The 56,214-nt window shown below is 66.0% G+C and carries 56 protein-coding genes (2 of these 56 only partly in view); 35 read left to right on the top strand and 21 right to left on the bottom strand.

The features are described 5' to 3' along the window. The 3 genes from ACOI2T_RS26910 to ACOI2T_RS26900 form a co-directional block, all read left to right on the top strand. Positions 1-1,079: the 3' portion of a glycosyltransferase gene (locus ACOI2T_RS26910; RefSeq protein ID WP_067843460.1), read on the top strand. It extends 7 nt beyond the left edge of the window; 1,079 of the gene's 1,086 nt are visible here — the last part of the coding sequence; the start codon falls outside the window, past its left edge; its stop codon occupies positions 1,077-1,079. Positions 1,080-1,311: 232 nt separating this feature from the next. Continuing rightward, positions 1,312-2,640: a UDP-glucose dehydrogenase family protein gene (locus ACOI2T_RS26905; RefSeq protein ID WP_067843463.1), complete on the top strand. Its 1,329-nt coding sequence runs from the start codon at positions 1,312-1,314 to the stop codon at positions 2,638-2,640. 211 nt (positions 2,641-2,851) lie between these two features. After that, positions 2,852-3,412, top strand: coding sequence for an SGNH/GDSL hydrolase family protein (locus ACOI2T_RS26900; protein ID WP_409504487.1), 561 nt, complete (start codon positions 2,852-2,854; stop codon positions 3,410-3,412). Positions 3,413-3,416: 4 nt separating this feature from the next. Here the strand turns inward: ACOI2T_RS26900 and ACOI2T_RS26895 are convergent, their stop codons facing one another. Beyond that, a complete protein-coding gene (locus ACOI2T_RS26895; protein ID WP_409504486.1) occupies positions 3,417-4,790 on the bottom strand; it encodes a tyrosine-protein kinase domain-containing protein in 1,374 nt (457 codons plus the stop codon). Positions 4,791-5,195: 405 nt separating this feature from the next. On the opposite strand from ACOI2T_RS26895, the gene ACOI2T_RS26890 reads away from it, so the two are divergent. Genes ACOI2T_RS26890 through ACOI2T_RS26865 form a run of 6 tightly spaced genes read left to right on the top strand, consistent with a single transcriptional unit; the run spans position 5,196 to position 10,407 of the window. Beyond that, complete coding sequence (locus ACOI2T_RS26890; RefSeq protein WP_409504485.1) at positions 5,196-5,954, top strand: SGNH/GDSL hydrolase family protein; 759 nt, start codon at positions 5,196-5,198, stop codon at positions 5,952-5,954. A gap of 9 nt (positions 5,955-5,963) precedes the next feature. Further along, on the top strand, positions 5,964-7,286 hold the full coding sequence (locus tag ACOI2T_RS26885) for an O-antigen ligase family protein (RefSeq protein WP_409504484.1): 1,323 nt from the start codon (positions 5,964-5,966) through the stop codon (positions 7,284-7,286). Next, entirely contained in the window at positions 7,283-7,819 is a 537-nt protein-coding gene (locus ACOI2T_RS26880; RefSeq protein ID WP_409504483.1) for a hypothetical protein, read from the top strand. The genes ACOI2T_RS26885 and ACOI2T_RS26880 overlap by 4 nt, the downstream gene beginning before the upstream one ends. Positions 7,820-7,841: 22 nt before the next feature. Beyond that, complete coding sequence (locus tag ACOI2T_RS26875; RefSeq protein ID WP_409504482.1) at positions 7,842-8,873, top strand: HTTM domain-containing protein; 1,032 nt, start codon at positions 7,842-7,844, stop codon at positions 8,871-8,873. Positions 8,874-8,928: 55 nt separating this feature from the next. Beyond that, positions 8,929-9,669 (top strand): class I SAM-dependent methyltransferase, encoded by a 741-nt coding sequence (locus ACOI2T_RS26870; protein ID WP_409504481.1) that lies wholly within the window; start codon positions 8,929-8,931, stop codon positions 9,667-9,669. Between the two features lie 18 nt (positions 9,670-9,687). Then, positions 9,688-10,407: an SGNH/GDSL hydrolase family protein gene (locus ACOI2T_RS26865; RefSeq protein ID WP_067843488.1), complete on the top strand. Its 720-nt coding sequence runs from the start codon at positions 9,688-9,690 to the stop codon at positions 10,405-10,407. On the opposite strand, the gene ACOI2T_RS26860 is transcribed toward ACOI2T_RS26865, so the two are convergent. Both ACOI2T_RS26860 and ACOI2T_RS26855 read right to left on the bottom strand, forming a co-directional pair. Beyond that, complete coding sequence (locus tag ACOI2T_RS26860) at positions 10,404-11,456, bottom strand: polysaccharide pyruvyl transferase family protein (protein ID WP_409504480.1); 1,053 nt, start codon at positions 11,454-11,456, stop codon at positions 10,404-10,406. The two genes, ACOI2T_RS26865 and ACOI2T_RS26860, sit on opposite strands and share 4 nt — an antisense overlap. Next, positions 11,453-12,691, bottom strand: coding sequence for a lipopolysaccharide biosynthesis protein (locus tag ACOI2T_RS26855; protein ID WP_409504669.1), 1,239 nt, complete (start codon positions 12,689-12,691; stop codon positions 11,453-11,455). The genes ACOI2T_RS26860 and ACOI2T_RS26855 overlap by 4 nt, the downstream gene beginning before the upstream one ends. Positions 12,692-12,989: 298 nt before the next feature. Between ACOI2T_RS26855 and ACOI2T_RS26850 the strand changes: the two genes are divergently transcribed. The 6 genes from ACOI2T_RS26850 (at position 12,990) to ACOI2T_RS26825 (ending at position 17,480) form a co-directional block, all read left to right on the top strand. Further along, the gene (locus tag ACOI2T_RS26850) at positions 12,990-14,219 is read left to right on the top strand and encodes a lipase family protein (protein WP_409504479.1); all 1,230 of its coding nucleotides are present in this window, start codon (positions 12,990-12,992) and stop codon (positions 14,217-14,219) included. A gap of 69 nt (positions 14,220-14,288) precedes the next feature. Continuing rightward, positions 14,289-14,861, top strand: coding sequence for a YdcF family protein (locus tag ACOI2T_RS26845; protein ID WP_067843495.1), 573 nt, complete (start codon positions 14,289-14,291; stop codon positions 14,859-14,861). Beyond that, positions 14,861-15,253 (top strand): hypothetical protein, encoded by a 393-nt coding sequence (locus tag ACOI2T_RS26840; protein WP_409504478.1) that lies wholly within the window; start codon positions 14,861-14,863, stop codon positions 15,251-15,253. The genes ACOI2T_RS26845 and ACOI2T_RS26840 overlap by 1 nt, the downstream gene beginning before the upstream one ends. After that, positions 15,250-15,636, top strand: a complete 387-nt coding sequence (locus tag ACOI2T_RS26835; RefSeq protein ID WP_409504477.1) for a hypothetical protein — start codon at positions 15,250-15,252, stop codon at positions 15,634-15,636. The genes ACOI2T_RS26840 and ACOI2T_RS26835 overlap by 4 nt, the downstream gene beginning before the upstream one ends. Before the next feature lie 57 nt (positions 15,637-15,693). Further along, on the top strand, positions 15,694-16,254 hold the full coding sequence (locus tag ACOI2T_RS26830) for an LbetaH domain-containing protein (RefSeq protein ID WP_409504476.1): 561 nt from the start codon (positions 15,694-15,696) through the stop codon (positions 16,252-16,254). Further along, positions 16,251-17,480: a glycosyltransferase family 4 protein gene (locus ACOI2T_RS26825; RefSeq protein WP_409504475.1), complete on the top strand. Its 1,230-nt coding sequence runs from the start codon at positions 16,251-16,253 to the stop codon at positions 17,478-17,480. The genes ACOI2T_RS26830 and ACOI2T_RS26825 overlap by 4 nt, the downstream gene beginning before the upstream one ends. Before the next feature lie 4 nt (positions 17,481-17,484). On the opposite strand, the gene ACOI2T_RS26820 is transcribed toward ACOI2T_RS26825, so the two are convergent. The 3 genes from ACOI2T_RS26820 to ACOI2T_RS26810 are packed head-to-tail and all read right to left on the bottom strand — an operon-like array spanning position 17,485 to position 20,787. Next, positions 17,485-18,426, bottom strand: a complete 942-nt coding sequence (locus ACOI2T_RS26820) for an NAD-dependent epimerase/dehydratase family protein (protein WP_085147104.1) — start codon at positions 18,424-18,426, stop codon at positions 17,485-17,487. An 8-nt stretch (positions 18,427-18,434) separates the two neighbouring features. After that, on the bottom strand, positions 18,435-19,424 hold the full coding sequence (locus tag ACOI2T_RS26815; protein ID WP_409504474.1) for an NAD-dependent epimerase/dehydratase family protein: 990 nt from the start codon (positions 19,422-19,424) through the stop codon (positions 18,435-18,437). Continuing rightward, a complete protein-coding gene (locus tag ACOI2T_RS26810) occupies positions 19,417-20,787 on the bottom strand; it encodes a nucleotide sugar dehydrogenase (protein WP_234790703.1) in 1,371 nt (456 codons plus the stop codon). The genes ACOI2T_RS26815 and ACOI2T_RS26810 overlap by 8 nt, the downstream gene beginning before the upstream one ends. Before the next feature lie 469 nt (positions 20,788-21,256). On the opposite strand from ACOI2T_RS26810, the gene ACOI2T_RS26805 reads away from it, so the two are divergent. The 3 genes from ACOI2T_RS26805 (at position 21,257) to ACOI2T_RS26795 (ending at position 24,498) form a co-directional block, all read left to right on the top strand. Next, entirely contained in the window at positions 21,257-22,747 is a 1,491-nt protein-coding gene (locus tag ACOI2T_RS26805; RefSeq protein WP_084356394.1) for a sugar transferase, read from the top strand. A gap of 419 nt (positions 22,748-23,166) precedes the next feature. Next, entirely contained in the window at positions 23,167-23,970 is an 804-nt protein-coding gene (locus tag ACOI2T_RS26800; protein WP_409504473.1) for a biotin--[acetyl-CoA-carboxylase] ligase, read from the top strand. Positions 23,971-23,979: 9 nt separating this feature from the next. Next, the gene (locus ACOI2T_RS26795; protein ID WP_409504472.1) at positions 23,980-24,498 is read left to right on the top strand and encodes a PH domain-containing protein; all 519 of its coding nucleotides are present in this window, start codon (positions 23,980-23,982) and stop codon (positions 24,496-24,498) included. Here the strand turns inward: ACOI2T_RS26795 and ACOI2T_RS26790 are convergent. Beyond that, positions 24,453-25,130: a GtrA family protein gene (locus ACOI2T_RS26790; protein WP_409504471.1), complete on the bottom strand. Its 678-nt coding sequence runs from the start codon at positions 25,128-25,130 to the stop codon at positions 24,453-24,455. The two genes, ACOI2T_RS26795 and ACOI2T_RS26790, sit on opposite strands and share 46 nt — an antisense overlap. Before the next feature lie 168 nt (positions 25,131-25,298). On the opposite strand from ACOI2T_RS26790, the gene ACOI2T_RS26785 reads away from it, so the two are divergent. Next, positions 25,299-26,459: a 5-(carboxyamino)imidazole ribonucleotide synthase gene (locus ACOI2T_RS26785; protein ID WP_421877419.1), complete on the top strand. Its 1,161-nt coding sequence runs from the start codon at positions 25,299-25,301 to the stop codon at positions 26,457-26,459. Further along, entirely contained in the window at positions 26,449-26,964 is a 516-nt protein-coding gene (gene purE / locus ACOI2T_RS26780; protein ID WP_409504470.1) for a 5-(carboxyamino)imidazole ribonucleotide mutase, read from the top strand. The genes ACOI2T_RS26785 and purE overlap by 11 nt, the downstream gene beginning before the upstream one ends. Positions 26,965-26,980: 16 nt before the next feature. On the opposite strand, the gene ACOI2T_RS26775 is transcribed toward purE, so the two are convergent. After that, positions 26,981-27,634 carry a TetR/AcrR family transcriptional regulator gene (locus ACOI2T_RS26775; protein ID WP_409504469.1) on the bottom strand — a complete coding sequence of 218 codons (654 nt, stop codon included), beginning with the start codon at positions 27,632-27,634 and terminating at the stop codon, positions 26,981-26,983. Positions 27,635-27,764: 130 nt separating this feature from the next. On the opposite strand from ACOI2T_RS26775, the gene ACOI2T_RS26770 reads away from it, so the two are divergent. After that, positions 27,765-28,934 carry an acyl-CoA dehydrogenase gene (locus ACOI2T_RS26770; protein ID WP_409504468.1) on the top strand — a complete coding sequence of 390 codons (1,170 nt, stop codon included), beginning with the start codon at positions 27,765-27,767 and terminating at the stop codon, positions 28,932-28,934. Between the two features lie 75 nt (positions 28,935-29,009). Here ACOI2T_RS26770 and ACOI2T_RS26765 read toward each other — a convergent pair whose 3' ends face one another. The 3 genes from ACOI2T_RS26765 to ACOI2T_RS26755 form a co-directional block, all read right to left on the bottom strand. Continuing rightward, on the bottom strand, positions 29,010-29,357 hold the full coding sequence (locus ACOI2T_RS26765; protein WP_409504467.1) for a hypothetical protein: 348 nt from the start codon (positions 29,355-29,357) through the stop codon (positions 29,010-29,012). A gap of 150 nt (positions 29,358-29,507) precedes the next feature. Further along, positions 29,508-30,215: a TIGR03089 family protein gene (locus tag ACOI2T_RS26760; RefSeq protein ID WP_409504667.1), complete on the bottom strand. Its 708-nt coding sequence runs from the start codon at positions 30,213-30,215 to the stop codon at positions 29,508-29,510. Then, positions 30,212-31,696, bottom strand: a complete 1,485-nt coding sequence (locus tag ACOI2T_RS26755) for an LCP family protein (RefSeq protein WP_409504466.1) — start codon at positions 31,694-31,696, stop codon at positions 30,212-30,214. Before ACOI2T_RS26755 ends, ACOI2T_RS26760 begins: the two co-directional genes overlap by 4 nt. Positions 31,697-31,763: 67 nt before the next feature. Here ACOI2T_RS26755 and rfbD point away from each other — a divergent pair, with 67 nt between their 5' ends. The 3 genes from rfbD to manB are packed head-to-tail and all read left to right on the top strand — an operon-like array spanning position 31,764 to position 34,629. After that, positions 31,764-32,642, top strand: a complete 879-nt coding sequence (rfbD, locus tag ACOI2T_RS26750) for a dTDP-4-dehydrorhamnose reductase (protein ID WP_067854694.1) — start codon at positions 31,764-31,766, stop codon at positions 32,640-32,642. Further along, positions 32,639-33,541: a glycosyltransferase family 2 protein gene (locus ACOI2T_RS26745; RefSeq protein ID WP_067854692.1), complete on the top strand. Its 903-nt coding sequence runs from the start codon at positions 32,639-32,641 to the stop codon at positions 33,539-33,541. The genes rfbD and ACOI2T_RS26745 overlap by 4 nt, the downstream gene beginning before the upstream one ends. 11 nt (positions 33,542-33,552) lie before the next feature. Next, a complete protein-coding gene (manB, locus tag ACOI2T_RS26740) occupies positions 33,553-34,629 on the top strand; it encodes a mannose-1-phosphate guanylyltransferase ManB (protein WP_198538968.1) in 1,077 nt (358 codons plus the stop codon). Here the strand turns inward: manB and ACOI2T_RS26735 are convergent. Genes ACOI2T_RS26735 through cofD form a run of 3 tightly spaced genes read right to left on the bottom strand, consistent with a single transcriptional unit; the run spans position 34,626 to position 37,521 of the window. Beyond that, positions 34,626-35,165 carry an NUDIX hydrolase gene (locus ACOI2T_RS26735; RefSeq protein WP_409504465.1) on the bottom strand — a complete coding sequence of 180 codons (540 nt, stop codon included), beginning with the start codon at positions 35,163-35,165 and terminating at the stop codon, positions 34,626-34,628. The genes manB and ACOI2T_RS26735 overlap by 4 nt on opposite strands. Beyond that, a complete protein-coding gene (locus tag ACOI2T_RS26730) occupies positions 35,162-36,532 on the bottom strand; it encodes a coenzyme F420-0:L-glutamate ligase (RefSeq protein WP_409504464.1) in 1,371 nt (456 codons plus the stop codon). Before ACOI2T_RS26730 ends, ACOI2T_RS26735 begins: the two co-directional genes overlap by 4 nt. After that, positions 36,529-37,521, bottom strand: a complete 993-nt coding sequence (cofD, locus tag ACOI2T_RS26725; RefSeq protein WP_409504463.1) for a 2-phospho-L-lactate transferase — start codon at positions 37,519-37,521, stop codon at positions 36,529-36,531. Before cofD ends, ACOI2T_RS26730 begins: the two co-directional genes overlap by 4 nt. 293 nt (positions 37,522-37,814) lie before the next feature. On the opposite strand from cofD, the gene ACOI2T_RS26720 reads away from it, so the two are divergent. Continuing rightward, on the top strand, positions 37,815-38,204 hold the full coding sequence (locus tag ACOI2T_RS26720) for a WhiB family transcriptional regulator (protein ID WP_067854759.1): 390 nt from the start codon (positions 37,815-37,817) through the stop codon (positions 38,202-38,204). Positions 38,205-38,213: 9 nt separating this feature from the next. On the opposite strand, the gene ACOI2T_RS26715 is transcribed toward ACOI2T_RS26720, so the two are convergent. Next, positions 38,214-38,636 carry a metallopeptidase family protein gene (locus tag ACOI2T_RS26715; RefSeq protein ID WP_067854757.1) on the bottom strand — a complete coding sequence of 141 codons (423 nt, stop codon included), beginning with the start codon at positions 38,634-38,636 and terminating at the stop codon, positions 38,214-38,216. 131 nt (positions 38,637-38,767) lie between these two features. Between ACOI2T_RS26715 and ACOI2T_RS26710 the strand changes: the two genes are divergently transcribed. The 4 genes from ACOI2T_RS26710 (at position 38,768) to manA (ending at position 42,969) form a co-directional block, all read left to right on the top strand. Continuing rightward, positions 38,768-39,187, top strand: coding sequence for a DUF3499 domain-containing protein (locus ACOI2T_RS26710; RefSeq protein WP_067854682.1), 420 nt, complete (start codon positions 38,768-38,770; stop codon positions 39,185-39,187). An 86-nt stretch (positions 39,188-39,273) separates the two neighbouring features. After that, entirely contained in the window at positions 39,274-40,662 is a 1,389-nt protein-coding gene (locus ACOI2T_RS26705) for a phosphomannomutase/phosphoglucomutase (protein ID WP_085147126.1), read from the top strand. Further along, positions 40,659-41,738, top strand: coding sequence for a TobH protein (locus ACOI2T_RS26700; protein ID WP_409504462.1), 1,080 nt, complete (start codon positions 40,659-40,661; stop codon positions 41,736-41,738). The genes ACOI2T_RS26705 and ACOI2T_RS26700 overlap by 4 nt, the downstream gene beginning before the upstream one ends. Positions 41,739-41,742: 4 nt before the next feature. Continuing rightward, on the top strand, positions 41,743-42,969 hold the full coding sequence (gene manA / locus ACOI2T_RS26695) for a mannose-6-phosphate isomerase, class I (protein ID WP_409504461.1): 1,227 nt from the start codon (positions 41,743-41,745) through the stop codon (positions 42,967-42,969). A 12-nt stretch (positions 42,970-42,981) separates the two neighbouring features. Here manA and ACOI2T_RS26690 read toward each other — a convergent pair whose 3' ends face one another. Beyond that, complete coding sequence (locus tag ACOI2T_RS26690) at positions 42,982-44,367, bottom strand: FAD-dependent oxidoreductase (RefSeq protein WP_409504460.1); 1,386 nt, start codon at positions 44,365-44,367, stop codon at positions 42,982-42,984. Positions 44,368-44,428: 61 nt separating this feature from the next. Here ACOI2T_RS26690 and ACOI2T_RS26685 point away from each other — a divergent pair, with 61 nt between their 5' ends. From ACOI2T_RS26685 to ahcY, 6 genes are all read left to right on the top strand, one after another. After that, on the top strand, positions 44,429-45,904 hold the full coding sequence (locus tag ACOI2T_RS26685; RefSeq protein ID WP_409504459.1) for an amino acid permease: 1,476 nt from the start codon (positions 44,429-44,431) through the stop codon (positions 45,902-45,904). 230 nt (positions 45,905-46,134) lie between these two features. After that, entirely contained in the window at positions 46,135-47,292 is a 1,158-nt protein-coding gene (locus ACOI2T_RS26680; RefSeq protein WP_409504666.1) for an alkane 1-monooxygenase, read from the top strand. Continuing rightward, positions 47,289-47,462 (top strand): rubredoxin, encoded by a 174-nt coding sequence (locus ACOI2T_RS26675; protein ID WP_084356876.1) that lies wholly within the window; start codon positions 47,289-47,291, stop codon positions 47,460-47,462. Before ACOI2T_RS26680 ends, ACOI2T_RS26675 begins: the two co-directional genes overlap by 4 nt. Then, on the top strand, positions 47,459-47,641 hold the full coding sequence (locus tag ACOI2T_RS26670) for a rubredoxin (protein ID WP_067854649.1): 183 nt from the start codon (positions 47,459-47,461) through the stop codon (positions 47,639-47,641). Before ACOI2T_RS26675 ends, ACOI2T_RS26670 begins: the two co-directional genes overlap by 4 nt. A 41-nt stretch (positions 47,642-47,682) precedes the next feature. Further along, entirely contained in the window at positions 47,683-48,306 is a 624-nt protein-coding gene (gene alkX / locus ACOI2T_RS26665) for a TetR family transcriptional regulator AlkX (RefSeq protein WP_067854646.1), read from the top strand. A gap of 71 nt (positions 48,307-48,377) precedes the next feature. Further along, positions 48,378-49,847, top strand: a complete 1,470-nt coding sequence (ahcY, locus tag ACOI2T_RS26660) for an adenosylhomocysteinase (RefSeq protein WP_067854643.1) — start codon at positions 48,378-48,380, stop codon at positions 49,845-49,847. A gap of 83 nt (positions 49,848-49,930) precedes the next feature. Here the strand turns inward: ahcY and ACOI2T_RS26655 are convergent, their stop codons facing one another. The 5 genes from ACOI2T_RS26655 to fdh form a co-directional block, all read right to left on the bottom strand. Beyond that, positions 49,931-50,428: a sensor domain-containing protein gene (locus ACOI2T_RS26655; protein ID WP_421874787.1), complete on the bottom strand. Its 498-nt coding sequence runs from the start codon at positions 50,426-50,428 to the stop codon at positions 49,931-49,933. A gap of 116 nt (positions 50,429-50,544) precedes the next feature. Continuing rightward, the gene (locus ACOI2T_RS26650) at positions 50,545-51,453 is read right to left on the bottom strand and encodes an EspA/EspE family type VII secretion system effector (protein WP_421874785.1); all 909 of its coding nucleotides are present in this window, start codon (positions 51,451-51,453) and stop codon (positions 50,545-50,547) included. 115 nt (positions 51,454-51,568) lie between these two features. Continuing rightward, complete coding sequence (gene nrfD / locus ACOI2T_RS26645; protein ID WP_409506344.1) at positions 51,569-52,561, bottom strand: NrfD/PsrC family molybdoenzyme membrane anchor subunit; 993 nt, start codon at positions 52,559-52,561, stop codon at positions 51,569-51,571. A gap of 32 nt (positions 52,562-52,593) precedes the next feature. Next, the gene (locus ACOI2T_RS26640) at positions 52,594-53,511 is read right to left on the bottom strand and encodes a 4Fe-4S dicluster domain-containing protein (protein WP_409506340.1); all 918 of its coding nucleotides are present in this window, start codon (positions 53,509-53,511) and stop codon (positions 52,594-52,596) included. Further along, positions 53,508-56,214: the 3' portion of a formate dehydrogenase gene (gene fdh / locus ACOI2T_RS26635; RefSeq protein WP_409506339.1), read on the bottom strand. Its footprint extends 560 nt past the window's final position; the window shows 2,707 of its 3,267 coding nt (coding positions 561-3,267); the start codon falls outside the window, past its right edge; its stop codon occupies positions 53,508-53,510. The genes ACOI2T_RS26640 and fdh overlap by 4 nt, the downstream gene beginning before the upstream one ends.

The raw sequence follows: 56,214 nt of genomic DNA, 5'->3' as shown, positions 1-56,214 counted from the left end.
GTGCGGCCGTGATCACCGCGGGTTTTCCAGACTACCGACGCAACTTTCTCAGCGAACTGCGCGACGCCTTCGCCGAGAACGGCGACGAGCTAGTTCTGGTGGGCGGTGACGTGTACAGCGATCCGACAGTTCGCAGCGCGGAATTTGCCGGTGTCGTGAAACTGCGCAACCGTCACTGGCTTGGCCGTCGAATCCTTTGGCAGCCAGGCGCACTCAGATATCTCGACGGGCTGGACGTGGTCGTCGTCGACCTGAACCCCCGCTCCCTCACGGCGTGTCTCGTCCTGTTGATCAGCAAGGTCAAGCGCACCCGGACGCTGGTGTGGGGCCACATCCTTCCGAGGGCGGGCGCCTCGGCCAGAACGGTGCCGATTCGCCGCGCGATGCGCCGCTTTGCCGATGGCGTGATCAGTTACACGTGGACCGACGCTGAGCTGGTACGCACCGAGGATCCCGGCACCGATGTCTGGGTGGCCTCGAACGGTCTCTACCGGGCGTCCGATCTGGGGTGGGACCCGACGACGCCGCGCACGGACACCATCTACGTCGGCCGCCTCGAGCCCGCGAAGAAGCCGGAACTGTTGGTGCGTGCCTTCGCGCATGCGCGCGACCGCCTGCCCGCGGACGCGCGGTTGCGCATCGTCGGCGACGGCTCGCTTCGCGGCCGGCTCGAGGAGCTCGCGGGCGAACTCGGTATCGGTGCCGACGTGATCTTCCCGGGCCACGTCTCGGATCTGGAGCGTCTCCGCGAGTTCTATTCGACCGCAGTGGTTTCCGCGTCACCGGGCTATGTCGGGCTGAGTCTGACGCAAAGCCTGGGTTTCGGAGTGCCCATGGTCGTGGCCGATGACGAGCCGCACGCTCCCGAGGTCGAACTGCTGAACGACGTCACGGGTTTGTACTTCACGGCCGGCAGTGTCGAATCGCTGGCGGACAAGCTGGTCGAGGTCTACACCAAACCGGAAGCCTGGGACCACGAAGCGATCGTCCGCCAGGTGCAGAACACGTACTCATCGAGCGCGATGGCGGACGGGTTCCAGCGGGCACTGCGGGGAATCTCGCAAGATTCCCAGGTGTGACGAAGTGTGCCGCGCGCTTGCCGGCATGGTCAACGACGGCATGTTTGCCAAACTTGGCGCATCACGCGGATGTGTTGGAAAAGGTTGTGCGGCTGGCGGTTAACGCCCTTCTCCGACATGTGGAGAAGGGCCGGAGCCGGTAGTGTGTGACACGTCGTCGGCTCGGCTTCGACAGGGCGTTCGTGCGGTGAGGCCGGGACGCCACAGGGGATTCGTGGGGGGGCAGGGGCATATGAGAATTGCGGTACTTGGCACGGGCTATCTGGGTGCGACTCACGCGGCCTGCATGGCCAGCCTGGGGCACGACGTGCTCGGTGTCGATGTGGACGAGGCGAAGCTGGCCAAGCTGCGCTCGGGGGAGATGCCGTTCTATGAGCCCGGTCTGGACGAACTGACACAGGACATGCTGGCATCGGGCCGGTTGCAGTTCACCTCGTCGAATGCCGAAGCTGCCGCATTCGCCGACGCGTTCTTCATCGCGGTCGGTACGCCGCAGAAGCGCGGCGAGTTCAGCGCAGACGTATCGGCCATCGACAGCGTGGTGCGAACGCTCGCACCGATGATCGACCGGCCTGCGGTCATCTTCGGGAAGTCCACCGTCCCGGTCGGAACAGCCGAGCGGTTCCGGCGGCTCGCGCAGGAACTGTCGCCGGCCGGCGAAGACCTTGAATTGGCGTGGAACCCGGAATTCCTGCGCGAGGGTTACGCGATCAAGGACACCTTGGAGCCCGATCGCCTCGTTCTCGGCACCTACGCCGACGGTGACGGCCGTGCCGAGACGGTTGCGCGGGAGATCTACGCTCAACTGCTCGAGAACGGCGTGCCGTTCATCACGACGGACCTGGCCACCGCCGAGCTCGTCAAGACCTCGGCGAATGCCTTTCTGGCCACCAAGATCTCGTTCATCAACGCAGTCGCTGAGGTGTGTGAGGCGGCTGGGGCCGATGTGGTGGAGCTTGCCGACGCGATCGGATACGACCATCGCATCGGCCGTGCGTTCCTCAACGCCGGGCTGGGATTCGGTGGCGGCTGCCTGCCCAAGGACATTCGTGCCTTCATGGCGCGGGCGGGGGAGCTCGGCGCCGATCAAGCGCTGACCTTTTTGCGCGAGGTCGACAACGTCAACATGCGCAGGCGGACGCAGATCGTCGAGATGACCCGCAACGTGTGTGGTTCGCTGCTGGGTGCCCGGGTAGCCGTGCTCGGTGCGGCGTTCAAGCCGAATTCCGATGACGTGCGTGACTCGCCCGCGCTCAATGTGGCAGGGCAGCTGCAATTGCAGGGCGCCTCGGTGCTCGTGTACGACCCGAAGGCTATGGACAACTCCCGCAAGCTGTTTCCCACGCTGGACTATGCGACGTCGGCCAAGGATGCGTGTGACCGTGCCGATGTCGTGCTGGTGCTCACCGAGTGGTCCGAGTTCCGTGAGCTGGATCCCACGCGGCTCGCGTCGGTCGTGCGCCATCCCCGGGTGATCGACGGCAGGAACTGCCTCGACCCCCAGGCGTGGGTGAACGCGGGTTGGCAGTACCGCGGATTCGGGCGCCGGAAGTGTGCCTGAGTCGCAGACACCGTTGAACCGGCGTTCGGCCCAGCGCCGACCGATACGTCTCGCGCTGCTCGGGGTCACCGCCGCAGTGTTGCTTCCGGTCGGCGCGTGTAGCGCGGACGCTGTCACTCCCACTGCTCGCTGCACTGCTGGTGACTATTCGTCCGGGCCGCTCGCCGGCGCCCAGCAGAATTCTGTTGCCCCGGATGTCAAGGGGGTGGCGGTGATTGGAGACTCGTACACGAGTGGTGCCGGCGCCAAACCGTGGCCCGGCCTGGTGTGGCAGCGCCTGGCTGCCGAGGGCATCAAGGTCGACGCGCACGTGGGCGGCGAGGGCGGATCGGGCTATGTCACGCCCGGCAAGAAAGGCACAACCTTCGTCCAACGCGTCGCGGGCACCGTGACCGCAGACGACCAACTGGTGGTCTTCTGGGGTACCCGCAATGACCGTGGCACCGATCCCGATGTACTCGCAGCGGCTGTACACGAGGCGCTGCAGCAGTCGATACAACGGGCACCGCACGCACGGCTCCTGGTGATCGGCCCGGTGTGGCCGAGTGCCCCCGCGCCGCAGGAAATCCTGCAGGTACGTGATGTGGTGTGCGAACAGGCGCGTCGGGCCGGCGCTACCTTCGTCGATCCGCTCGAACAGGGTTGGCTGGTAAGCCGCCCGGACCTCATCCAGGCCGACGGCGTCCATCCGAACGACGCCGGCCAGCAGGTCCTTGCCGACAAGATCGTGTCGTTGATCAAGGACCAGCTGGCCGGGCCGGTGTCGAACTAAATCCTCAGTGCGCGTTCACCTTGATGGGTGCGCGGCCACTGCTGGCGGTCTGGGATTCCCCGAAGACGAAACCGAGCAGCTTCGCCCGGACCGCCGTCAACCGCTTGCGGCATTCGGCGAGATCGGCGGTGGACGAGATGCTCGGACGGACCACGACGACGACGCCGTCGGCCAGGCCGACGATGGCATCGGTGCCGGCATTTGCCAGCAATGCGGGGGAGTCGACGATCACGTAGTCGAACTGCTCTGCCAGCTCACGGATCAGTGCGCTGAAGGCCGTTGACACGAACAGGTCGTCCGGGTGGTCGACATCTTTCTGACCCGCCCCGAGCACGGCCAGTGTCTGCAGACCGGTGACGCCACGCTGAACGGCCTCACCGAGCGGGACCCGGCCGTGCAGCACATCAGTCAGGCCGGGGTGTTCGGTGGCGCCGACCCGTTGGTCGACCTGGGGGTCGTCGATGTTGGTATCGACGACGACAACCGAGCTGTCGCCCTTGGCCAGCGTCGCCCCGACGTTGACCGCAACGGTCGTCTTGCCCTCGCCGGCTCGTGCACTTGTCACCGCCACAATGGGATTCGGCTTCTCGTGCAGTGCCAGCATCAGCTGTGAGCGTAGGCCGCGGAAGGCCGTGACGGCGGCGGTGGGCTCGCCGTCCAGGTCGATGAGACGCGCGTCCTTGAGCTCGTCGTCACCCGGCACGATCGCCAGTGGTTGCGATCCGAGCGCGATCTCCGCATCGGTGACGTTGCGGATCTTCTTGTTTCTGGCTTCTCGTGCCAGGACAAGAAGCGCACCGACAACAAGGCCGATCATCGCCGCCACGATCACGTTGACCTGGGTGGTGGGTACCACCGGTGTGCTCGCGACCGTGGCAGGCGTCACCACCGTGAGCTTGCCGGTCGGCTCGTAGCCGCTGCCGGGCACCTCGAGGGTGGACACCGCCTTGATCATGGAGTCGGCGATCGCGGCCGTGAACCGTTGGGCCACTTCGGGATTGTTGTCGCGGCCGTAGATGGTCATCAACACCACCTGCGGGTTGATGTCAACGCCGACCGCCTGGCGTGCTTGTTCGAGCGACCAGTCCAAGCCTGCCGATTCCACTGCGGGCGCGAGGATCGCATCCGAGTAGAGAAGCTGTGCGTAGCTTCCGACCCGTTCCTGGGATGCCTTGACCGTGTCGTAGGCCGTCGGGCTGACAGTACCGCCCGACGTGATGAACAGCGTTGTACTCGCTTCGTAGACGGGCTTCTGCAGCATCGAGATTCCGAGCCCGCCGAGTCCGAAAACAATGGCAGTGCCCAGTATTAGGACCCACCCTTTTGCGAGAACCGTAAGAATGTTGCGCGGGGTCGGGCCCGCAACGTTATTGAGCATTTCTTGTCGTCTCCCCCGGGATTTCCCACTTCAGACACTGTGATTGTCCGTGAATGCACTTTCCCGGCAATGACGATACAGCCTCCTGTGCTGTCGCGCTGGCCGAGGAGTCGCCCCCGAAACGGTGCCATCAACTGCGGTGTTGTCGTCGAACGAGGCCTTCGTGGGCGCGAAACCCGTTCTGCTGGGCCGGGAACCAGCCGGCGCGGAAATGTGGCCGACAAACTGTCATTCGTAGCCAGTGCGCCGTACCGAGAAGCAATATGCCGGTGAGCGCGATATCGGGCTGTTTGTATGCGGTTGCTGGTATTGCACGGCCTGATTCACACCCGACAAGGGCCCAGATCAGGTTGTATCTTTAGGCCACGCATCGATTTTCGAGCGGTACTTTGGGGGACGCTTCAAATGACTTCTGGTTCTCTGCGCGGCCGCTGGCTCGCGGGCTTGCTCATCGTCATCGGGGTGGTAGCGCTCGCCGGCGGGGTGGCGTGGGCGAGTGCCGGCAATCGGGTCGAAACATCGCCGCCGGCGCGCGTTCACCTCGAGCCGCCGCCGCCGCCGGAACGCCCGGCGCTTGCGGTGCTGGGCGATTCATTCTCGTCGGGTGCCGGTGCCGACTGGCAGACCGGCTGGGTTCAGCTCGTCGCGGATTCGATGTGCTGGACGGTGTTGCCGGCGTCGCGGCCGCGTGGGATCGGCGCGCAGGGCGGCACGGGCTACACCACCGCGGCCGCAGATATCGGAAAGCTCCGGTATGGCGATCGTGTCGACGCCGTCATGGCGGGCAACCCTCAGATCATTCTGGTGCAGGGCGGAATCAATGACCGCGCTGCGAGATCGGAGGCGATCACCGAGGCGGCGGCCGAGACGTTCCGCGCCGTGAAGGCGAAGGCGGGCGATGCGGAGTTCATCGTCATCGGCCCCGTGGCGCCGCCGGATCCGACCATTCCGCCCGAGGAATCCGCCCGAGTATCCGGTGCCATCGCCGCTGCCGCGCACAACGTGGGTGTGCCCTACATCGATCCGGTCGCCGAACGTTGGCTGACGAATCCGGCGATGTGGAGCCCCGACCATACGAACCCGAACCGCGAAGGTTACCGGGAATACGCCCAGCGGCTCGTCGACAAGTTCGTACAGGCCGGCGTGAAGCCGAGCTGCGGATAGGACGGCAAGATGACGACGACACTAGAGCCGGCGGAGGCGCAGGCACCGCAGGAGGCGAAGCAACCGGTACCGCTCTCGCCGCTGTTGGTCCGTCTCGCCATCGCGCCGCTGCTTCTTGCGGCGTTCACGTCCACCATGGCGATCTTGAATCTCGCCGGGCCGGTCTCGTTCGGCGACTTCTTCGTCGGACTCTCACTGCTCACCCTGCTGCCACTGGTGATCATCGGCAGACGGGGTTTCACCATTCCGGCATGGATGTTCATCCCCGCCGTGGTGATTCCGATATGCGTGCTGGTACGTCAGATCGACCCGCCACCGTACTTCTGGCGAGTGTTGCGGCTGCAGGTTCAGCAGTACCACCCGGAGAGCTTCGGCAAGGCGATGCTGTGGCTGGCGGCGATCTACATCGTCCCCATCGCGGTCATTGCGGCGTCGAGGATCGAACCGAGAGTCGTGGAATGGGTGATGGGTGCCTACGCTGCCGGCGTCACGGTGTCCTGCGTCGTGGCCTTCACCGACCTCATCGGGCTCACGCACGTGAGAACCGAACTCGATTATGCGGCAATCACTTACAGCTGGTCCGACCGACGGTTCTCCGGGCTGTCCGATCACCCGAACAACCTCGGCTACACCATTCTGATCTCGCTGCCGTTCCTCATCTACTTCCTGAGCAAGATGCGACAGAAGTGGATACCGGGCCTGGCGCTCGTGATCATGGTCTGCGGGCTGCTCGCCACCGGATCCCGCAGCGCCCAGGGACTCGCGCCGTTGTGCGTCCTGGCGGCAGCCATGTGCCTGCCGAACAGGCGTGCGGCACTTCGGGTGGTCGCGACGGCGTTCGTGGGCATGGTGGGGGTCGGGGCGGTTCTGCTCTTCACCGTGCTGGCCGACAAGCAGGCCGACATCCTGAGATTCACCGGTGAGGGTGCCGGCGGCGCCGAACGCGCGAACGAAGCCCGGTTGACCCTCTTCCAGCAGGCGCTCAACGATTGGATGACATATCCGATCTTCGGTGCCGGGATCCGACACGTCACCGAGGCGCACAACATCACGCTGCAGCTGCTGGCTGCCGGAGGAATCGTGTTGGCGGCCGGGATGATCGCATACTTCGCGTTCGTCTTCCGGGACTGCTGGCGGCTCATCAAGGGCGGCAACTATTACGCTCGGTTCCTGTTCATCTCGATCGCGACCTGGTTGATCGCGGGTCAAGCCGGGACATACCTGACGGGCCCGGAGATGTACTACACCGTCGGCTGTGTGGCCGCGCTCACCGTCGCGACCGTGCTGCGACCGGTGGATGACGACGCGGAACTGACGGCGGTACGCACATGACACAGGCGGAGAAGGGTGAAACACCCGGCGTAACCGAAGAAGTCGCCGAGGGCGCACCACGGAAATCTGCGCTCTGGGGTTGGGTGGTGTTTGCACTGATCGTGCTCGCGCTGCCGGTGCAGGCCGCGTGGTACACGTTCACGTCGTCCGAGCCGTACCCCGCGTTGACGCAACCACCGTTCAAAACCGTGCCCGGCGCCGACGGCACGCTGTCCGGACGCACCGAGACGCTCGCCGCGGTACTCGCGGATGGATCGTCGGTTCCACTCGACGCCGACGAATTGTTCTCCGACAGCTGGAATCAAGGCTCGTTCGTGATCGACGCGATCGCGTCGCAACCCGAGATCGACAGCCGGTCGCGTGCGATGCTGCGCGACGAGATCGGCAGGCATGTGCCTGCGGGTGGCGACGTCGCGTACCTGCGGGTGGTCACCCAGGAGCGGGAGTACCGGCTGAGCGAGAACCGTGCGTACCCGATCTCGGACGCCAAGACGACGGATATTCCGCTGGGGGCGTCGAATGGTGCTCGGTAGACGGCAATTCGACGCATGGTTGATGGATTCGCCGGTCTCCGGACGGGATTTGTCCCTGTTCCGGATCGTCTACGCGTTCTTCGTCCTGTTGACGGTGTACCGGGCCGACTACGCGGCGTACCTTCCGCCTGCGGCGTTCGATCCACCGGTCGGCCCTTTCGCGGTACTCGGCGGGGCGCCGCCGGCCGCGGTGATCTGGCTGGTTCAAGCGGCGCTGTGCGTGTCTCTGGCCACGCTCGCAATCGGTTGGCGCACAAGGTTCTCGGCATTGGCCGTTGGCGTCCTGCAGATCGTGCTGTACGGCATCGGCTACAGCTTCGGCAAGATCGACCACACGATCTTCTTGCCCTTCGTCGCACTGTTGCTGGCGTTCTCGGCGTGGGGGTCGAGTTATTCGGTTGATTCCCGGCGCGATGGCGCCGACCTGTCCGGAAACTCCTGGGTTCCGCGTTGCCTCGCCGTCGCGCTCGGCGTCGGAATGCTCACAGCAGGACTGTCGAAGGTACACGGCGGTTGGCTCGACTGGAGTTCACAGGCGACGTACGGCTACGCGATCATCCGGGAGGACGTGCTCAACACGCCGTTGGACGGTTCGGCCATGTGGTGGCCGATCAACCATCCCGTCCTGTGGGAGCTGATGGACTACGCGACGATCGTGATGGAGTGCGGTGTCATTCTCGCGGCCTTGAGCTGGCGCCTGTTCTATGTGGCGCTCGCCGGTCTGTCGGTCTTCCATGTGATCGCTCGGGTCGTACTGGGAATCCTGTTCCCGTACAACCTCATGGTGTACGCCGCGTTCGTACCGTGGTCGCGGTGGAGCGCCGTCCCGGTGGACCGACTCGACAAGCTCGCCGCTCGGCTGGCGTCCAGCCTGTGGCTGCGTACGGCGGTATCGGCAGCGATCGCGTCGGTGGGTCTGATACTTGTTGCACTGCGGCCGGAATGGTTCGTTCCCACCGTCTATCTCATCGCGATTCTGATCGCCGGCGCCATCGGCCTCGGCTATCTGGTGTCACTGATCGTCAGAGCACGGCCGCGTCTCGTTCGACAATGATCGCCGACTTGGAGAGGGGGAGGGGATACCGCATCCCCGACCATTGATGGACGGTATGGAACTGAAACGGAGATTCTTTCCGGAAGCGAACATCGGAGGCTTCAGCCACATCGACGGCCCGGTGGCGATGTTCAATCAAGTGGCCGCCGTGCTGCGGCCGACCGACCGGGTGCTGGACTTCGGCGCCGGCCGCGGTGAGCCCCTGCTGGACGACCCCGTGGACTATCGCCGCTCGATCAGCAATCTGCAGGGCAGATGCGCACATGTCGAGGGATGCGACATTGATGAATCAGTCTTGCAGAACCCGTTTCTCGACCACGCCGAGGTCATTCGCACCGACGCGCCGTTGCCGTACGACGACGACACCTTCGACGTCATCGTCGCCCGATATGTGTTCGAGCACGTGGCCGACCCGCAGTGGCTGGGGCGCGAACTCCTGCGGGTGCTCAAACCGGGCGGACTGATCGCGGCCATCACGCCCAACAAGTTCGGCTATATCGCGCTGGCCGCCCGCGCCGTGCCGAACCGATTGCACGTGCGTGCGCTGAATTCGATCCAGCCTGGCCGGAAAGCACAAGACGTGTTCCCGACGTGTTACGGCCTGAACACGCCGAGTGCACTGCGCCGCGCGTTCGGTCCGGGTGCCGAAGTGTTCGTCGCCCGCAGATCGTCGGAGCCGGCCTACCACTTCGGCCACCCGTTCGTGTATCGAGTGACCAAGTGGTTCAACAAACATCTTCCCGAAGCCCTGCAGCCGCTGCTGTTGGTCTATGTGCGTAAGCGTGACATGAGCTAGCAGAAAGGACGCGCCGGCATGGCGGGGCAGACAAAACGCATCAATTGGCAGGTCGTCTCGGGACTGGGTCTGGCGGTGCTCGCGTTGCTGTGCGGGCTGTGGTGGCTGTCCGGCCGAGACCAGATCAAACCGCCTCCGGCCGCGGCCATTTCGCTCGACCGTACGTTCGCCGTACTCGGTGACTCCTACACCGAGGGGGCCGGTGCGGGCAGCTGGGACAACGGCTGGGTGACCCGCGTCAGCGACGACATGTGTTGGACCCTGGTCAAAGTGTCCGCACAAGGCGGCACCGGTTACGTCTCCGCATCCCGGCAGAGCCCCGGTTCTGCCGACTTTCCGCGTCGCGTCCAGAATGTCACCGCCGGCCGGCCCGAGATCGTGCTGGTCCAGGGCGGGCTGAACGATCTGGCCGCGTCGTCGGAAAGGATCACGAGTGCAGCCGTCGCGACCTTCAATGACATCAAGGCCGGAATCGGCGGCGGACAGATCATCGCGGTAGGGCCGGTGGTGACGCCGCGCACGGACCCGAACGAGGTCGCCCGGGTGTCGGCGGCGCTGGAGGAGGCCGCCCGCGCGACCGGTGTGCGCTACATCGACGCCGCCAAGGCGCAATGGGTCCATGACCCGAAGTTCTTCGTCGACGACGGGTACCACCTCAACCCGTCGGGATACGAAGAGTACGCCCGGCGACTCATCGAGGAGCTCAAACTGGCTGGGCTGCAACCCAGTTGCCGCTAGCGCGCCGGAAGGGCCTCGCGGGTGGGTGATCCCAACAGGTTCTGAAGTTCTTGCAGCGCCGGTTCGAGCGCCTCCGCGGCAGCGGCGAACTGTGCGCGCATGCGTTCCACCTCGGTTTCGGACACATCGATGGATTGCTCGTCGGCAGGTCTGTGCAGCCAGACCGATTGCGGCTTGAGCAGATCGTCGAGGGTCGCGTGCAGCTTGCTCTCGTCGATCTCGTCGGCGATGATCGGGACGGCACCGTAGCGCCCGCCGATCACCAGCGCGTGCAACCGGTTGCTGACAACCGCGATGCACCGTGAGTAGACGTCGACGACGGCCGATTCCTGGTCGAGATGGCTACGGGTGTGCGGCCAATCGACGTGGTCGATGCCGCACGCGTCGGCGAGTTTCTGGTTGATCGCGCGATCCTGCCGCACCTGGGTGACCATGACCACTTCGAATCCCTGTGCGCGAACGCGTTCGACGAACTTGACGACGAGTTCGGTGACCGGCGGACGGTCGTACCGCAGCGACAGCGCGACCAGAGTACGGGGACTGTTCGACGTCACGTCCGGTCGTGGCCGAGCCGCGATGTCGGCAAAACCCAAGTCGGGCTTGAACTGTGCGTTCGATCCCATCAGTTCGGCGGTCTGCGGATCACGCGCCAGGTAGAGGGAACTGATCCGCGCCGTCATCCGCTCGGCCATCACCGCCAGACGTCCCGAGCCGCGCAGTGCCCGGCCCATCACCACCACCCGGTTGCCGCACAGGCGCGTGAGTGCGAGCAGGCAGGCGACACCGACCTGCTTGGCCAGATAGAAACCCTTGCGATCCAGGCGCGCCGGTGCGGGCGCCATGATGACCAGCGCTTCCCGCCGCAGGCAGGCCCGTAACAGCAGGGGCAGGAATCGGCGTGGGGAACCGGTGACGATCCAGGTGTCGGGTAGTTCGAAGGCGCCCACGTAGCTTTCGCCCATCGACCCCGTGTACACCACGGCGTGGTGATCGTTGGCCGCGATGTGCCGGGTGATCGCGCGTCGGATGAACACGTCACCCAGATTCATTTCGGCTGCAGCGACGCTGATGAAGGCTGTTCTGCCCATTGTCTCCCCTGTTTACGCAATATCGACCCGATGGTCACGGCCTGGATGGCCAGTTGAACGACGTAGCCGCCAGCGAGCGCGAAGCCCGCACCCAGCGCGCCCCAGTGCGCGGCGGCGATCGCGATGGCGATCAGGCTCAGCAGCGTCGATGCCGTCGAGATGATCGTCACCGCACGCAGGTATCCCCAGCCCTGCATGAGCGAATTGAACTGTGAGGTGATCGCCGCGAAGATCAGTCCGACGCAGACGACCTGGATGACGGGAGCCGCGGGGGCGAAGCTCGGACCCAGTACCAGCGGGACGAGTATGGGCAGTGCGACGGCCAGACCGATGTACATGACAGTCGTGATGGCGATCAGCCCGCCCACGGCTTTCAGTAACGGCCGGGCGCCGCTGAGCTGTGCTTTCGCGGCGGCCGGGAAAAGCAATGTGGCGAACGAGGTCGGCACGATCCGCAACGGGGTGGTCAGGCGGCTTGCTGCGGCGTAGTAGCCGGCGGACTGCGCGCTCGCCATGGCTGCCACGACAGTCACGTCGAAGTTCATGGCCTGTACGGCAAGCGAATTGAACCAGTAGTGGCGGCCGCCGATCAGCAGGCTCTTTGCCCGTACGGTCCGGTCGGTGCGAACGTCGTCGGTGACGATCCGTACGTGCCACCACGCCAGTAGCGAGAACAGCGTCAACCCGACGAGGTAACTGGGAACCGGGTCGAGACCGGCCGCGTGCGCGACAAGCAACACGACCAACGCGCCCAGTCGCCGGAACACCAATGACGTTGCGTTGTGCCAGAGTTTGCCGTCGGCCAGCGACACTCCGAGCCAGGCTTCCACCTGCTTCTCCGAGGACATCCACAACGGCATGAGGCACAGGGCCATCACGGCTGGGATCTGAGTGCCCACTGCGACGAGCGCGACAGTTCCGACGACGGTGCTGATGATGCTGATGTTGCGCCCGAGGCGCAGCGCGGCACCGATGCCGCCATCTGACCGGTCCGACACCCGCAACTGGACGATGTACTTCGTCAGTCCGAGATCGGCAACGGTCTGAGTTACCAACGCGATTCCGTACGCCGCGGCGAAGAATCCGAACTCGGCAGGCCCGCTCCACCGGGCGACGAGCGTCAGACTGGCGGCTTGAACCGCGGCTCCGGTCAGCCGGCCCGCCAGAATCCACGAATACTGTTGCTTCAGGCCGATCGAAGTGTCTCCTCACGGTGTGATCCGACATCGGCAGCGGTGTTTCGCCGATGAAACCGGAGGAATGTTTCCCCATGCCCCCCTTTGATATTGCACCATGCTTCTGGGTCGCCTGCAGCCGTTGCCCGACGCTGCGAATTCAGCAACGTATCGTTGACGTCGACCGGCCGACTTTTGCTGTGTGAGCGCCTATTCTGCTGTCCGGCAGCGAATCTGCGCGGCATGGCCGCGGAAACCGCTGGAGGCGGCGGCTCCGTGTAGGCGCGATGAGTGAAACATGTGCCCCTACACTGGCTCTGTGCGTGTTGCGGCAAATCCGGCGAGAAGCCGCCGGCGTCGCGCAGTGCGCGCCGGCATTGTGATCGTGGTGCTGCTGGTCGTCGTGACGACGTTGTACGCCAGTTGCTTTCGGCCGGCCGGGCGTGCGGCGATGGCGGAGGGGAACACGATTCTGTCGGCGGATCTGGGTGGTAGGGGTCCGGGCAGCCTTGTCGGTGCGGAGTCCATGCCGAATCTGATCAGCTCGATCGACGACACCGGTGCACAGTCGGCGCGAATCTCCTACCGATCCAGCGACGGTGACACGGGAACGGAGACGGTGGTGTCGGGGACCGTTTTCGTGCCTGGCGGAAAGCCTCCCGCGGGCGGTTGGCCCACCGTGGCCTACGGCCACGGTGCCACCGGCATCGACCCCTCCTGCGGGCCGTCCTCGTACAACGATCTGCTGGGCCAGTCAGCGCCGGTCGTCGAATTGCTGGAGCGTGGCTATGCCGTTGCGTTCCCGGATTACCAGGGGCTGGGTGCCGAAGGGATTCACCCGTTCACCGATGCGCGGACGGCGGGCCTGAACATGATCGATGCCGTTCGTGCGCTGCGCGCCACATTCCCTGGAGTTTCGAAGCGGTGGGCGGCCTATGGTGGCTCACTCGGTGGTGGTGCGGCGTGGGCCGCCAATGAGCAGGCTGCCGCTTATGCACCAGAACTGGAATTCGTTGGCAGTGTGGCAGTTTCACCGGCGGCCGATGTCACCGGCGTGGTTGCGAAAGCGGCGGACGGCGAGCTGACGCTGGAGCAGGCCGGCGTGCTCCAGTGGCTACTGGTGTCGTTGAACCGATTGCATCCGGAGGTGAACCTCGACGATTTCCGGCGGGGCACAGCAACGGCATCCTGGCAGTCGCTTTCGGCGTGTGCGTTCTCGGCGGACCGTTCCGATGCGTTGGACGCATTGGACCCCGACGATCTCGGGCCACACACCCCGGCGGCCGCCGCCCAACTACGTGAACTGTTGCAGCGGTGGGCATTGCCGCAGCGGCCGCTGAGCGGTCCGCTGTCGGTTGTGTACGGCGACAACGACGCGTACCTCGACCACGAATGGACGACGCAAGCCGTCCAGCGCGCCTGCGCATCGGGCGGTATGGTGAATTCGCGCTTGGAAAGCGGTAAGGGACATCTCGACGTGGATGCATCCGACCAGGCGCAATGGCTGGAAGACCGCTTCGCGGGGAAGGCGGTCTCGCGTGATTGCTGAGCATTCGGCCACAGCGCAGCGGTGGGGGATATGGCAGTTCGACTACATGTTGACGATGGCGGATCGCTGATGCGACGCAAGGTGTTTGTCTTCGGCGGCGCGGTACTGGCGGTGATCCTGGTGCTGTCCGGTGTCAGCGGAGCTTTCCTGTACAGCAATGCGCGCGAGGACCAGCTCCGCAAGGCCGACGCGGTGATCGTGCTCGGCGGTGAACACGACGGGCGAGAGGACTATGGCCTGAGCCTGGTTCGTGATGGCGCCGCTCCCGTACTCGTGCTGTCGGATCCGTATCCGCCCACTGACCGGATCATGAGGCGCGTGTGTCAGGAGGCTGTCGCCAACGTCGAGATCCTCTGCAGGAAGCCGGAACTCTTGACGACACGTGGCGAGGCGATTCTGACCCGCCAGCTCGCCCAGGAGCGCGGCTGGAAGTCGGTGATCGTCGTCAGCTGGCGTTACCACCTTCCGCGCGCGCGACGAATCTTCGAGCAGTGCTTCTCCCCGGATCCGGGCGCGCTCGTCATGCGCGCCGTTCCGAGGGACTACGACTTCTCCGTTGCGGAGTGGCAGTTCACGTACCTGTACCAGAACATCAGCACGGTCAAGAACGCGCTTCAGCCTGAATGCGCCGGGGAGCAGTGATGGCCGGATTCGGGCGTGGCTCAAACGATGTCACCGCGCTCATCGTGGGTGGCGGAGTGGGTGCGGCAGTGCGATTTCAGGTGCACGAGTTGTGGCCCACGCCGCTCGCTCTGGTGACCGCGACCGTTGGCTGCATTCTGGCGGGCTGCGGAGTGCTGGGTTATGCGCTGGCCTCAACCGTCGGCGGCGTCGTGCGCGCATTTCTGGCCGGAGTGGCAGGCGGATTGGCGAGTATCAGTGGCTACATCGCGATCGGCGTCAGCGAAGCGCCGTGGCCCGTGGTGGCGCTGATCGTCGTCGCACCCGCTGCGGTGATCGCCGGATTGTGGGCCGGTGCGTCACTTGGCGTCGCGCTTCGTGCCCGGCGCCGTGAGCCGGTGGGGGAACGGTGAATGTCGCCTTCGCCGCATTGGGCGGCGCGATCGGTGCGGGCATCGCGCTGGCGTGGTTCGCGCGGGGGCAGTCGCTGTTCTTCGTGGTCGCCAGCACGAGTATGGTCTGTGCGTTGATCGGTGGATTCACTGCGGCAGTGCCCCGGGCGACCGGCGGGTTGGCTGTCCTGGTCGGCTACGGGCTCCTGGTCACGTTGGCAACACCGCTGGCGGTTCTCGTCCCGTTGCCGACACTGCAGGACAGTGCCGAAGTACGGATGTTGATTCGCCGGACAACCGTGTCACTCACGGCGATAACGGTGTTTGGTGCCACGTTCGCGCTCGCAGGCAACCTGATGGTTCAGGCAGTGCTGCACGTGTTCATCAGAGCCGTATACGGATGAACCAGGATTAGGGGAGGAATCGAGACATGGGTCTGATCGTGCGCGGGACGCCCGGCGATGACTGAACTTCGAGAGCGTGGCACCCGGTTCGCCCTCGGTGAGTTCACCGGTGCCGGTTACGAGATCGGGCGGCCCGTTGCCGTCCAGGTGCTGTGGCTGCTGGTCTCGCGAAGCTTCCTGATGGCGTGGTGGTGCCCGATCCGGGTCCGGTCGGCCATCCTTCGCATGTTCGGCGCGAAGATCGGTCCAGGCACCCGTATCCGGCATGACGTCAAGATCCACTGGCCGTGGAAACTCGAGATCGGTTCCGATACCTGGGTCGGGGAGGGGGCGTGGATCCTCAATCTCGAACACGTGACCATCGGATCGAATACCTGCGTGTCGCAGGACGCCTTGCTGTGCACGGGCAGCCACGACCGGCGCAGCCCGAGCTTCGAATTCGACAACGGTCCCATCGCGATCGGCGACGGTGTGTGGATCGCGGCGCGCGCGACGGTGTTGCGCGGCGTCGCCATCGCCGATGGTGCGACGATCGGGGCGACCGCCCTCGTCACAAGTGATGTCCCGGCCGGGGCGACGATACTGGCGCCTCGCGCGCGGAACGGTGAACGACCGTGAGAATAACCATAATCGGCATCAACTACGCTCCCGAGGTCACGGGTATCGCCCCGTACACCACCGGGCTCGCCGAGGGCCTCGCGGCGCGCGGGCACGACATCACCGTCATCACCGGGCTTCCGCACTACCCGGAATGGCGAATCGCCGACGCGTACGCGAATGCGCCACGTTCCTCGGTGGAGATGGTCAACGGCGTGACGATTCGGCGAGTGCGTCACGCCATGTCCGAGACACCGAGTACGAAGGGCAGGGTGCGCATGGAGGCCAGCTTTGCGCTGGCCGCGGCGCGCAGCGCATGGAACCGTCCGGACGTCGTTCTCACGGTGAGCCCGCCGTTGCTGGCCTCGTGCGCCGTCGTGGGCCGCGCTCGGGCGCAGCGCATCCCGGTCGGCGTCGTCGTGCAGGATCTCTACGGCAAGGGTGTACTCGAAACCAGTGCCATGGGCGGCCGGGGCGCGGCCGCGACCACGAAACTCGAGGTCGGCATGCTGAGCCGCGCCACCGGCGTGTCGGTGATCCACGATCGATTCGCCGATGTGCTCAGCGAGCTCGGGGTCGACCGCGGGCGGATCACCGTCGTGCGGAACTGGACTCACATCGAGATCCCCACCGAGGATCCCGACTCGACACAGAACGTGCGGGCCAAGTACGGCTGGGATCCCGACGAGGTCGTTGTGGTGCACGCCGGCAACATGGGCGCCAAGCAGGGGCTCGAGAACGTCGTGGCCGCAGCCAAACTCGTCGATCGATCCGAGTCCCCGGTCCGGTTCGTGTTACTCGGTGACGGCAATCAGCGCAGGAAGTTGGAAGAAGCCGCCGTCGGCGCCAAGAGCCTGCAGTTCATCAGACCGGTGCCCGCCGACGAGTTCACCAAAGTGCTCAAGGCAGCCGATGTGCTGTTGGTGAACGAAAAACCGGATGTCGCGGACATGGCCGTGCCGAGCAAGCTCACGTCGTACTTCGTCTCGGGGCGGCCGGTGGTGGCCGCGACGTCGGACGGCAGTGCGACGGCCTACGAGGTGCGTTCGTCGGGTGCCGGTGTCATCGTTCCCGCCGACGATCCCGAGACACTGGTGTCTGCCGCACACCGGATCGGGGCTGACAAGGAGGCCGGACTGCAGATGGGGCAGTCCGGCCAGCGTTACGCCAAGGACGTTCTCGACGAGTCAGCGGCGATCGACCGCTACGAGCGGTGGTGCTCGGACCTCGTCGCGCGCAGCCGGTAAGCCGTCAACGGCTGCGCGTGGCTTCGGTTTCGAGGAACCACGCGTACATCTTCTTCAAACCCGCTTCGATGCTGTGCGTCGGGCGCCACCCGAGCGCGGTCAGCTTCGTGTTGTCCATGATCTTGCGCGGAGTTCCGTCGGGCCGGGCGGAGTCGAACTCGACGTCGCCGTCGAACGACACGATCGATTTCATGAGCAGTGCCAGGTCGCGGATCGAGATCTCTTCGCCCGAACCGACATTGATCATGTCGCCGGAGAAGTCGGATCGCAGCAGGAAGACGCAGGCGTCGGCGAGGTCGTCGGCGTCGATCAACTCGCGCAGTGGTGATCCCGTGCCCCACACGACGACCTTGTCCGCTCCGGCAAGCTTGGCGGCGTGGAAACGGGCCATCATGCCTGCGACGACGTGGGAGTGTTCGGGGTGGAAGTTGTCGCCGACGCCGTACACGTTCGACGGCATCACCGTGAACGCGTCAAATCCGTACTGGGCGCGGTACGCGTCGCACATCGTCTTGCCCGCGATCTTGGCGACGGCGTAGGGCAGGTTGGTCTGCTCCAGCGGGCCGGTCAGCAGCGCTTCCTCCACGATGGGCTGCTCGGCGTGCTTGGGGTAGATGCAACTGGAACCCAGGAACAGCAACTTGCGGGCACCGTACCGGTAGGCCGCGTCGATCACATTCGTCTGGATCTTCAGATTCTCCCGGATGAAATCGGCGCCCTGCGTGGAGTTCGCGACGATCCCGCCGACCTTCGCGGCGGCCAGAACGACGAAATCCGGTCGCTCGGCGGCGAAGAACCGTTCCACCGCGGCCGGGTCATCGAGCGGCAGGTCGTGATGGGTGCGGGTGACGACGTTCGAGTAGCCCTCGTCGAGCAGCCGGCGATGGATGGCCGAACCGACCATCCCCCGATGTCCGGCGACATAGATCCGTGAATCGATATCCATCTCCGACCTCACATCAATTCGTTGCCGGCAACGTCGTTTCGGTGCGCGACGTACCACTGGGTGGTCAACTCGAGTCCACGGCTGAGCGGGGTCTGTGGTTCGTAGCCCAACGACCTCATCTTGCCGATGTCGGGGCACCTGCGGGGCGTGCCGCCCTCGGCTGCCTCGCCCACCCGGATGTCCAGTTCGAGTCCGAGCAGCTTGCCGATCCGCTCGGCGACGTCACGTATGGTGACCTCTTCGTCGTTGCCGATGTGATAGATCTGGCGGTGCCCGCCGTTCTCGTACATCGTGAGCACGCCGCTGACGATGTCGTCGACGTAGCAGAACGCCCGCGTCTCGGTGCCGTCCCCCTGAATCTCGAACGGCACTGCACCGTCGGGGTTTTGGTCGCCGTTCCGCAGCGCCCGGAGAATGAACTGTGGCACGACGTGCTTGAAACCCATGTCCGGCCCATACACGTTGTGCGGGCGGAACACCTGTACCTGACGGTAGTGCTCCTGCGCGTAGTTGAACGCGATCAGCTCGCTGACGATCTTGGACCCGCCGTACGAGTAGCGCGGGTTGAGGCTGTCGGGCAACGTCAATGCGACGTCCTCGGGGGTCGGCACCGTCGCAGGAGTCTGATAGACCTCGGCGCTCGACGCGACGACGAGGTCGGGCACACCCGCCGTACGGCCGGCGTTGACCACCGCGAGCGCGCCGCGCAGACCGACGTCGAGCACCAATTCCGGGCGCTTGTAGAAGTTCTCGGTGCCGTTGATCGCGGCCAGGTGCATGATCACGTCGGTGCCGGCGAATGCCGCCGAAAGTGCTTGCTCGTCGCGGACGTCGATGCTGAACAGCTCGACATCGTCGGCGACCTCGGCGAATCGGCTGGCATCGCCGCGCACCATGGTGTCGACCACCGCGACGTCCCAGCCGTCGCGGACCAGTCTCTTCACCAGGTAGGCGCCGATGAAACCACCGCCGCCGGTAACCACTACGCGCTTAGGCATCGACCGGCACCAATCCACTCTTTCCCACTGCGAAATAGGAGTCACCCAGCTCGGCCGACGGCAGATGGCTGAAGTGGTTCCAGTAGTCGAAGACGAACCCGTTGGGGGTGATGAACTCGCTGATCGTGCGCGGCGAGATCGTCCCCAGCGCAGGATGGTTGTTGGCGATCACCACCACCGACGCGCCGCTCACCGCATCGCCGATCCGGCCGCACGTGTTGACATCCGGGAATGCGTTCGCGAGATCGGACGGTTCGATGACCGGATCGTAGACGCTGATCTCGGCGTCGGGATGGCCCTTCTTCAGCGCATCGAGCACTTTCACCGACATCGATCCGCGCAGATCGTCGGTGGCCGGTACGCCCTTGAACGCCATGCCGAGGACCGAGATCTTGAGCGGCGAAGGCAGATTGCGGCGTTCGACCTCGCTGCTGATGAAGGCGACGGTCTCATACGGCTGGCGCTCATTGACCAGCCGGCTCGCCGACGTGATCTCCAGGTCGATGCCGCGTCCTTTGGCGCTCTGCATCAGGATGTGTGGATCCTTCTCCAGGCATGGCCCGCCGACCAGACCGGGCAGCGGGACATTGGTGCGTGAGTAGCCGAGCTTGCCCGACGAGATCACCTCGTGTGCATTGACATTGAACGCGTCGCAGACGCGTGCCACCTCGTTGGCGAAGGCGAAGTGAACGTCGCGATAGGTGTTGTCCACGAGTTTGACGATCTCGGCGCTCTCCGGGCTGGAGACCTGGACGATCGAACTCGTGAGCCGGCGGAACACCGCGGCCGCGCGATCGGCGACCGCCGGGTCGTCGGCACCGATGATCTGTGGCAGCTCCCGGAGTTCTTGGAGCGCTCGGCCTTCCAGCGTCCGCTCCGGGCACATCGCGATGTCGAACCGCTTGCCGGACTGGGCCAGGATCGGCGAGACGACGTCGCGGGTGGTGCCGACCTTCACCGTCGACCGCAGGATCACCAGCGCGCCGTCGGGCATGTTCTCGGCGACCTCGCGCGAAGCCGCCTCGATCATGTCGAGGCGTGCGACGCCGTCCGTCGACAGCGGTGTGCCGACGGTGATGATGTAGGTGTCACACGACGTGTTGTGGTCGAACTGCTGCATGGCCACCAGCCGGCCGGACCGCGTGACCCGCGAAAGTGCCTCTGGCAGGCCTGATTCCGAGAAGTGCGGCACGCCATTGTTGGTCAGGTCGACGACCTCGGCCCGCCGTTCGACACCCACCACCTTGGTGCCCGCCTCGGCCAGGACGGTGCCGAGTGTCAGCCCGACATAGCCAAGGCCGACGATGCCGATGTCGAAAGTTGCACCGGTTGTTCCGTCTCCTGTGTTGATGCGCTCGACCACCCCGGGTCCCCTCCCTGAGTCCAGAATGCGGCAGTGAAGATCTCATCCACGTCATTGGGGCCGCTGTTCTAGCGGACATCTTGTCGGAAATTCAGCCGCTCTTCCACCGCTGCACGGCCCCCGACGCGCCGTATCGGCGCGGCCGAGCTCGTGCCGGTCGGTGGCGAATTTGTCGCTATACGACCGTAATCCGGGAGTTGTGCAGGTTAGCGACCCGGCCGCCCGTTCGAATGTCATTGCTGGAATGCCCATTCTGCTACGAGTTGCGAGTCGCGCCACGTCGAAAAAAATTCGTGATGATCCGTTCGTCGCTGGTGCATGGCACTATTGCGACAAAGTGGGGGACGATCTGGAGGGTGTCCGCCGCCCGGGGAATTAAGCCAATGATTACCCACTCGGCGAGCGAAACCGGCAATATCTTGACAGGATATGAGACTGTCCGGTCCTGGGGGACTAAGAGGGGGACAAATTGAGTATTGCGAATGTGGAATCCGGCGCTGCAGCAAAAGCCGCGGAGCCGCGACTCCGGCCCGGCTTATGGCGCCATACTTACGCGCGCCGATTGGTAGCCGTCGACTTGTTCGGTGTGGTGGCCGCCGTGGGTATCGCGCAGTGGCTGCGCTTCGGCGGTTTGCCGGGAACGGCTGCCACGTACCGGGACTTCGACTACACCACGGTGTCGCTTGCGATCGCAGGCGTGTGGCTGTTGCTGCTGTCGATCTATCGGACGCGGTCGCCGCGGATCATCGGCGCTGGCGCCGAGGAGTACCGGCGGGTATGGCTGGCCACCATCTCGGTGTTCGGCGGCGTGGCCATCGTGTCGATGTTGTTCAAGCTCGACATCGCCCGCGGTTACCTGATGATCGCGCTGCCCGCGGGCGTCGTGTTTCTGCTGCTCGGCCGATTCGCGGCCAGGCGCATCGTCGCCGCGCGCCGCAAGAAGCTCGGCAGCTGCATGACCAAGGTGCTCGTCGTCGGAAACGGACCTGCCGTCAAGGATCTCGTGCAGTCGATCGCGCGGGACCCCGAAGCCGGCTACCAGGTGGTCGGTGCGTGCGTGCCCGGGCTCTATCACCGCAGCAAGATCGATGTGCCCGGGGTCGGATTGGTGCCGGTGCACGGCGACGAGACCGACGTCGTCGACGCGTTGGCCGAGACCGGGTGTGATGCGGTTGCGCTGACGGCAACGGAACGCCTCGACGGGCGCGGCATCCGCGATCTGTCCTGGGAACTGGAGAACCTGGACATCGATCTCATGGTCGCGCCAGGCGTCGTCGACGTCGCGGGTCCGCGCCTGACCATGCGTCCGGTGGCGGGGTTCCCGCTCATCCACGTCGAGAAGCCGCAGTACAACGGGGCCAAGCGGTTCCAGAAGCGGGCGTTCGACGTCGTCTTCGCCAGCCTGGTCCTGTTGCTCGGGCTGCCGCTGCTGCTCGCGGTTGCCGCCGCGGTCAAATTCACCAGCCGGGGGCCGGTGTTCTACCGCTCCGAACGCATCGGCCTGGACGGTGAGCCGTTCGAGATGATCAAGTTCCGCACCATGGTCGACGGCGCCGACCAGATGGTCGATTCGCTCGCCGAGCTCAACGAGAGCGAGGGGGGCGTGCTGTTCAAGATCCGCAAGGATCCGCGCGTCACGACCGTCGGCCGCTTCCTGCGCAAGTACAGCATCGACGAGCTCCCGCAGTTCATCAACGTGCTCAAGCGGGACATGAGCGTCGTCGGTCCGCGACCGCCACTGGCGCGCGAGGTGAACACCTACGACGACTACGTCAAGCGGCGTTTGCTCGTGCTGCCGGGTATCACGGGGCTCTGGCAGGTCAGCGGACGCTCGGACCTGTCGTGGGAGGACTCGGTACGGCTGGATCTGTTCTATGTCGAGAACTGGTCGATGGTCGGTGACCTACTGATCGTCGTAAAGACCGTCAAAGCGATGGTCGCCGGTTCTGGCGCGTACTAATTCCGCAATTTCAGCAAACTTCAATGATGCACGGCTGAATTTGCGATATGTGCGTGTAACCTGCCCTTCATTTTTGGTCAATACCCACCCACGCGATTGCCTGAGTCGGCTATTTCGAGCCGAAATCGCACGTGGGGGAAGTGCTCGAGTGGCGACACGGCTTCGCTCGATCGTCGCGACGTCGCGCGTGCGATCGGATGCTGCAGTGCCTGTGTGAGAACCGATTTCGGCTCACCACGCATCCAGCATTCACATTGCTTGAGCGCCACAGGGTTTGGCCGGGCAGGAGCAGTATGTAGTGGAAAGCGTTGTGCTGCGGACGGTTTCGATACTGGGCGCAGGTACCGGCTCGGCGTAGGCCACCCACCCCCGACCGGGCGGCGGCGCGGCGATGTGCAGGTTCTATTGTGGCTGGTGACATGCGAACACCTCTGGATGTGAACCTGCTCCGCAGCCACCTGGGCAAGCCCTGGCGGCAACTGGACGTCGTGGAAGAAACCGGCTCCACCAACGCCGACCTGCTCGCCCGGGCCGCGGGTGGTGAAGACATCACGGGCGCGGTGTTGTTCGCCGAATACCAGAACGCGGGCCGCGGCAGACACGGGAGGCAGTGGTCGGCGCCCGCCCGGTCCCAGCTGGCGTTCTCGTTCGGGGTCGACGCCACCGGAGTTCCGGCGGCCACGTGGGGCTGGTTGCCCCTGGCGACCGGCGTCGCGGTCGTCGACGCCGTCGACGAGGTCGCCGGCATCGGTGCCGGCCTCAAGTGGCCCAACGACGTACTCGTCGGCCCGCCCGAATCGGCGGGCAAGCTCGTCGGCATTCTCGCCGAGGTGGCGTCGCCGGCGCCGGTCGTCGTGGTCGGACTCGGGATCAACGTGACGATGACCGCCGATGAGGCGCCGGATCCGCGTGCGGTGTCACTGGCACAGCTCGGTGCCACCGAGCCGGGCTTGGACCGCAACCGCTTGGCCCAGGCTCTGCTTCGCCACCTTGCGACGCGGATCGACAGCTGGCGCACCGGCGATCCGGCCCTGGCCGCCGACTATCGCGCACGCAGCGTCACAATCGGCAGCAGTGTGCGGGCGCTCCTGCCCGGCGACCGCACCGTGGACGGCGTCGCCGAGGCCGTCGACGAGCTGGGCCGCTTGGTGATCGACACCGGCACCGACCGGGTCACGGTGTCGGCCGGTGATATCACGCACCTGCGTCGGCTGGAGTCGTAGAGTTCTGCCGTGGGGTACCCGGAGAACGTGCTGGCCAACGACGAGCAGGTGGTCCTGCATCGGCACCCGCACTGGAAACGCCTGATCGGCGCGGTGTTCGTGCTGGTCCTCGCGAGCGCGGCCGCGGCCTTCGTCGCCGCGGTGGTGAACACCATGGATTGGCAGCCAACCGCCAAGAACGTGCTGTTCATCGTGATCGGGGTGATCTGGCTCGTGGTGGTCGGCTGGCTGACGATCTGGCCGTTCCTGAACTGGTGGACGACGCACTTCGTCATCACCGACCGCCGGGTGATGTTTCGCCAAGGCGTCCTCACGCGCTCGGGCATCGACATCCCGCTGGCACGGATCAACAGCGTGGAGTTCCGGCACGGCCTGTCCGACAGGCTGCTACGCACCGGAACACTGATCATCGAATCGGCGTCGCAGGATCCCCTGGAATTCGACGACATACCGCGCGTGGAACAGGTGCATTCACTGCTGTATCACGAAGTTTTCGACACCCTGGGTTCTGAGGAGTCACCCAGCTGACGCGCCCGCGCGCGGCGGCTCGGCCTGCGCAGCGGAGTCACCGTCCCGGCATCGGCATCGGCTCGCTGCTTCTCGGCATGATCCTCGAACGCCTCGGCGATCCCACCGCCCGTGAGCGTCGACTCGAGGGCCCGGTCGGGATCGCGGCCGAACTCGTCGGGGAAGACCCAACGGCGGAACGCCCAGAAGCGGAACGCCATCTGCAGGAGGTTGCCCAGGATGTAGGCCGAGATGAAGTCGGCGATGTTCTCCACCGTGAGCGACACCTCGGGCACGCGCAGCCCCAGCACGTAGCTGGAGAAGTACAGCGGCGCCATCGACAGCAGCACCCCGACGCCACTGAACGCGAAGAACAACAGGGCCTCGTGATGGCGCTCGCGGCCGCCGCGGTTCTGGAAACTCCATTCCCGATTGAGGATGTAGGAGGCGATCACCGCGACGATGCCTGCGATGATCTTGGCGGTGACCGGCTTGGGCTCGAGCACGGTGAGCTTGAGTGTGTAGAAGATCACTGAGTCGATGACAAACGTCGTCGCGCCGACGATCGCGAACTTGATCAGTTCGTGATGCTGTTCGGCGTACGGACGGATGAATCGCGGCAGTCGCGCGATCGTCGCATCAGCGAAGGACACAGGTAGGCAGTGTACGTAAGCGCGCGTCGCGATGCCGCATCGCTGCGCAGCCCCACCTTAACCGCAGGTCAATGCGCCGGTCACGGTGAGGACACGATTGGCATGAGCGAGCGGCATGAAACGATGGACGGCGTGCCGACTACTCCCAAGCAACCACCGGTCGTAGCGATGATCGGTGGCGGTCAGCTCGCCAGGATGACTCACCAGGCGGCGATCGCACTCGGCCAGACTCTGCGGGTGCTGGCCACCGGACCAAACGAACCCGCTGCCCAGGTGACCCCCGACGTCGTCATCGGGCAGCACACCGACCTCGACGCGCTGCGCCGGGCCGCGTCGGGCGCCTCCGCGCTGACGTTCGACCACGAGCACGTCCCCACCCAGCACCTGGAGCAATTGGTGGCCGAGGGCGTCACGGTCGCGCCGCCTCCGCAGGCGCTCGTGCATGCCCAGGACAAGTTGCTGATGCGGCGCAGGCTGCACGATCTCGGCGCGCCGGTTCCGCGGTTCGCCGACATTCGGTCGGTCGCCGACATCGAAGAGTTCGTGCGGCTCATCGACGGCCCGGTGGTGATCAAGACCGTCCGCGGCGGCTACGACGGCAAGGGCGTCATGATGGCCGACGACCTCGCGCAGGCCCGCGAGATCGTCGAGCGCTACCTCGCCGACGGCGTCGCACTGCTGGCCGAGGAACGCGTCGCGATGCGTCGCGAACTCGCCGCGCTTGTGGCACGCTCGCCGTTCGGGCAAGGTGCGGCCTGGCCCGTGGTGGAAACCGTGCAGCGCGACGGGATCTGCGTCGAGGTGTATTCGCCCGCACCCGGACTGTCTGACGAATTGGGCTCAGCCGCACAGGAACTCGGGTTGCGCCTGGCCAACGAGTTGGGCGTGGTCGGGGTGCTCGCGGTCGAGTTGTTCGAGACGACGGGCGGCGAGCTGCTGGTGAACGAATTGGCCATGCGACCGCACAATTCCGGGCACTGGACCATGGACGGGGCGGTGACGAGCCAGTTCGAGCAGCACCTGCGCGCCGTCCTCGACTACCCGTTGGGCGATACGGCAGCCATCGCGCCTGCCGCGGTGATGGCCAACGTGCTCGGTGCCCCGCAGACTCCCGAGATGTCGATGGACGAACGGCTGCACCACCTGTTCGCGCGCATGCCCGAGGCCAAGGTCCATCTATATGGAAAGGGCGAGCGGCCCGGTCGCAAGATCGGACACGTCAACGTGATCGGGACGGACATGGCCGATCTGCGGGAGCGGGCAGTCCGTGCCGCACACTGGCTTTCGCATGCGGAGTGGACCGATGGATGGGATGAACATGGCGAGTAACGCGGCGGCACGGGTCGGGTTGATCATGGGCAGCGACAGCGACTGGTCGGTGATGTCGGATGCCGCCGAGGCGCTTGCCGAGTTCGAGGTGCCGTTCGAGGTCGGGGTGATCTCGGCGCATCGGACACCCGGCCGGATGCTCGACTACGCGAAGACCGCGGCCGACCGCGGCATCGAGGTGATCATCGCAGGCGCGGGCGGCGCGGCACACTTGCCGGGCATGGTGGCCTCGGCGACACCGCTGCCGGTGATCGGTGTACCGGTTCCGTTGGCCCGGCTGGACGGTATGGACTCGCTGCTGTCGATCGTCCAGATGCCTGCGGGGGTGCCGGTGGCCACGGTTTCCATTGGCGGAGCACGCAATGCGGGCTTGCTGGCCGTGCGCATCCTTGGTTCCGCCGACGCCGGGCTGCGGGCGCGGATGGTGAAGTTCCAGGCCGACCTGGAAGCCACGGTGCTGGCCAAGGACGCTGCCCTGCGTGATCGCCTGTTGGGTGACGACTAGCGGCCCGCGCTCGGAGTCAATCCCCGATCAGCTCGCGAAGGCGGGGTGTCAGGGACTCGATCGGTTCATCGGTCGACATCACGACAACCGCGGTGCGGCCGCCGCCGCCGCGGTAGATCGGCCATGTCGCGGCCAGCGCCTCGGCCAGGTCCGACCGCGGGTTGGTCGCGTCGCCGCGCAGCCAGCGGCGCAGAACGTGGTTGTGTGCGGCGACCACGGCGTTGGCGAATAGTTCTGCGCGCAGGTCCGCGGTCCAATCCTCGGTCTTCGCGGATCGCAGGTGTTTGGTGAACAGCCGGGCATATCGCGACACCACGGCCGTTTCGAAGTCGCGCAGGGCAGGTACGGACCGAGTGAGCCGGTACCGCGTCCTGGCACGTTCGCCCTCGGCGAGGTAGTGCTCGAACACCGAGGTTGCCACCGCGATGACTTCGGCAGGAAGCGCATCGGCGGGCACCGTCGACAGTCTCTCGTCGGCGCGACGCAGCAATGCCTCGTGATCGGGGAAGATCAAGGCTTCTTTCGATCCGAACTGGCGAAATGCGGTGGTGCGCCCCACTTGGGCCCGGGCCGCGATCTCATCGACGCTGGCCGCCTCGTATCCACGTTCTTCGAACAGGTCGAATGCCGCGGCCACCAGGCGCTCCCGGGTGCTTGGAAGGCTGGGCATACGTGCATTCTCCCTTGGGTACTGAGTGCCGATGCTATGGTACTGAGTACCAAAAGTAGCAGGGCGTGTACTCGATGTGCAGCCCGGGCAACGATGAACCAAGAGAGCCACGAGCGCTGAGGAGATGACCATGGCTGGTTGGGCCGGCAATCCGTCTTTCGATTTGTTCCAGTTGCCGGAGGAGCATGAGGAGCTGCGTGCGGCGATCCGGGCGTTGGCCGAGAAGGAGATCGCCCCGTATGCCGCCGAGGTCGACGAGCAGGCGCGGTTCCCTCAGGAGGCGTTGGATGCGCTGAATGCGTCGGGGTTCAACGCGGTGCACGTGCCCGAGGAATACGGCGGCCAGGGCGCGGACTCGGTGGCGGCCTGCATCGTGATCGAAGAGGTCGCGCGGGTCGATGCGTCGGCGTCGCTGATCCCCGCGGTCAACAAGCTCGGCACGATGGGCCTGATCCTGCGCGGCTCGGACGATCTGAAGAAGAAGGTGCTGCCGTCGCTCGCGTCGGGTGAGGCGATGGCCTCCTACGCGCTGAGCGAGCGCGAGGCGGGCAGTGACGCGGCCGGTATGCGCACGCGCGCCAAGGCCGATGGCGATGACTGGATTCTCAACGGCACCAAGGCGTGGATCACCAACGGCGGCAAGTCGTCGTGGTACACGGTGATGGCGGTGACCGACCCGGACAAGGGCGCCAACGGCATCTCGGCGTTCATGGTGCACATCGACGACGAGGGCTTCTCGGTCGGCCCGAAGGAGCGCAAGCTCGGTATCAAGGGCAGCCCCACCACCGAGCTGTACTTCGAGAACTGCCGCGTGCCGGGCGACCGGATGATCGGTGAGCCGGGCACCGGCTTCAAGACCGCACTGGCGACGTTGGATCACACGCGTCCGACGATCGGGGCGCAGGCGGTCGGTATCGCACAGGGCGCATTGGATGCGGCGATCGCCTACACCAAGGAGCGCAAGCAGTTCGGCACTGCGATCAGTGACTTCCAGGCCGTGCAGTTCATGCTCGCCGACATGGCGATGAAGCTGGAGGCCGCGCGGTTGATGGTCTATCACGCCGCGGCCCGCGCCGAGCGCGGTGAGGGCAATCTCGGGTTCATCTCGGCGGCCTCGAAGTGTTTTGCCTCCGATATCGCCATGGAGGTCACCACCGATGCCGTGCAGCTGTTCGGCGGGGCCGGCTACACGGCCGACTTCCCGGTCGAACGCATGATGCGCGACGCCAAGATCACCCAGATCTATGAGGGCACCAACCAGATCCAGCGCGTCGTCATGAGCCGCGCGCTGCTCAAGTAACTTCACGAGCAGACGCGCGGGTACCCGCACAACGCGGTTTTCGGGTACCTGCGCGTCTGCTCGCCGGAGGGGTATCTAGTCGGGTCGCCGGGTCTGCGCGCCGTTGGCCTCGCGTGACTTCTCGATGGACTCGATGGTGCGCGACGTCGTGTACTGCTGTGCGGTCGTCACGCTGAGTGCGTTGAACCCGCGCACGAACATCACCATCGCGGCGAACGCCCACACGTTGCCGATCACCCATTCCCAATCGGTTCCGGTGGTCGCCTTCGTCAACCAGAACACCGCGATGGCCACGAGCGGGTAGCCGCTGTAGATGTAGAACCGCGCGTCGGAACTGACAGACCAGCTCGGGTGGCGGCGCGTTCGCAGGTGCCATCCGAGCAGTCCCAGTAACGTGATGATCGCGGCTAGGGTCGAGCCCATCGGGGTCCTGAGTCACTTGTGGTGATGTTGGCTGTGGTGAACCATCCGATGCAAAAAACCGCATGGTCCGGTCTCGCGAACATGTCACGAACGTGACCAAAGGTACTGCAAAAACCTGAGAAGCGGGTGTGAACGACCAACTGCGCGGCGTCAGCCGCGGGTGACCTTCTCCATTTGCCGGCGCCGCTCCTGCGCGCCGGATTCGGGATTGGCGACCTGCACAAGGGATGCGCCCACGGCGAAGATCGCGAGCAGGTTGGCCACCAACGCGTCAGGGTCGTCCCAGGCCGCCGTCGACAGCACGCGATCGGCGCCGGTGAATTCCTGTGCGGCTGCCGAAGTCCGGGCAGCGGACAGCACATCGGCGACCGACCGGCCGTCGAGGGCAGGCCCCGGCTGACGCTCGGGAACGATCTGATCGCCGTGCACCCGGACCGAGGTCGCGTAGTCGGTGACACCGATGGGCAGGTCGGCGGCCGGTTTACCGAACGGGTCCAGCGAGAGCACCGCGACCTCGCCGCCGCTCACCGCGTCGTCGGCCTCGTCGAGCCGGTCCCGCGTGCACAGGGCGATGTCGGCGGCACCGGACAGCACCACCTCGGCGCCGATCCACCACACGCCGAACAGCACGGCCGCGGTCTGCCAGTGCGCAGGCAGCAGCACGGCCACCCGCGTCCCGGGGCCTGCGCCCATCTCGTCGCGCAACAGGTTGGCGGTCTTGGCAGCCCAGTTGGCCAGGGTCACGGCCGACAGCTCGATGCGTTCGCCGGTGGCGTCGTCGTAGTAGGTGATCCGCGGGCCCGCGGGATCCGACGCCAACAGCGGGTCGAGCACTGCGGCGGAAACTGTCGTCGTCAGTTCACACACTCCGGGTCGTCGGATCCCGCGGTGAGCACCGGTGAGGGCGGCGGTGGGGCCTCGCCCGTATCGGTCGCACCGCCCGTGTCGGCGGCGGCCGGATCGACCGCTCCGAGCGTCACATCGCTGCCGTCGAGCCCGGAACCGGGACCGGTGTAGTCGTCGGCGAGCACCACCCGCACCGAGCCGGCCGGAACCGACGAATCCTCGTTGACCGGCAGACCGCCGAGATCCTTCGAAACCGCCTGAGCACCAAGGTCATCGGTTTTGGCGGCCAGCACCTGGCTGCCGGACAGCGGAGCACCCTCGTGGTTGCCGGTGCTGCCCGGCGTGAACCCCTTGGTGGTCAGCACATGCGATACCGCGGCGGCAAGGCCGTTGATGTCGGTCGCGTTGACGACCTCAACGGTGGTCTTGTCCGGCGAGTACGAGATCTCGTCGGTCTTGCCCTCGTCCTGGTCCTGCAGCAGGCTCGAAACCCATTCGTGGACCTCGGTGGGATCCACCCGCACGACGCTCTGCATGCCGTCGTCACTCCAGCCGTCCTCGCGCAGGATGGGGATGGTCGCGAACGCCACGTTGCCCGCCGCGAGCTTCTGCAGTTGATCGGCGAAATCCATGATGTCCCAACCGTCGGAGATCACCACCGACCGCTGGACCGCGTCCTGCAGCCGTCCCAGCGTGGCCGGGCTCGACAGTGTCTTGCTCGAGATCACCTCGTGGGCCAGCGACGCCATCACGGCCTGCTGACGGGTGACGCGGTCGAGGTCGCCGCGGGGAAGGTTGTGGCGTTGCCGGACGAAGCTCAACGCCTGCGGGCCATTGAGTTTCTGCCAGCCCGCGGGGAAGTCGGCACCTGAAAGGGGTTCGTAGACGGCGTCTTTCAGGCAGACGTTGACGCCACCGAGGGCGTCGGTGATCAACGCGAAGCCCAACAGCCCGATTTCGGCGTAATGGTCGACGGTGACGCCGGTGAGGTTCGCGACGGTCTGGATGAGTTCCTCGCGGCCGGCCTCGACGGCCTTGGGTTCGGCGGTGGCGGGGTCTTCACCCTCGACCTCGACGAGTTGTTTCATCCGGTCGAGCTTCACGTCGCCGAACACGCCGTTGATCTTCATCTTTCCCCACCCCGGCGCCTCGACGTAGGAGTCGCGGGGAATCGAGATGGCCGTGGCCGACTTCCCGTTGTTGGGGATGCGGATGAGGATGATCGTGTCGGTGTTGGTCGACACGTCGTCACCGGCTCGCAGCGTCGCGAGTTCTTCGGCGGACAGCGGGTTGCCGTGCGCATCGGTGCGGCTGTCCATCCCGACCAGCAGGATGTCGATCGCGCCGTCCTCGCCACCCTCGCCGAGGGCCGGCGAACTGATGTGATTGATGCCTGATTCGAACGAGCGGATCTGGGTCCAGGCCACACCTGTCCCGAGCACCACGGCTGACGCTGCGGCCACAGCAATGGTTCGGAGTAGGTGGATCGGCACCTGCCCAGGCTACTTGCGGGGTGCACGTGAGCCGGGTAACGCGGACCGGCGTGCCAGACTCGGTCGCATGTCGCAGCGGATTGTCATCACCGGGGCAGGCGGCTTGGTCGGGCGAGTATTGGCTGATCAGGCCCGTCAGCGGGGTCGCGACGTGCTGGCGCTGACCTCGGCGCAATGTGACATCACCGACGCAGGCGCGGTACGGCATTTCGTTGCTGCCGGCGACGTGGTGATCAACTGCGCGGCCTACACGCAGGTCGACGCGGCCGAGGCCGACGAGGCCAGGGCACACGCGGTCAACGCCGTCGGCCCCGGGAATGTGGCCGAGGCCTGTGCGGCGGTCGGCGCCGGGCTGGTGCACATCTCGACCGACTACGTATTCGGTGGCGACCGTCACACGCCCTACGAGGTCGACGACCCGACCGGACCGGTCAGTGTCTACGGCCGCACCAAGCTCGCGGGGGAGCGGGCCGTGCTGGCCGCCAAGCCCGATGCGCACATCGTGCGCACCGCGTGGGTGTACGAGGGGGCCGACGGTGGCGACTTCGTGGCAATCATGCGCCGGCTCGCGGCCGAGGACCGGCAGGTCGACGTCGTCGCCGACCAGATCGGGTCACCCACGTACGTCGGTGACCTGGTCACGGCCTTGCTGCAGGTCGCCGACGGCGAGGTGGACGCGACCGTCGTGCACGCCGCCAACGCGGGTGCGGCGAGTCGCTTCGATCAAGCCCGGGCAACGTTCGAGGCGGTCGGCGCGGACCCGGACCGGGTCCGGCCGGTGGGTACCGACCGGCACCCGCGGCCGGCGCCGCGGCCGTCGTACTCGGCACTGTCGACCCAGCGATCGGTGTCGGCCGGGCTCACCCCGCTACGACCATGGCGCGAGGCGCTGGTCGCGGCGGTCGCGGCGGCGTCACCTGACGGCCCGCTACCCTCTACGCCGTGACTGAGGAAGGCCTCCGCCCGCTCGTGGTGGTGACGGTGACGTACTCGCCTGGGCCGCACCTGGACCGGTTTCTGGCGTCGTTGTCGTTGGCGACGGAACGGCCGGTGACGGTCATCATGGCCGACAACGGCTCCACCGACGGCGCACCAGAAGAGGCCGAACAGCGCTATCCGAACGTGCGTCTGCTGCGCACCGGCGCCAATCTCGGTTACGGCAGCGCGGTCAACCGCGCGGCGGCAGAAATCTCGCCCGACACCGACTGCGCAGAGTTCTTCGTGGTGGCCAACCCCGATGTGCAGTGGGGGCCCCATTCGATCGACCTGCTGCTGGAAGCCGCCGACCGCTGGCCGCATGCGGGCGCCTTCGGTCCGCTGATCCGCGACCCCGACGGTTCGGTCTACCCGTCGGCGCGCCATCAGCCGAGCCTCGTCCGGGGCGGCATGCACGCGGTGGTCGGCCCGTTCTGGAAATCCAATCCGTGGACCGCGGCCTACCGCCAGGAGCGCGAGGAGCCCAGCGAACGTCCGGTCGGCTGGCTGTCCGGCTCGTGTCTTTTGCTGCGCCGGGCGGCGTTCGATGCGATCGACGGATTCGACGAGCGCTACTTCATGTACATGGAAGACGTCGACCTCGGCGACCGGCTCGGCCGGGCGGGCTGGGCCAACATCTATGTGCCGTCCGCGGAGGTGCTGCACTACAAGGGCCACTCCACCGGGCGTGACCCGGCGCGAAACCTGGCCGCCCATCACCGCAGCACATACACTTTCCTGGCAGATCGGTACCCCGCGGTATGGCAAGCGCCGCTGCGGTGGACGATCCGGGGGGCGTTGGCCGTACGCGCGGGGCTGGTAGTTGGAAAGTCTCGGCGTATGCAGTCGAAGAGGGGGGCGTTGCAGTGACAAATCCGGGGATCAATCCTGGCGAAGTGGATGCCGTCGTACTGGTCGGCGGTCAAGGCACCCGGCTTCGGCCGCTGACACTCTCGGCACCGAAGCCGATGCTGCCCACCGCCGGGCTGCCGTTCCTGACGCATCTGCTGTCGCGGATCGCGGCGGCGGGCATCAAGCACGTGGTGATGGGCACGTCGTACAAGGCCGAGGTCTTCGAGGACGCGTTCGGCGACGGCTCCGAACTCGGGCTGGAGATCGAATACGTCACCGAGACCGAGCCGCTCGGCACGGGCGGGGCCATCGCCAACGTCGCCGACAAGCTGCGCTACGACACCGCGATGGTGTTCAACGGCGACGTGCTGTCGGGCGCCGACCTCGGCGCGCTGCTGGAAGCGCACGACGAGCATCGTGCCGATGTCACGCTGCACCTGGTCCGGGTCGGCGATCCGCGCGCGTTCGGCTGCGTGCCGACCGATCCCGACGGTCTCGTCACCGCGTTCCTGGAGAAGACGCAGGATCCGCCGACCGATCAGATCAACGCGGGCTGCTACGTGTTCAAGCGGGCGGTAATCGACAAACTGCCGAGGGGGCGGGCGCTTTCGGTCGAACGCGAGGTGTTCCCCGGCCTGCTGGCCGACGGCTTGCGGGTCTGCGGATACGTCGACATGTCGTACTGGCGCGACATGGGTACCCCCGAGGACTTCGTGCGCGGTTCGGCAGATCTGGTGCGCGGCATCGCAACCTCGCCCGCACTCAACGGCCACCGCGGTGAGTCGCTCGTGCACGAGGGCGCGGCGGTCGCGCCGGGCGCGCTGCTCATCGGCGGCACCGTGATCGGTCGCGGCGCCGAGATCGGTGCCGGAGCCCGGCTCGACGGTGCGGTGATATTCGACGGCGTGCGCGTGGAGGCCGGTGCGGTGATCGAACGCTCCATCATCGGCTTCGGCGCCAGGATCGGGCCGCGCGCGCTGATCCGCGACGGCGTGATCGGCGACGGCGCCGACATCGGAGCCCGCTGCGAGCTGTTGCGCGGTGCCAGGGTGTGGCCCGGGGTGGCGATTCCCGACGGCGGCATCCGCTACTCGACGGACGTCTAGCGTCCGTCGGCGGCGGCTCGCGCAAGCTGGGCCAGACCGAAGTCCGTGTCGGCGGGCAGCGCGTCAAGCGGCCACCACTGCAGGTCCAAAGACTCGTCACTGCGGGCGATTTCGGCGCCCTCCGGGGCCCGTACCAGGAACTGCAGGTCGAGGTGGCGGGTTGGCACGCCCAGTGAGCACTTCACCGGATGCACGTGCAGTGCGGCCAGTTCCGGATCGATGGTCAACCCGCTGATCCCGGACTCCTCGGCGGCTTCGCGCAGTGCGGCGGCGTGCACGTCGGCGTCGCCGGCCTCACAGTGCCCGCCGAGCTGCAGCCACCGGCCGAACCGCGGATGCAGCGTCAGCAAGGTCTGTGTTCCGGTGTGGTCGAGGACGAGTGCCGATGCGGTGATGTGTCCGGGCGCGCATTCCCGTAAGCAGGCATCTGGCCGGGCGGCCAAAAACGACAACACGGCGTGGCGCAGCGAATCCTGCGCGGGATCGGTTGTCCGCCAATGGGTCAGCACATCGACGGCGGAGGTGTGCAAGCTCATCGGTACAGCAGCAGCCCATCCGTGGGTACCGGGTCGCGCGGCGGCTGTTGCTCGTCCGGATAACCGATCGCGATGGCGCCCAACGGCTCCCAGTCGTCGGGCAGGTCCAACTCGGCACGGACCAGATCGCCGGCGAATATCGTCGAGCCGATCCAGCAGCTGCCCACGTCCCGCACCGCCAGGGCGACCAGCAGCGCCTGTACCGCCGCGCCGACCGCGACGGTGAACATCGTGTGTTCGGCGGCGGTGCGCGCCTCGTCGGGATAGCTGTGCGCACCGTCCGGAACCAAGAACGGAATCACCAGTTCGGGTGCGTCGTAGAGTATTTGGCCGCGGCCGACCCGGCGCTCGACCGCGTCGGGAGCTCTGCCGTCACCCGCGAGGTCGGCCCGCCAGCGGTCCTTCATCCGGTCCAGCAGCCGGGTGCGCGTCGCGGTGTCCTGCACCCAGACGAAGCGCACCGGGCGGGTGTGATGGGGTGCCGGTGCGGTGAGCGCCTCGCCCACGGCGGCCTCGATGAGCTCGTGGGGCACCGGCTCGGCGCTGAACCTGCGTACGGACCGGCGCAGGAGCTGAGCTTGGCTGCGGCCCAATTGGATTGCCTCGGCCGTGCCGAGCCAGAACAGATCGTCCTCGCCCGCACGCACCAGCGTGTGCGCCGTCGACCCGTCGTCGGGCAGGTGCAGGCCGCGCACGACTGCCACCGGGATCGCGGTCAGCTTGCCCTTCACGAGGTCGGCGGCGGCGGCGATCTCGTCGGCCACGGCGACCTCGGTGACGAGAAGTTCGTTGCCGTGCCGGTCGCGGGCGCCGGCATAGCCGTGCAGAACCGTCAAACCGGCTGCGCCGATTGCGAAGTCGGTCTGTCCGTTACGCCATGCGCGACCCATGGTGTCGGTTATCACTACGCCCACCGTCACGCCGAGTCGGTCACGTAATCCGTCCCGCAGCGCCGCTGCGCTACCGTCGGGATCGACGGGCAGCAGGGCGAGTTCGGTGGAATCCACGTTCGAGCCGTCGACACCGGCGGCCGCCTGGACCAGGCCGATGGCATTCTCGGTGATCAGCGTGCGGCCCTTGCGGGCGAGCACTCGAACAGCCTCGTCATCGATGAGCTTGCGCCGCAGCGTGTCCCGCTCTTCCGGATCGGAGGGGGCGACCACGATCCGCCCCTCGCACTTCGACACCACCTTGCTTGTGACAACAAGCACATCGCCGTCTTGCAACCACGGCGCCGCGGCGGCGAGGGCGCCGGCCAGATCATCGCCAGGACGGAACTCCGGCAGGTCGGGAACCGGGAGGATCTCGACGCGGTCGGCCGAGCCGTGCTCGCCAGTCGCCGCGGCCGAGCCGTGCTCGCCAGTCACAGTGTCACTCCGGCGATGTCGAGCCCGGCCTGGACCATCTTGGCGGTGGTGGGGGGATCGGTCATCAAGAGCGGTACGGCACGAACCTCGACGCCTTCGATCTCGGCGTGGTCGCCTTCGTGTACCAGCCAGCCATCCAGTATCCCGGTGCCCGACTTCGCGCCGAACCAGCGGCCGACGCCTTCCGACGTGGACTCGACGCCGATGATCGACAAACACTCATCGGCCATGCCGCGCAACGGTTTTCCCGCGATGATGGGCGAGTAGCCGATGACGGGGGCCGCGGTCGAACGCAGCGCTCCGCGGATTCCGGGTATCTGCAGGATGGGGCCGACGCTGACGACCGGATTGGACGGCGCCAGCAACACGACGTCCGCCTCGGCGATCGCCTCGGTTACGCCGGGGCCCGCGGTTGCCTGCTCGGCCCCGACGAACGCGAAGCTGTGCGACGGCACCTTGGCGCGGTGGCGCACCCACCATTCCTGGAAGTGGATGGCCCTGCGCTCGCCGTCGGCCGGGTCGGTGATCACGACGTGTGTCTCGCTGCGATCGTCGGTGACCGGCAGCAGTCGGGCCCCCGGTGACCAGCGCTTACACAGCGCCTCGGTCACCTGGGACAGGGGATAGCCGGCCCGCAGCATCTGACTGCGGACAAGGTGGGTGGCCAGGTCGCGGTCACCGAGGCCGAACCAGTCCGGTTGGACTCCGTAGGCCGCGAGTTCCTCTTTGGCATGCCAGGTTTCGTTGCGATGCCCCCAGCCTCGTTCCGGGTCGATGCCGCCGCCGAGGGTGTACATGCAGGTATCGAGGTCGGGGCAGATCCGGACGCCGTGCATCCAGGCGTCGTCACCGACGTTCACGATCGCCGTGAGTTCGTGCTCGCCGGGGTTGCCAGGGTCGTCGGAGAAGCTTCCAAGCCGTAGAAGGTTCTGCACGCCCAGCAAAAACCGTGCGCCACCGACGCCGCCGACCAGAACGGTGATCTTCACAACGACCGACACTAGGCGTTGAGGGGCCGCGCACGGAAACGACGTCGTCACGGGCAGGACACGCCGAGGTTGCGACGCGCCGATTTGACATCACGGGATGGTATGAATTCCTGTTCCAGCGCTTGACCCCAGCAGCTAACACGTGTGTAATCACAGCAGTGTCATTTTTCGGTTGGTGACCGATTCCGGTGTCGCGGACCGAGATTCGATCATTTGTTCGAATGAAATGGCCGCACATCACAATAGTGGGCTCCACTGAGGGATCTACGAGACCGAGTGAGGAGGCGGGGGATATGTCTTATGAGAGCGGCGATTTCGATCGTGTGGTCCGGTTTGACGGCCGGCTACTCGGCTCGGTAGACAACGCACCGCACATCAACACCGGGCCGACACCGATGGGGGCAACCGGACGTCCCCAACTGAGTTTGGTTCCCGATGAAATTGATGTTGATCCGGCAACCGAAGATGACCAATGGCAGGAACGCGCCCTGTGCGCGCAGACTGACCCGGAGGCTTTCTTCCCGGAGAAGGGCGGGTCTACCCGCGAGGCCAAGCGCATCTGCCAGGGTTGCGAAGTTCGCGACGCCTGCCTGGAATACGCGCTTGCACACGATGAGCGCTTCGGAATCTGGGGAGGTTTGTCAGAGCGGGAACGCAGACGCCTCAAGCGCGGCATCATCTGAGCCGCAGCGTCACTCGTCGTCGATCGTTGGGTCGATGACCGAGGGTTCGACGCCAAGATAGGTGGCCACCTGGGCCACCAGGATTTCATGCAGTAGATCGGCCAGCTCATCGGATCCTTTGACCCGGCGCTCGATGGGCTTGCGGAACAACACAATTCGCGCCCGGGTCGAATTCCCCCTGACGTCCACGCCGGCGGGTATCAGCCGGGCGAGCGCAATGGGACCGTCGGCCACCACCTCCGGTGGCCACTGCACACTGTCCGGATCTTTCGGGGACATCCGCGGAATCTCGTCAACGGCGACGTCGAGCGCGTTGACCCGGGTGGCCCACCGACGCTCGATCGGCTCGTAGGCCTCCAGCACCGCCATGTCGAACCGTTCGGCCCGGCTGCGCCAGCCGGGGACCGACCGCGGCAGCAGCGGACCGCGGATGTCGCGGCCGCGCCGAGATCGCCAATGGTTCCGCTGGGCCACGGGCACGATCGTAACGGTTCGGGATCGGGCGCCCCGCGGCTGCGCGTGTCCGGCAGCGTGCGGCGATCGACCAAGATAATCTCTGGTGCGTGAATGTTCCCCGTCGCTGCTGCCGGCCCGGGTGCCCGCACTATGCCGTGGCGACGCTGACCTTCGTCTATTCGGACTCGACAGCCGTCGTCGGTCCACTGGCCACGGTCTCCGAACCGCATTCCTGGGACCTGTGCGTCGGGCATGCCAGCCGCATCACGGCACCGCGCGGGTGGGAGCTCGTGCGCCATGCCGGCCCGCTGCCGACGCACCCCGATGAAGACGATCTGGTGGCGCTCGCGGACGCGGTACGGGAGGGCCAGGCCGGCACCGTACCGCGGGGTGGTGTGGTTGCCGGGTTCTCCGATCCCGCCACCGGAGTCAGCGGTGGCGCAGTGATGGCCCCGACGGCGCGGCCGCCGGAATCGAACGGGCGGCGACGTGGCCACCTGCGGGTGTTGCCCGACCTCAATGAGTAGAAGCCGGTCGGGCCAAGAGTAGTGAGCGTGTTGTTGCCGCAAGACGGTTAGGCTGGCGCCAACGATCCCGTTTCACAAGGAGTTCTATGTCTCGGCCAGCAGCGGCTGTTCACAGTGTCATCAAGGCCTATGACGTCCGCGGCTTGGTCGGCACGGAGCTCGACGACGCCTTCGTCGCTGATGTCGGCGGCGCGTTTGCCCGCTTGGTTCGCGCCGAGGGTGCCGAACAGGTCGTGATCGGACACGACATGCGATCCAGTTCGCCATCGCTGTCCGCGGCGTTTGCCGAAGGCGTCACTTCCCAGGGGCTCGACGTCATCCGGATCGGCCTCGCGTCCACCGATCAGCTCTATTTCGCCTCCGGCAAGTTGAACTGCCCGGGGGCGATGTTCACCGCGAGCCACAACCCGGCCGCCTACAACGGCATCAAGTTGTGCCGGGCCGGGGCCAAACCGGTAGGCAAGGACACCGGCCTGTCGGTGATCGCCGACGAGGTGATCAACGGAGTGCCGGCCCACCACGGCGCGGCAGGCACCGTCACCGACCGCGACGTGCTGGCCGACTACGGCCAATTCCTCCGCTCGCTGGTCGATCTCAGTGAATTACGACCGCTGCGCATCGCGGTCGACGCGGGCAACGGCATGGCCGGCCACACCACGCCCGCGGTGCTGGGTCCGATCGCCGGCGCCACCGTGCTGCCGCTGTTCTTCGAGCTGGACGGGACGTTCCCCAACCACGAGGCCAACCCGCTGGATCCGGCCAACCTGGTCGACCTGCAGGCCTACGTCCTGGAGACGGGCGCCGACATCGGTCTGGCGTTCGACGGCGACGCCGACCGCTGTTTCGTGGTCGACGAACTCGGCAGGCCGGTGTCGCCCTCGGCGGTCACCGCGCTTGTGGCCGCGCGTGAACTGACCCGCGAGATCGGCGCGACGGTCATCCACAACCTGATCACGTCGCGCGCGGTTCCCGAGTTGGTGGTCGAGCGCGGCGGCACGCCGGTGCGGTCGCGAGTCGGGCATTCCTACATCAAGGGGCTGATGGCCGACACCGGTGCGATCTTCGGCGGGGAGCATTCGGCGCATTACTACTTCCGTGATTTCTGGGGTGCCGATTCCGGCATGCTGGCCGCACTTCACGTACTGGCCGCGCTCGGTGAACAAGAGCGACCGCTGTCGGAGATCATGGCCGACTATCAGCGATACGAGGCCTCCGGCGAGATCAACTTCACCGTCGCCGATGCGGCGGCGTGCGTGGACGCGGTGCTCAAGTCGTTCGGCTCCGGCATCCACTCGATCGACCATCTCGACGGCGTGACCGTCGATCTGGGCGGCGGCAGCTGGTTCAACCTGCGTACCTCCAACACCGAACCGCTGCTGAGACTCAACGTCGAGGCACGCACCGCCGAGGACGTCGAGGCGATCGTGGACAAGGTCGCCACCCAGATCCGGACGGTGAGTGAGGTGGCGACGTGAACGCCGTCGACGCCACGGTGGATCTCGACGACGGCGACGGACTTCTCGCCGCCGACCGTAACGGTCTGCTGCGCGCGGCGGCCATGGCCGGTGCGCAGGTTCGGGCGACCGCCGCCGCGTTTTCGGAGGGGACGCTCGAACCACTGCGGTCCGACCATCCACCGCGCACGGTGATCTGGGTGGCCGGCCGCGGTGTGGCCGAGACCGCGGGCGCGATGCTGGCTGCTGCGCTCGGTGGATCAGTCGCGACCCCGATTGTCGTCGCGGCCGAGACCCCGCCGTGGATCGGTGCGCTCGACGTGCTGGTCGTCGCAGGCGACGATCCGGGCGATCCGGCGCTGGTGAATGCCGCGGCCACCGGGGTCCGGCGTGGTGCCCGGGTGCTCGTGGTGGGTGCGTACGAGGGCCCGTTGCGTGATGTCACGGCGGGACGCGCGGTGGCATTGGCTCCGCGGCTGTGGGTGCCCGACGATTTCGGTTTGACGCGGTACCTGGCCGCCGGCCTGGCTGTCCTGCAGGTACTGGACGCGGGCATCCGTGTCGATCTGGCGGCGCTGGCAGATGAACTGGATGCCGAGGCGCTGCGCAACAGCGCGGGTCGGGAGTTGTTCACGAACCCCGCCAAGACGTTGGCAGACCGGATGTCCGGATATGACGTCGTCCTCGCCGGCGACACCGCGGCGACGCTCGCGCTGGCCCGGCACGGGGCGGCGACGATGTTGCGGGTGGCCGGGGAGGTGGTGGCCGCGGCCGGCCTGGCCGATGTGCTGGCGGCGGAGGGGAGCGGTGCGACCCGATCGGCCGGCTCAGGCGCTGAACGATCACTGTTCCACGACGAACAGATCGACGGGCCGCTGCCGCGCCGAATGCGCACGTTCGTGGTGAGCACCGATGTCGAACGACCCAATGTGGCGGCCCGGATCGGTGGTTTCGACGACATCTCCGTGATCGGCGCCGAGGACGTTCCCGAGCTTGCCGGAACGGCTCTTCCGATGGGGCGTCCCGAACAACAACTGGCGATCATGGCGGTTCGCTTGGAGATGACCGCCGTCTATCTGAAACTGGTTCGAGGTTAACGAAGTGCATCTGCTACGGGGAGCGGTGCGAACCTATGCGTGGGGTTCGCGGACCGCGATTGCCGAGTTCACTGGAAGGCCAAGTCCCACAGTGCATCCGGAGGCCGAGCTGTGGTTCGGCGCGCATCCGGGGGATCCGGCCTGGCTGCAGAGCGAGCACGGCGAACAGTCGCTGCTGGAGGCTGTGCACGACGATCCGGAGGGGCAGCTCGGCACCACCACGGTCGCTCGGTTCGGAGATGCGCTGCCGTTCCTCGTCAAGGTGTTGGCGGCCGACGAACCGTTGTCACTGCAGGCCCATCCGAGCGCGCAGCAGGCGCAGGAGGGCTTCGAGCGCGAGGACCGCCTGGAGATACCTGTATCCGCGCCGACGCGTAACTACCGCGATCGCAGCCACAAGCCTGAATTACTGGTTGCGCTAGGGCAATTCCACGCACTGGCCGGGTTCCGTCCGGTGGAGCGCACGGTCGAGTTGATGCGCGCGCTGGCGGTCTCGGACCTCGACCCCTTCATCAATCTGTTGTCCGGCCAGTCGGACGGCGACGGCTTGCGTGCCTTGTTCACGACGTGGATCACCGCGCCGCAGCCCGATCTGGATGTGCTGGTTCCCGCAGTGCTCGACGGCGCGATCGAATACATCCGCTCCGGCAAGAAGAAATTCGCCGCGGAAGCCAAGACGGTGCTCGAGCTCGGGGAGCGCTACCCCGGCGATGCCGGCGTGCTGGCGTCGTTGTTGCTCAACCGCGTCAGCTTGCAGCCGGGAGAAGGCCTGTATCTGCCCGCGGGCAATCTGCACGCGTATCTGCACGGCGTGGGCGTCGAGGTGATGGCCAACTCCGACAACGTGTTGCGCGGCGGGCTGACGCCCAAGCACGTCGATGTGCCCGAACTCCTGCGGGTGCTCGATTTCACCCCGACCCCGGAGGATCGACTGCGTCCCGAAATCGTCAGGGACGGAACCGAACTCATCTACCAGACCCCGGCCCCGGAATTCGCGGTGTCGGTGCTGTGCGTCGACGGCGACCATCTCGGCCACGAGATCGACGCCCAGTCACGCCATGACGGACCCCAGCTGCTGCTGTGCACCGAGGGCGCGGCCGTCGTGCACAGCAAGGGTGGGCGGCTGACCCTCGAGCGTGGTGCGGCCGCGTGGGTGGCTGCTGACGACGGCCCGATCCGGCTGACCGCCGACGAGCCCACCAAGCTGTTCCGGGTGACCGTCGGAATCTAGCCGGGAAGCGGCTCAGAGCGTCGCGAGGATTTCCTCGTTCTGCTTGCCCGGCCCGCTACGTTCAGCCAGGAACGCTCGCATGTTGGTCCGGATCGCCCGCCCGATCAGCCGCGGTGACGGTGCCAGATACAGGCTATCGAGCAGGCTGGTTCGCCGTAGGAACCATTCGGCCAGAACAGGATCCGTCTCGGCGGCGCCGAGGAACTGATCGAAGAGCCCGTACATCGGCCGGTACCACCGCGGCTTGTCGCCTTCGGCGCCGTGCGCGATGTGGTCGGCGACGGCGTTCATGAGCCACACCGGATACGTCGACCGCGCGGTGCTGTACGCGAGACGCCTGATGAGATTCTGGCGGCCGCTCGCGAGCACACTGCGCAGATTGCCGGCCTGCAGCGCCGTCATCGTCACGCCCTGGCCGTACGTGGGGTTGAGGCTCGCCACCGCGTCGCCGAACGGGAAGATGCCTGCCGGCATCCGGTGCAGTTTGTCGTAGCGGCGCCACTTGGCCACCGGGTAGCGGTGGAATGCCATCTCGCCCACGGGCTCACCGGCCCGCAGTGCCGCACTGATGTGCGGCGGCACGGTCGTATCGGCCTGCGCGCAGATACCGGCGAAGTCTTGCGGTGGTTCGGCTTTGGCGACTCCGAACGCCGTCACGGTCCAGATGCCGTCTTCGTGGAACAGCATGCCCATGCCGAGGCCCTCGTCGTGCGAGGCGCTCACCAGAACCATCTTCTCCGCGATCATCCCGTCGGGGATTCGCACCCGGTGCGACGCGTACGTCACCCCGATCTTCACGGAATCCTCGCGCGGACGTTCGTAACCCCATTCCTCTAACCACACCGGCAGGCGGCTGCCCCGTCCGGACGCGTCGACTACGAGGTCGGCGGACACGGTTTCGCCGTTGTCGAGGAGCAGGCCCGTCACCCGTTCTGCGGCCGGATCGAACTGCGGTTGTACGACCCCGTTCTGCACGACGGTCACGTTGGGCAGCGCGAGGGTGCGTTTGCGCACCTGCCATTCCAACTGACCGCGACTCGGCACGTACGCGGTGAAGTTGGACTCGAGGGTTCGGCCGGTGCCGAGCACGTGACCGGCGGCGGTGAAGTGAATCGACTCGGGGCGGTTCTCGACGACCGGTACGCCGGCCGCGGCCATCTCGTCGAGGAGCCCGGGAAAGATCTTCTCGAGTTCCTGTGCGCCGCGCGCCATCAGGAGGTGGACGTGCTGCCCCTGGGGAATGGCACTGCGGTTGACCGGTTGATCGGGTAATTCATCGCGTTCGTAGAGCGTCACTTGGTCGAAGTGATCCGACAACACCCGGGCCGCGCACAGGCCGGCGATGCTGCCTCCGATGACGACGGCATGTTTGGAGGCGAGTTCTCGTGTCCTACTCATCGACCGCCACGGTAGTGGGAACATGACCTGAAGCGGACACGAATGGAAGGCGACGCAACTGATGAACGGCAGATGGCGCACCAAGTCCGTCGAGCAGTCGATAGCTGACACCGATGAACCGTCGACGCGGCTGCGAAAAGATCTGAACTGGTGGGATCTGACCGTTTTCGGCGTATCCGTGGTGATCGGCGCGGGTATTTTCACGATCACCGCGTCGACCGCCGGCAACCTCACCGGACCCGCGATTTCGATCTCGTTCATCATTGCTGCAATCGCCTGTGGTCTCGCCGCGCTGTGTTACGCGGAATTCGCCTCGACCGTGCCGGTCGCCGGCAGCGCGTACACGTTCTCCTACGCGACCTTCGGTGAGTTCGTCGCCTGGATCATCGGCTGGGATCTGATCCTCGAGTTCGCGGTCGCCGCGGCGGTCGTGGCCAAGGGCTGGTCGAGCTATCTCGGCACGGTGTTCGGGTTCGGCGGCGGTACCGCCGAGCTCGGCGGCCTGACACTGGACTGGGGAGCGTTGCTGATCATCGCCTTCGTCACCTATCTGCTGGCGATGGGCACCAAGTTGTCGGCGCACTTCAGCCTGGCCATCACCATCATCAAGGTTTCGGTGGTGCTGCTCGTGGTCGTCGTCGGCGCGTTCTACATCAAGGCGGCCAATTACTCGCCGTTCATACCGCCCGGTGAGGGGGCCGGCGAAGGCGCCGGCGGCGCCGAGCAGTCGCTGTTCTCGTTGATGACGGGCGCCGAGGGCAGCCACTACGGCTGGTACGGCGTGCTGGCCGGGGCTTCCATCGTGTTCTTCGCGTTCATCGGGTTCGACATCGTCGCCACCACGGCTGAGGAGACGCAGAACCCGCAACGGGATGTGCCGCGCGGCATCCTCGGCTCGCTCGCGATCGTCACGGTGCTCTACGTCGCGGTGGCGGTCGTGCTGTCCGGCATGGTGTCCTACGTCGACCTCAAGAGCGGTGACGGCGCCTCGGCCAACCTCGCCACGGCATTCGAACTCAACGGCGTGCACTGGGCCGCCAAGGTCATCTCGATCGGCGCGCTGGCAGGGCTCACGACTGTCGTGATCGTGCTGATGCTGGGGCAGACGCGGGTGCTGTTCGCGATGTCGCGCGACGGACTGCTGCCGCGTCAGATGGCGACCACCGGCCGGCACGGGACGCCGGTGCGCATCACGGTGATCGTCGGCGTTCTGGTCGCGGTCGCCGCCTCGGTGTTCCCGATGGGCAAGCTCGAGGAGATGGTGAACATCGGCACGTTGTTCGCGTTCGTGCTGGTGTCGGCCGGCGTCATCGTGCTGCGCCGTACCCGCCCGGACCTGCCGCGTGGGTTCCGGGCACCGTGGGTGCCGCTGCTGCCGATCGCCGCGATCATCGCGTGCGTGTGGCTGATGCTCAACCTGACCGGGGTGACGTGGATCCGGTTCCTCATCTGGATGGCGATCGGCGTCGTCGTGTACGCGGTCTACGGTCGCCGGCACTCGGTGTTGGCCAACCGCGACGTCACGACGACGGTCTGACACTCGGGATCGCTCGGTTCTTGTTTCGCCCGCCCGTGTGACCGCGCGCACATCGGTCGTTTACAAATACCATCTCTGTGTCTAGACAGAAGACATATACCGCCCTATAGTCAAGTCATTGCAGTGATGGCTCTCACATAAGGAGGCTTGACGTGGTGGCGGAACTTTCAGGCAACCCGGGCGCGTCGGAGGTCCGGCAATGGCGTGACAAGAAGCGGCACCTGTGGCTCATGGGCCTGATCGCCCCGACGGCGATGTTCGTGGTGCTGCCGCTCGTGTGGGCGTTCAATCAGCTCGGGTGGCACATCGCTGCGCAGATCCCGCTCTGGATCGGCCCGATCCTGCTCTACGTACTACTGCCGCTGCTGGACCTGCGGTTCGGCCCGGATGGCCAGAACCCGCCTGACGAGGTCATGGAGCAGCTGGAGAACGACAAGTACTACCGGTACTGCACGTACGTCTACATCCCGTTCCAATACGCCAGCGTGGTCCTGGGCGCCTATCTGTTCACGGCATCGGACCTGAGCTGGCTGGGATTCGACGGCGGCCTGGGCTGGCCGGCCAAGATCGGTGTCGCGTTGTCGGTGGGGGTGCTCGGAGGGGTGGGCATCAACACCGCACACGAGATGGGCCACAAGCGAGATTCGCTCGAACGCTGGCTGTCGAAGATCACGCTCGCGCAGACCTGGTACGGCCACTTCTACATCGAGCACAACCGCGGGCACCACGTGCGGGTGGCCACTCCGGAGGATCCGGCATCGGCCCGGTTCGGTGAGACGTTCTGGGAGTTCTTGCCGCGCAGCGTGTTCGGCAGCCTGAAGTCGTCGTGGGAGTTGGAGGCGCAGCGGTTGCGCAGGCAGAACAAGTCGCCGTGGCATCCGTCGAACGACGTGCTGAACGCGTGGGCGATGTCGGTGGTGTTCTGGGGTGTGCTCATCGCGATCTTCGGCGTCGGCGTGGTCCCGTTCATGCTCATCCAGGCCGTCTACGGGTTCAGCCTGCTGGAGTCGGTGAACTATCTGGAGCACTACGGTCTGCTGCGGCAGAAGACGCCGAGCGGTCGCTACGAGCGGTGCGCGCCCGTGCACAGCTGGAACTCCGACCACATCGTGACCAACCTGTTCCTGTATCACCTGCAGCGGCACAGCGATCATCACGCGAACCCGACACGCCGGTATCAGACTTTGCGCAGCATCGACGGTGCGCCCAATCTGCCCAGTGGCTACGCCTCGCTGATCGGGTTGACGTACCTGCCGCCGCTGTGGCGCAAGGTCATGGACCACCGGGTGCTCGAGCACTACGACGGCGACATCACGCGCGTCAACATCCAGCCGCGGCTGCGCGACAAGGTCCTGGCCCGCTACGGAGCGGCTGGAGCCGCGCAATGAGCGCCTATCGCTGCCCCGGCTGCGGTTACGTGTACGACGAAGCCAAAGGCGCACCGCGCGAAGGCTTTCCGGCCGGCACGCCGTGGGGGGACGTGCCCGATGACTGGTGCTGCCCGGACTGCGCGGTGCGGGAGAAGGTTGATTTCGAGAGTGTGGAGGTTTCGCGATGAACGACTACAAGTTGTACGTGTGCGTGCAGTGCGGATTCGAGTACGACGAGGAGAAGGGCTGGCCGGAGGACGGCATCGCCCCGGGTACCCGTTGGGACGACATTCCAGACGATTGGAGCTGCCCGGACTGCGGTGCGGCCAAGTCCGATTTCGAGATGGTGGAGGTCGCCCGGCCGTGACAGTGGCCTGCTCTGCGGCGGGAAGCGATATTGTCGCGCGTGTGAGTCGTCCGCGTGACAAGCAACGCATCCCGTACGCAGAGGCGTCGAGGGTGCTGCTGCGCGATTCGATTCTCGACGGGATGCGCGATCTGCTGCTGACCCGGGACTGGTCGGCGATCACGCTGTCGCACGTGGCCCAGGCCGCGGGCGTCAGCAGGCAGACGATCTACAACGAGTTCGGGTCACGTCAGGGCCTGGCCGAGGGATATGCCATGCGGCTGGCCGATCGGCTGGTCGACGCCGTCGACGACGCGATCAACCACAACGTCGGTGACGTGCATGCCGCGTTCCTGGAAGGCTTCCGCTCGTTCTTCGTGGACTCGGCCGCCGATCCGTTGGTGATCTCGCTGCTGACCGGAGCCTCGAAGCCCGATCTGCTGCAGATCATCACCACCGGCAGCGGTCCCATCATCAGCCGGTGCTCGGATCGGTTGACCGGCACGTTCCAGAACAGCTGGATGAAGGCCAGTGACGAGGATGCCGGCGTGCTGGCGCGCGCGATCGTGCGGCTGGCGATGAGCTACGTCTCCATGCCCCCCGAGGCGGATCACGATGTGGCCGGTGACCTGGCCCGACTGATGACACCGTTCGCCGAGCGCTACGGTGTGATCGAAGAGAATTAGAGCCGCCCACCCCGCGAAGCTAATGTGTAAATTAGCTAAGTAATTACGATGCGCGCAGAGTAAGGAATCACATGACGACGACTGAGCAGAAGCTCACGGCAGACGTACGCAACGGCATCGATTACAAGGTCGCAGACCTGTCGTTGGCCGACTTCGGCCGCAAGGAGATCCGGCTGGCCGAACACGAGATGCCCGGCCTGATGGCACTGCGCCGCGAATACGCCGAGGTGGCCCCGCTCAAGGGTGCTCGCGTGTCCGGCTCGCTGCACATGACCGTGCAGACCGCGGTTCTCATCGAGACCTTGGTGGCGCTCGGCGCTGAGGTCCGCTGGGCGTCGTGCAACATCTTCTCCACCCAGGACCACGCTGCCGCCGCCGTCGTCGTCGGCCCGCACGGCACCGTCGACGAGCCCAAGGGTGTCCCGGTGTTCGCGTGGAAGGGCGAGACCCTCGAGGAGTACTGGTGGGCCGCCGAGCAGATGCTCACCTGGGAAGGCGAGCCCGCCAACATGATCCTCGATGACGGTGGCGACGCGACCATGATGGTGCTGCGCGGTGCGCAGTACGAGAAGGCCGGTGTGGTCCCGCCCGCCGAGGACGACGATCCGGCCGAGTGGAAGGTCTTCCTCTCGGTGCTGCGCGAGCGCTTCGAGACCGACAAGAACAAGTGGACCAAGATCGCCGAGTCGGTCAAGGGTGTCACCGAGGAGACCACCACCGGCGTGCTGCGTCTCTACCAGTTCGAGGCCGCGGGCGAACTGCCGTTCCCGGCCATCAACGTCAACGACTCGGTCACCAAGTCCAAGTTCGACAACAAGTACGGCACCCGCCACTCGCTGATCGACGGCATCAACCGCGGCACCGACGTGCTGATCGGCGGCAAGAAGGTGCTCATCTGCGGCTACGGCGACGTCGGCAAAGGCTGCGCGGAGTCCCTGGCCGGGCAGGGCGCCCGCGTGTCGGTCACCGAGATCGATCCGATCAACGCACTGCAGGCCCTGATGGACGGGTTCGACGTCCGCACCGTCGAGGACGCGATCGGCGAAGCCGACATCGTCATCACGGCGACCGGCAACAAGGACATCATCACCATCGAGCACATGAAGGCCATGAAGGACCAGGCCATCCTGGGCAACATCGGCCACTTCGACAACGAGATCGACATGGCGGCGCTTGAGCGTTCTGGCGCCACGCGGATCAACATCAAGCCGCAGGTCGACCAGTGGACGTTCGACAGCGGCAAGTCGATCATCGTGCTGTCCGAAGGTCGTCTGCTCAACCTGGGCAACGCCACCGGGCACCCCTCGTTCGTGATGAGCAACAGCTTCTCGAACCAGGTCATCGCCCAGATCGAGCTGTGGACCAAGAACGACGAGTACGACAACGCGGTCTACCGGCTGGCCAAGCACCTCGACGAGAAGGTCGCCCGCATCCACGTCGAGGCTCTCGGCGGGCAGCTGACCAAGCTCACCAAGGAGCAGGCCGAGTACATCAACGTCGACGTCGAAGGGCCTTACAAGCCCGAGCACTACCGCTACTGAGTTAGCTGACGTAGCGCGAGCAGACGCAGAATCGCCCAAATCCTCACGGATTTGGGCGATTCTGCGTCTGCTCGCTTTGCGCGTCAGGGGATCCGATCCGCCATTGCCTGCGCCAGCTCGGACGCAACCCGCTCAGCGTCGGGAAGTGCCACGACGCCCGCATCAATCACTACAGCGGATTTCACGATGGTGGCCGACGACCATCCGTCGCCGCTGAAGACGGCGGTGTCGTCCGCCGGCCGGGATACTGCCGGGTCGTAGAACGGAATATGAAGCTTGACGCATTCCTCAACCGCGGCTATTCGCCGGTCGAAGGCCTCACGCGCCGCCTCCTCGTTCGGGTAGATCGCGACGACCTGTCCGGCGACGGCCATCAGACCTGGCACACCTCGAACGTCGAGGTTTCCGTTGTCGGATGTCGAGTGAAATTCCGTCCACTGGTCGCCGAACGCGACGCCTTGGTCCGATAGCGCTCGGCATGCGGGAACCGCATTGTTGTCAGGTTTCGGACGATTGGTGTCAACGGTTCGTTCTAAAGCGTTGACACCGCTGATTCTCCTGACGTCGTCAATGCTGAGCACGACCGAATCGGTAGTGGGTGGTGGGGGAGCAGTGGCAACGGGTCCTCTGCAGGCTCCCAATATCGCGATCAGAACTACCAGCGCCGAAACCTGTAGGAAAAACCGTGTCCTGGAAGTCAAATCGTGTACACCCTTGTCGTTTGCGGATTCGTTGCGTTCAAGCCACTCGGTGCGGTGCCTGGGATCTGGAATGGCCCGTCGATGATGATTGGAGGTTGTGGCTGCTCCACGGGAATGCCAAGCGCTGTTCCGTCGGCATACATCTTCATTTGCCTCAGATAGAGCGCTTCGGCCGCGGCGGCCAACGTCAAACGTTGGGCGTTCCAGGAAGCGACTACCGGGTACGGGCTGCCATCTGGCGGTCGCCGACTGTTGAACGCGGCGACTTCGGCGTTGTGCGCGGCCATGTCACGCTGAAGCATCTGCCAATCCAGCTGCCATCGAGCCACTTTGCTTTCGTGTGATTCCGTGTCCGGCTGCGTCTCGTCGTCAGTGAGGCGCTGGACAGTTTCCGGTCTATTGCCATCGGTGTCTGCAGGTTCGAGCGCTGCGTACTCGCCGGCGAGAGTACGCAAACGTGCCGCGATGGTGCTTTGGTCGGTGTGTGTTCGGCGGACAATCTGGGCGATGCCAGAAATACCTTCCTTGACGATGGGTATCAACATCCGTTGGCCGGCTTCGTTTTTGGGCAGGGCAACGGCGGCATCGACGACCCAGTCACGTATTTCATCGAGGCTTTGTCGTCCCCTGATGACGGCAGTGGCGGACCTGTCGATTTCGGCGGCGAAACGCCGATCGAGGTTCGCAAACTCGGCGACGGCGCTCGTCTGTGCCGCGTTGACCGAGTCGTACGAGTCCGCGGCAGACCCTTGCCACTTGTCATTTGACTTTGCGTCGACGAGAGACGATCCAACTTGCCGAAGCCTGTCACTGGTGTTGAGTGAATCTCGGTTCACGGGATTGCCGTGCCCGAAAGTTCCCCGAGCTTGAGACCACGTCTGCATGAACGCATCGAGTAGACTCACCGCGACCTCCAGTTGGATGTTAGGTAAGCCTATCGCGGTCGAGTTACCCGTTTGCGCATCAGAATTTGTCCGCGCCACGGTGACAGCACTGCTCGCTTCGCGTTTGTGCGTATCGCTACCGGTGCCGGTCGTCGCCCCGGGCGGGCCTGCCCTCGTCAAGCCGCTTGCGTTGTGGCACAACGACATATTTGGGGTCGCGCGTGGACTGGACACCGGCTTCGAACACGCCGAACCGCTGCAGCGCGCTGCCCGCCAATAACGCCGCGCCCGACGCCGCGACCGCCCATCTCCTGCGGCCCGCCACCACCGCACCGACTGCGCCGCCGACGGTCAGGATCTCCGACCACTGCCGCAACCGGTGAGCTTTGCCGGTCGTGTACGCCTCGGCGACGAGGCCCAGCCGATGCTCCATCGTCCGCGACGCCACGACCTCCAGCGCCGCGCCGGTCACCGCCATCCGCCGGGCCGGGCCGCTCTCCGATACGGGTGCGAGCAGCATCCCCAGACCGGCCCCGCTCACCGCGGCAGAGCCGGTGAAGACGAACGGCAGATACGGGTGTGCTTCCCGCCACGCCGGAACCGCCGTCTGCGACAACAACACTGCGGTGTAGGACGCCACGCCGGGCGCGACCGCGGCGGCTTCCAGACCCGCCGGACGCGCCGCCCGATTCACCAACCGGCCCAGCCAGGTCCGGCGCAACCGCGCAGGCATCAGTTCCGCGACCGCCGCCAGGCCGGCGCCCGGCCCGTACCCGCCGAGAAGCCACGTACCCATGCTCATCGGCGAACTCGGCTTGGCCACGCGCAGCATGTGGTGGAACCGCTCGGGCCTGCCGAGGTCACCGATGAGGAAATACATGCTGGCCAACAGGCTCGCCAGGGCGCCGAGTCGTGACACCTTGCGCAGCCGCGGCCGACCGGTCAGGTCGGCACCGGCGGCCAGCAGCGCAGAACCCGCAGACAGGCCGCCACTGAACAAATAGGCCGCGATCATCCAGTTCCATACCGGCGTCTTGAGAATCTGGCGCCCGTAGTACGACCGGAAATCGGCAGGCGCCACGGCCATGTCGTCGTTGCCGCGGCGGCGGTGCCGCGTCTGTGCATGCATGTCCGATGCGTCGGTGTCGCTGAGCTTCTCCTTCACGAGCGCCCCAGAAACGCCGATACCGCGACACCCACCAACGCCGAGGCCGCCATGCCCGCATACCGCCACATCGCGCCGGCGTCGCGCGTCGGCACCACCGGGTCGGGCGGCAACCCGTACACCTCGGGTTCATCGAGCAGCAGGAAGAACGCGCCGTCACCGCCGACCCCGTCGTTCGGATCCTCCCCGTAGAGCCGTGCCTCGGTCACGCCGCGCTCGTGCAATTCGGACAACCGGTGAGCGGCCCGCTCACGCAACTCGTCGAGCACACCGAACTGGATGGAGTCCGTCGGGCAGGCCTTGGCGCATGCGGGCTCCAGCCCGTCGTGCAGCCGGTCGTAGCACAGCGTGCACTTCCATGCCCGGCCGTCACCTTCCCGGCGTTCGATGACTCCATAGGGGCATCCCGACACGCAATAGCCGCACCCGTTGCAGATGTCTTGTTGCACAACAACAGTGGAGAACTCGGTACGGAACAGCGCTCCGGTGGGGCAGACATCCAGGCACCCGGCGTGCGTGCAGTGTTTGCACACGTCCGACGCCATCAACCAGCGGAAGTCCTGGCGGGTATCGGCGCCCATCGCATCGCCCGGCCGTTCGAAACCCGGCATGCCGAGCTCGACGGTCTCGCTTCGGTTGTCGCCCAAGCCATGTCGACCGTCCGCGGGCTGCTCGATGAACGCCACGTGCCGCCACGAGTTGGCACCCAGGTTGCCGGTGTTGTCGAACGACATGCCGAGGAGGTTGAATCCGTCCTCGGGCACGCCGTTCCACTCCTTGCACGCGACCTCGCAGGCTTTGCAGCCGATGCACACCGACGTGTCGGTGAAGAACCCCACGCGCTGCGGATGCTCGTCGTAGCCGACGTCGGCCGCCGGGTCTGCCAGCGGACCGTAGAAGCTGTTGTCTCTCATGGTTTCTCCTCGGTGTGGCCGGGCGAGGGCTTCGTGGTGTCCAGGTGGGTACCCGTCTGCGGCGTGATGTGTGCGCGGTCGCGGTAGGCCGCGACGTATTCGAGCAGCTGTGGCCCACGGGGCCGGCGTCCCGGCTGGATGTCGCAGGTCGCGACCTTGCTCTCCTGGATGAACACGTTCGGGTCGGCGACGACACCGAGCAGGTCGTTGACGACGTCGCCGTCGATGAGGCCGACGTTGCCCCAGTGGTAGGGCATCCAGATCTGGTGCACCATCCGGTTCTCGATCCGCAACGGTCGCATCCGGCTCGTCACGAACACCCGGGCATCGACCGCTGTTCGGCTCGTGATGACGTGCGCCCAGTCCATGTGTGTCAGACCGCGAAGCTCCGCGAGCTCAGGCGACACCTCGACGAACAGGCCCGGTTGCAGTTCGGACAGGTACGGCAACTGCCGGCTCATCCCGCCCGCCGTGTGATGTTCGGTCAGGCGGGCCGCGGTGAACACGAACGGGAACACGTCGCCATGTGCGTCGGGCCACGACGGGTTCGACGGATTGTCTTCGCGCCCATACACTTTGCGCGCCGGGTTGCCCTGCTGCCGATACAGCGCGTTGCGTACGGGGGATTCGTGCGGTTCGTAATGTGTCGGCAGCGGGCCGTCGGCCAGCCCGCTCGGGGCGAACAGCCATGCCTTGCCGTCGGCCTGCATCACGAACGGGTCGTCGCCGCGCAGCGCCTCGACGCCGACGGCACCGGCGGGCGGCCGGTAGCCGGGTGGTTTGGCCTTCTCGAAGTCGGGGACGTCGTAACCCGTCCACTCGCGTCTGTCCGGATCCCACCAGATGAGTTTCTTGCGTTCGCTCCACGGCTTTCCGGCCAGATCGGCCGAAGCGCGGTTGTACAGCACACGACGGTTCATCGGCCACGTCCAGCCCCACTCGGCGTCGTATGGCCCCTGTTCGGTGTGCGGTTTGCGACGGGCGGCCTGATTGACGTCGTCGGCGTAGACACCGCTGTAGATCCAGCACCCGCAGGCCGTGCTGCCGTCGGCTTTGAGCGACAGATAGTTGTCGACGGCTCGCCCGGTGGTCAGGTCGACGCCGTTGATCCGGCGCAGCAGATCCTCACCAGAAGGTTCATCACCGTCCAGCGCATAGTCCCACCACAGGTCGAGCAGCGGGCGGTCCCGCTCATCGGTGGAACCGGCCAGCTTCTCGCGCAGGATACGGCCGAGGTGGTAGAAGAACCACAGCTCCGAGCGGGCATCGCCGGGCGGCTCGACGGCCTTCTCGCGCCACTGCAGCATGCGCTGGGTCTGGGTGAACGTGCCGGCTTTCTCCACATGCGACGCGGCCGGGAAGAGGAACACCTCGGTGCGGCACGTCTCCGTGCTGATCTCACCGGTCTCGGTTTCCGGACCGTCCTTCCAGAACGTCGCGCTCTCGATCTCGACGAGGTCGCGCACCACCAGCCAATCGAGGTTCGCCATGCCGAGTCGCTGCAGCCGTCCGTGGGCGGACCCGACGGCGGGGTTCTGGCCCAGCAGGAAATAGCCGAACACCTTGCCGTCGATCATGTCCATCACGGTGCGGTACGTGCCGTGGTCGCCGTTGATGCGCGGTAGGTAGTCGAAGCAGAAGTCGTTGTCGGCGGTGGCGAGTTCACCCCAGTACTCCTTGAGCAACGACACCATGTAGGCATCGGCGTTGTGCCAGAACCCTTTCTGGTTGCGGCTCTTGATGTCGTCGAGGTAGTCGGCGAGCGTCTCCTGACCGGCGTGTGCCATCGCGAGGTAGCCCGGCAGCAGGTTGAACAACGTCGGAACGTCGGTCGAGCCCTGGATGCTGGCGTGCCCGCGCAAGGCGAACACCCCGCCGCCGGGTCGGCCGATGTTGCCCAGCAGCAGCTGGATGATCGCCCCGGCGCGGATGAACTGTGCGCCCATCGTGTGCTGCGTCCAGCCAACGCTGTACACGAGCGCGGTCGTGCGTTCGCGGTTGGAGTTCTCCGTCCACTTGCGCGCAACTTCGAGGAACTGCTCGGCGGGCACGCCGCAGATCCGCTCGACCATCTCCGGGGTGTAGCGGGCGTAGTGCCGTTTGAGGATCTGGTACACACACCGCGGGTGCCGCAGGGTCGGGTCGTTGGGGATGTCACCCGCACCGCCCTCGATCGGCGGACCTCCCGAACCGGACCGCTCGGGCGCGCCGTGCTCTTTGGCTGTCGCGCCGCCCTCGTTGGCGTCGGTGCGCTCGTACTGCCAGGTCGACGGGTCGTAGGACGCCGTGGCGTCGTCGTAACCCGAGAACAGCCCGTCGAGATCCTCGGCATCGCGGAAGCGCTCGTCGACGATGAACGACGCGTTGGTGTACGCGGTGACGTATTCGCGGAAGTCCAGGTCATTGGACAGGATGTAGTTGATCACCCCGCCCAGGAACGCGATGTCACTGCCGGCGCGCAGCGGTATGTGCCGGTCGGCCAGCGCGCTCGTGCGGGTGAACCGCGGATCGATGTGGACCACCTGGGTGCCGCGCGCCTTGGCTTCCATCACCCACTGGAACCCGACCGGATGGGCTTCGGCCATGTTGCTGCCCATGATGACGATGAAGTCGGAGTTGACGAGGTCCTGCTGATAGTCCGTCGCCCCGCCGCGACCGAAGGAGGCCCCCAGACCGGGAACCGTTGCGCTGTGTCAAATACGC

Origin of the sequence: Mycolicibacterium wolinskyi str. Jessa 2025 (genome assembly GCF_049241375.1) — a bacterium.
Lineage (GTDB): Bacteria > Actinomycetota > Actinomycetes > Mycobacteriales > Mycobacteriaceae > Mycobacterium > Mycobacterium wolinskyi.
This window is presented reverse-complemented; position numbering and strand designations above follow the sequence as displayed.

Bases quoted from the DNA above. Each gene is read 5' to 3' on its own strand.
- ACOI2T_RS26905 (WP_067843463.1), top strand. From the start codon at position 1,312: ATGAGAATTGCGGTACTTGGCACGGGCTATCTGGGTGCGACTCACGCG.
- ACOI2T_RS26895 (WP_409504486.1), bottom strand. From the start codon at position 4,790: ATGCTCAATAACGTTGCGGGCCCGACCCCGCGCAACATTCTTACGGTT.
- ACOI2T_RS26890 (WP_409504485.1), top strand. From the start codon at position 5,196: ATGACTTCTGGTTCTCTGCGCGGCCGCTGGCTCGCGGGCTTGCTCATC.
- ACOI2T_RS26885 (WP_409504484.1), top strand. From the start codon at position 5,964: ATGACGACGACACTAGAGCCGGCGGAGGCGCAGGCACCGCAGGAGGCG.
- ACOI2T_RS26880 (WP_409504483.1), top strand. From the start codon at position 7,283: ATGACACAGGCGGAGAAGGGTGAAACACCCGGCGTAACCGAAGAAGTC.
- ACOI2T_RS26875 (WP_409504482.1), top strand. From the start codon at position 7,842: ATGGATTCGCCGGTCTCCGGACGGGATTTGTCCCTGTTCCGGATCGTC.
- ACOI2T_RS26870 (WP_409504481.1), top strand. From the start codon at position 8,929: ATGGAACTGAAACGGAGATTCTTTCCGGAAGCGAACATCGGAGGCTTC.
- ACOI2T_RS26865 (WP_067843488.1), top strand. From the start codon at position 9,688: ATGGCGGGGCAGACAAAACGCATCAATTGGCAGGTCGTCTCGGGACTG.
- ACOI2T_RS26860 (WP_409504480.1), bottom strand. From the start codon at position 11,456: ATGAATCTGGGTGACGTGTTCATCCGACGCGCGATCACCCGGCACATC.
- ACOI2T_RS26845 (WP_067843495.1), top strand. From the start codon at position 14,289: ATGCGACGCAAGGTGTTTGTCTTCGGCGGCGCGGTACTGGCGGTGATC.
- ACOI2T_RS26840 (WP_409504478.1), top strand. From the start codon at position 14,861: ATGGCCGGATTCGGGCGTGGCTCAAACGATGTCACCGCGCTCATCGTG.
- ACOI2T_RS26830 (WP_409504476.1), top strand. From the start codon at position 15,694: ATGACTGAACTTCGAGAGCGTGGCACCCGGTTCGCCCTCGGTGAGTTC.
- ACOI2T_RS26820 (WP_085147104.1), bottom strand. From the start codon at position 18,426: ATGGATATCGATTCACGGATCTATGTCGCCGGACATCGGGGGATGGTC.
- ACOI2T_RS26815 (WP_409504474.1), bottom strand. From the start codon at position 19,424: ATGCCTAAGCGCGTAGTGGTTACCGGCGGCGGTGGTTTCATCGGCGCC.
- ACOI2T_RS26800 (WP_409504473.1), top strand. From the start codon at position 23,167: ATGCGAACACCTCTGGATGTGAACCTGCTCCGCAGCCACCTGGGCAAG.
- ACOI2T_RS26785 (WP_421877419.1), top strand. From the start codon at position 25,299: ATGATCGGTGGCGGTCAGCTCGCCAGGATGACTCACCAGGCGGCGATC.
- purE (WP_409504470.1), top strand. From the start codon at position 26,449: ATGGCGAGTAACGCGGCGGCACGGGTCGGGTTGATCATGGGCAGCGAC.
- ACOI2T_RS26775 (WP_409504469.1), bottom strand. From the start codon at position 27,634: ATGCCCAGCCTTCCAAGCACCCGGGAGCGCCTGGTGGCCGCGGCATTC.
- ACOI2T_RS26770 (WP_409504468.1), top strand. From the start codon at position 27,765: ATGGCTGGTTGGGCCGGCAATCCGTCTTTCGATTTGTTCCAGTTGCCG.
- ACOI2T_RS26765 (WP_409504467.1), bottom strand. From the start codon at position 29,357: ATGGGCTCGACCCTAGCCGCGATCATCACGTTACTGGGACTGCTCGGA.
- rfbD (WP_067854694.1), top strand. From the start codon at position 31,764: ATGTCGCAGCGGATTGTCATCACCGGGGCAGGCGGCTTGGTCGGGCGA.
- ACOI2T_RS26735 (WP_409504465.1), bottom strand. From the start codon at position 35,165: ATGAGCTTGCACACCTCCGCCGTCGATGTGCTGACCCATTGGCGGACA.
- ACOI2T_RS26720 (WP_067854759.1), top strand. From the start codon at position 37,815: ATGTCTTATGAGAGCGGCGATTTCGATCGTGTGGTCCGGTTTGACGGC.
- ACOI2T_RS26705 (WP_085147126.1), top strand. From the start codon at position 39,274: ATGTCTCGGCCAGCAGCGGCTGTTCACAGTGTCATCAAGGCCTATGAC.
- ACOI2T_RS26690 (WP_409504460.1), bottom strand. From the start codon at position 44,367: ATGAGTAGGACACGAGAACTCGCCTCCAAACATGCCGTCGTCATCGGA.
- ACOI2T_RS26685 (WP_409504459.1), top strand. From the start codon at position 44,429: ATGAACGGCAGATGGCGCACCAAGTCCGTCGAGCAGTCGATAGCTGAC.
- ACOI2T_RS26680 (WP_409504666.1), top strand. From the start codon at position 46,135: ATGGGCCTGATCGCCCCGACGGCGATGTTCGTGGTGCTGCCGCTCGTG.
- ACOI2T_RS26675 (WP_084356876.1), top strand. From the start codon at position 47,289: ATGAGCGCCTATCGCTGCCCCGGCTGCGGTTACGTGTACGACGAAGCC.
- ACOI2T_RS26670 (WP_067854649.1), top strand. From the start codon at position 47,459: ATGAACGACTACAAGTTGTACGTGTGCGTGCAGTGCGGATTCGAGTAC.
- ahcY (WP_067854643.1), top strand. From the start codon at position 48,378: ATGACGACGACTGAGCAGAAGCTCACGGCAGACGTACGCAACGGCATC.
- nrfD (WP_409506344.1), bottom strand. From the start codon at position 52,561: ATGCATGCACAGACGCGGCACCGCCGCCGCGGCAACGACGACATGGCC.
- ACOI2T_RS26640 (WP_409506340.1), bottom strand. From the start codon at position 53,511: ATGAGAGACAACAGCTTCTACGGTCCGCTGGCAGACCCGGCGGCCGAC.